The following is a 57,671-nucleotide window of genomic DNA, read 5'->3' as shown; positions in this document are numbered from 1 at the left end:
AATAATTAAGAAGATGTTGGATACAATAGATAATGCCTTAGATGATGGTTCAGTTATGTATGTTAATTTACATAGATTGATGAGGGAAAAACTTGATTTTACGCGTTATTATAGGGTCAAACCATTTCCAGACGATTATGAAACATATGAGTTTTTGAATTGTGTAGACTGTTTAATTACTGATTATTCTAGTGTGATGATAGATTTTCTATGTACGAGAAAAAAGATAATTTTATGGATGTATGATAAGGATGAGTATTTGAAAAGACAGGGGATGTATTTGGACATAGAATCCTTACCATTTGCAAAAGTGAAGACAATTGAAGAATTATTATATGAGATGGGGACAAAAAAAGAATATGATGATGCGAAAGTGTATAAACAATTTTGCAGCGAAGACGAGTTTGACACACCAAGAAAACTTTATCAAATGATAATTGATTTGCATTCAAATAAAAAAGGAAATCATTTATCAATTGAAAATGATAAAAAAAGGTATTTGTTCTATGGGGGTGACTTAAGTCCGAGTGATCATACTACAGATTTTATAGATTGGATAGATGCCATGCTTGAAGATAAGTCTAAGATTATATCTGTAGCATATAAAAACATAGATTTTATAAAAGAACCATTAAGGATTCAGGCTCTTGATAAAAAGGTTGATTTAATCTCACTTGATTATTATTGCAATGATATTTTATTTGATAGCAATAACTGTGAAGATACAAAAATGTGGCCAATTGCGTATCAAACACAATTTCACGGAATTAGATTTGAGAAAGTAATATGTTATATAAATCGATATGATGAGATGCTTAGGATTTTTACTGCTTCAAATAACGATGTTACATTTGTAATTGATGAAAGGAATATGGAGCATGAAGAAATACAAAAAATTAAATCTTTGGCATATGAATGCAAAGCATCAGTTGTAAATGATATTAATTCAGTGAAATATTCATAAAATAATATATACTAATATTTCTGGGGGAAAAATGAAGCGAGTAATCACATATGGAACTTTTGACTTATTACATTATGGTCATATTAATTTACTAAGAAGAGCAAAAGCATTGGGAGATTATCTTATTGTTGTTCTCTCATCAGATGAGTTTAATTGGAATGAAAAACACAAAAAAACATATTTTTCCTATGAACAGAGGAAAGTTTTATTAGAATCAATTCGTTACGTGGATTTAGTAATACCTGAGACTAATTGGCAACAGAAAAAATCAGATATGCATGAGTATCATATAGATACATTTGTTATGGGAAATGATTGGGAAGGTAAGTTTGATTTCTTAAAAGATGAAGGTGTAGAAGTGGTTTATTTAGAAAGGACCCCAGAAATATCTTCATCAAAAATAAAAACAGATATTTATGATGCTAATTTCTCTAACACAGGTACTGAGTTGACCCATGACAATATAAACACTAATCCGAATTAACATAATTACATTTATAATGGCAAGACGGTCAAATTGGTGTCCAAAGCTGAACCTTGTGACTATGATCTTTTGGTGACAGATTTTCTTAATGGATGTTAGATTTTTTTACCTGAATATACTTTCTTATATTCCTGATTTTGATGAGTTTCGATGCGGTATGAATGGATATCGAAATGTCGATTTTATGGATAAGGTACCAATAGATGAAGTATGTAAGGATTCTGATGCAATAGTCGATGCAATCGAAATATTTTTTAAAACAGGAAAAGGCATGGATTATAGCGTCAAGTTTTGGAGTAATGGAGATAAATCAGCTACTGATGTGATTTATGAGAAACTTATGGAGATGAACTAGGTTTGTGGTAAAACGCTAAGTATATCAGAAGTGTAGGGCAGGAATAGAGGAGATAATTTACTTGGATAAAATTCGTAAACGAATCTATGAAATAGTAGAAGTAGCGAATGAAGGTGATCAACTCAGCGATTGGTATGATGCATTCATGCTTTTTTTTATCATAATGAGTATCGCTCCTATGTTATTTAAGGAAAGCAGACCATTATTTGAAATTACAGATCGCATAGCAGCAATTGTTTTCATTGTTGATTATGCTCTGCGTTGGATGACAGCTGATTATAAGCTGGGTAAAAAGAGTATAACTTCTTTTGTTAAGTATCCATTCACGCCAATGGCGGTTATTGATTTGTTATCTATTCTTCCATTTATAACCTATGTTGATAGGAGCTTTCGTGTTCTGCGAATGTTCAGAATAATTAAACCACTGAGAATTTTCAGAGTTTTTCGTGTTGTTAGATATTCCGGAAGCATGGAGATTCTTGTGACTGTAATGAAGAATTCAAAGAAGGCACTTCTTGAAGTTGCCTCTCTTGCAATGGGGTATGTATTTGTATCAGCACTAGTGGTTTTTAGTGTAGAGCCAGATACTTTTAATTCCTTCTTTGATGCAATTTATTGGGCGACGGTGTCATTGACTACTGTGGGATATGGAGATTTATATCCTGTCACGACTGTTGGTAGGACAGTGGCTATGATTTCATCTGTATTTGGCATTGCGATTGTGGCCTTGCCCTCAGGTATTGTGACGGCGGGATATCTTAATACATTATCCAAAAGAAATACTGTGAATGGCAGGAATGACACTAAGCAATAAAATGTAAGACTGAGATTTCGATGGAAGGATTATTTGAGGTGAAGATGTAATTTGGAGGGGATGTGGAAACGATTTAACTCATTTTCTCCACAGCCCCCTTAAGTCATATGGTACATTTTCTATTTTTCCACTTCCCACCCGGAAAGCTTCCTTCTCTCCGAGTCAAATGACACACCTATTTTAAAAAGAGTTCTGTTGTCTGCCGTAAATGGAAGTGCATATTCTTTTGAATTGATCTGATCTAATGCAGCCTTGGCAGATTCATCCCTCTTGAATTCGAACAGATAAATGTAGTCAGAGGTTTGGACTCTGCAATCAATCCTGCCGGTATATGTGTGCATCTCGCACTGAACAAGCTTGCCAAGCAGAGTAAATACAAGGTAGATAACAGCCTGAAAATAATGCTCAAATGGGTCATTTTCCGTGGTATATGTAATGCCTGCAAACAGAGCGGTAAATACATCACGAATATTGTCCGTTTCTCCATTTTCGATGTAATCATCAAGGGTGAAGATATCAAGCCCATTCCCTGCAGTTGCCTTAGGGACGTAGGATGGTATAAGACTTTCCAGGAAACCGTATTTTACCTCTTCGTTTGGAAAACAGAGGGTATATCTTCTTCGCTTACTGTCAAACTCGGAAATTGTAAGGTAACCTGTCTGGTATAAAAGCGGAATCGGATCCGTCATATCTCCGGTGTAGTCCTTTAATGTTGATTCACTGGCGTAAATGGTTTTATTAGAAAATTTACGCACATCAAATTGACTGTTTCGCAGCTTCTTTATTAAAAAAGTAGGAGTTCCGGTCTCAAACCAATAAGTGCCAAAATCCTTAGTATAGAATGCGTTTAGAAGACTATAGGGATTATATACTCCTTCAGAATTTGGATAAAAATGATATCCATCATATTGCTTTTTTAATGTATGTAAACATTCTTCAACAGATATTTGATGATGCGTGGCGAGTGCTTCTATTTCAGCTGGAAAATATTCGTTTAATTCTTTGTCTGTGATTCCGCAAAGACCGGCAAAAGTCTCATTAAGTGAAATATCATTTAGGTGGTTAAGATCGCTAAAAATACTTACTTTATGAAATTTTGATACCCCTGTTATAAAAGTAAATTGAATATATTCGTCAAAACTCTTTAAAGTGCTGAAGAAGCCTTTAAATACACTCTTATTGTGATCGTGCAAATTTTCATTATCAATTACATCTAAAAGAGGTTTATCGTATTCATCAACAAGAATTACGCTATTAAGACCTGTTTCTCTTTTGGCAGAAATCAGCAGATTTTGAAATCTTCCGCTGAGCGTGGAGGAAGTCTGCTTGCAATTATAATCCGCCTCCCACCTATTAAGCTGGATATTCAAGGCTTCTTCAAGAGCACCTTCTTGCTGGTAATCAGCTCCATTAAAATCAAAATAGAAAACAGGATAGCTTTTCCATGCATCGGGATTATCTTTCTCAAGCCTCTCTATGGCAAGACCCTCAAAAAGCTCCTTTTTACCCATCCAGTATGCTTTCATGGCTGATAATAATAGACTTTTCCCAAATCTTCTTGGTCTGCATAAAAAATATGGGACATTGTTATGGACAAGCTCATAAATATATTTTGTTTTATCTACATACAAGAAATTATCCGATATAAGTTTTTCAAATCCTTGTATTCCGATAGGCAGTTTCCTGTTCATGTAAATATCCTCTGTTCTCAGCAAAAATGTTTTTGTCATCACCATTATAACATGCTTAAACTCAAACATTATCTGATAATTTCGGTGAATTTCACTTATTTCATACCCTGGTGACGAATTATAATAATCTTTAATCCATTGTATAGATAAATCTGATACAATACTATAGTACATATTGATGCATATATGCATACTATAAGTTTTGATTTGGGATTTAATCAATTATGAGAAGAGAACTCTACAATTTACTTGTTAACAAGGTGCCGGGAATAAAGCATCGTTATCATCGCTTTCATGATGGAACAACAGGAGCTATGAAGGTTTTATCATGGGGGTATTTATTGGTACTCAATATTGGGTACCATATTCTTTTCCTAAGATTTCTTGGAAAAACTCCTAAAATGCAAATATATGAAAAAAGAACTGTACCTGTGAAAATCAGTGAATCGGAACAGAACATTAGGACAAATAAGGATTTATCCGTAGACACATTTGTGGATACATTAAAGGATTATGATGTTATATCCTTTGATGTATTTGACACGCTTATTTTCAGGCCGCTGTCTCAGCCTACAGATGTGTTTTATTTTGTTGGTGAGCAGTTAGGGATGCTTGACTTTAAGAATATCCGCGTTTTGGCTGAATGGGATGCTCGTGTTAAGTGCAAGCGAAGGAATGGGCATATGGAGGTCACTTTCTCTGATATCTGGAATAATCTAGCTGCAGATACAGGATTGGACGCTAAGCGTGGAATGCAGATTGAGTGGAACGTAGAACGGACGATGTGTTATGCCAATCCATTCATGCTTGAAGTTTGGAATAAATTACGCTCCCTTGGAAAAGAAATGATTATAGTGTCGGATATGTATCTGTCACGTGATCAGATCGAAATTCTTTTGACTAAGAACGGATTTGAAGGTGCTTCAAAGATATATGTTTCTTGTGAGTATGGGATCAGCAAGTCGGATGGAAAATTATTTGACAAAGTGAAAAGAGAATTGTCTCCAATGAAGTTAATTATTCATGTGGGCGATAATCCGGTAAGTGATGTCAAGAATGCGAAGAGAGCAGGCTTTGATACATTGCACTATCCAAACATAAACAGGAATGAACTCTTGTATAGGGCGCAAGATATGTCATATATTGTTGGATCTGCCTATAGAGGTCTGGTAAATGCTCATATCTATAATGGGCTAAGGTCATACTCCATGGAGTATGAATATGGATATATATATGGAGGATTGTTCGCCATTGGTTATTGTAATTTCATTCATAACTATTACAAAAAAGAAAATTTAGATAAGCTTCTGTTTCTGTCCAGAGATGGAGATGTTCTGTTAAAAGCCTATAAACGTCTTTACCCTGATGACAATGCTGAGTATGCATACCTGTCACGAAAAGCTGTGACTAAGCTGGCATCAGGAATTGATAAGCATGATTATTTCCGCAGGTTTATCTATCATAAAATCAATCAGGATTTTACCATTGAGGAAATATTGCATTCTATGGAGCTTGATGAGCTTGCACTGAAACTTGAAGATTGGCAGAACTGCTCTCTTAACGGAAGGTTAAAAGAGGTAGGTGTTTTAAAGTCGTCAGCTCTAAAACAGCTGAAAGCAGACGACAAACTAACGGATAAAAACGCAGATCTCTTACGACGATTTATAGAGGCAAAATGGGATGAAATAACTAAAGAGTATAAAGGTCAGATTAGTGCAGCAGGTCGATACTATAGTGATATTCTGCAAGGCTGTACAAAAGCTGCGGTTGTTGATATCGGCTGGGCGGGTAGCGGAGCTATGGCTTTAAATCGTCTGGCATGTGAAGTTTGGAATATTGACTGCGATATCAGAGGGATTGTTGCCGGGACTAATACTGTTCATAATGCAGAGCCCGATGCAGCAGAGCAATTTCTGCAGTCAGGGAGAATGGTGTCATACATGTTCTCCCAGTCGCATAATCGCGATATTTTGAAAAAGCATGATCCCGATAAGGGCTATAACGTGTTCTGGGAGTTGCTGTTATCATCGGATACACCACAGTTTACAGGATTCTATGAAGGTGATGTGAGAGTGGGAACAGATGATATATACTATGGTGCACTTGATGTGACATTGAGATTTGGTAAGAGAGATGTTTCTCCTTATGGTGCAGCTGAGATTCAGAGAGGAATACTTGACTTTATAAGCAGTTACAGTGAGCATTTCAGTGAATATCCATATATGCTGGAAATAGGCGGCAGAGACGCCTATGCACCTCTTCTTGCAGTAGCAGGCAATAATGAAAAGTACCTTCATGAGATAGAAAAAAAATTCGAACTGGAGATTAATGTTATATGACACTATTGACATTAATTATTAATAAAACTATACTATAGTCATGTTTTAAAATATAAACAATACTAAACATAGCGAGGGAAAAAATTATGAAGAGAATGATAGCAGCCGCTCTTGCGGCAGTGCTGGTAGCTACTTCTGCTCCAGCAGTAAGCAATGCTCAGGGTGTAGTTGTTAAAGAAGTGATTGCATCTAACATTTCAGTTCAGGATCCATCAACACAGCAGGATTTTGAGAATGGTAAGGTAATCGAGATTACTGATTCCAGCGTTACTGAGAGTGTTAAGGATACTGAGAACGGTGTCGTTGTTACAGCTGTAAAGAGTAGCAATAAGAAAGTTAAGCTCAGTGGAACAGTTAATAACAAGAAGATTACTGAGATTAGCTCTTCTGCTTTCAAGAACTGCAAAAAGGCTGAGACAATCGATCTTACGGATGTAGAGCTTACAACTCTTAAGAAGAATCAGTTCAAGGGTGCTTCTAAGGCTAAGACAATCAAGATCAACGCTAAGAATCTTACAGCTAAGAAGATCAATGCTAAGGCCCTTAAGGGTTGCAAGGCTAAGAAGATCGTACTTACCTGCAAGTCTAAGTCAGCTTACAACAAGCTTGTTAAGCAGTTGAAGAAGTCAGCTCCTAAGGGAACAAAATTCTCGTTTAAAAAAGCAAAATAAATGAAGAGTTTCCTCATGGTAACAATAAGGCTGTAGTGCTATTTATATGGCGCGACAGCCTTATTCTATGTATATCTGCAGCAAAAGGTGAACGTATTTGTACTGGAAATCCGGATAGAACTTAACATTATGGAGGAGGAATGATTTGAATATAACTATTAATAAACAGAATGCAGCTAGAATATACTTCTTTATGGTTCTGATGGGGGCACCGCTCTATTTTACAAATGGGTTTAACAACATTTTAAGGGATAAAACCTATTTTACGTGGCTGAGTATAGTCGTAGCGGCAGGTCTGGCATTGATGCTGCTGGTTAAGTGGATAATTGCAGGGGCAAAAAACAAAACTCTCGTTAGCGATTTTAAGAGAATTGTTTCCGAACTTATAGGTTCTGTGTCAGGTCTGGATATATTTGTCATGTGTTTTGGGATAGCGTGCATATTATCATGTCTTATTTCGGAGTACAGAAAAGAGGCTTTTTCAGGCTCTATGGCCTGGGGAGTGGGTGGCGCTATGCTTTTTTCATTGTGCGTATTGTATCTTATCTATTCCAGATTTATGAAAAGTGAGTTCAGCTATTTTCTGGGAATGATGTTCGGCGGTGCGTTTGCAATGATTATTGCTATCCTTAATGATCTTTGGATAGATCCCCTCCATACTTTGGAGGATATTGATGTGAACTGGAAGGATCATTTCACATCTACTATAGGTAATATAGATCAATTCAGCGGATATCTGTCTGTTATCATCCCGATGATGGTAATTATGTTTGTTATATCGCAGAATGGCTTCAAACGTACTCTTGCTGCGATAGTACTTTTTTTCGCATATCTTAATATGTTCCTTACACATGCTGATAGCATATATATTGGAGTGGGAATCGGATACGTTTTCATAATCGGTTTTTGTCTTAGGAATTCCAAAAGATTTTTGGGCTTGTTAATAAATGGTATCATTTTTGGACTGGCTGGTTTTGCTGCAAAAGTTATTATTTTATATAGACCGGAAATTAGGTTAGATGATATTTCACCAATTCTTATTAAGCATAATGTGGATCTGATTATAGGTGGTATTTGCTTTGCTGTACTTCTTTTGCAGATGTTCCTGGAGTTGAGAATTAGTAAAGAGCAGGAAGACAAAATACTAAAGGTGCTTTTCAGAATTTATGTTGCAGCAGTTCTGATTGCATTTGTAGCAATTATTGTTGTATCCGCCATGCATTTTGATATTTACTTCTTAAACAGGAGAGGGCTCCTATGGTCTATTGCTATAAATGCCTTCCTGGACGCTGATACACCCAATCAGATATTTGGAATTGGTCCAGGATGTGTTGATACAATAGCGCAGAATTATTACTTTGAGATACAGGAGGCATACGGAGATTTTTATTTCCTTGATAACATTCATAACGATGTGCTTGAGTACCTGGTGACTACAGGTATAGTAGGTGCTGCTTCTTATCTTGGAATTTATATTTATGTCATTTATGACTATTTAAGAGGTGTGCTATCTAAAAACGACATAAGTCCTAATAAGCTGTATGCATTCATTGGCCTTGTCGGATATATAGCGCAGTCCATAATCAATGGACCTCATCCACTCATGGTGGCTATTTTCTTTGTGCTGCTTACAATTTATAGAGGCGAGTCACTTGCACAAAAATCTTATAACTAATGCATTTATTCACTCATATTTTGCATCCTTCTTTAATTCTTTAAACAATCAGTGCAAGAATTTGGTAGAATATTCTGAGGCAATCAGAGAGTTTTTGTTGGATTAAGGGGAAGCATAATGAGTTATATAGAAGTTAACAACTTAAAGAAGGACTTTGTTGTTAAGAAAAAGCGAGAAAAAGGAAGGCTTTTAAGGGAAAAGGATACAGTTAACGCCCTTAAAGGCATTTCTTTTTCTGTTGATAAAGGAGAACTTGTAGGATACATAGGTCCCAACGGGGCAGGAAAATCAACTACAGTAAAGATTCTCTCTGGAATTCTTACACCGGATGGAGGAAGTGCTACGGTGGGCGGTCTTGTTCCATGGCATGAGCGCAAAGCGCATGTAAAAAATATCGGAGTAGTGTTTGGGCAGCGAAGTCAGTTGTGGTGGGATGTTCCCATTATAGACAGTTATTCGCTTCTTAAAGATATTTACAGGATTCCGCAAAGAGACTATGAAGCCAGATTAAAGGAGCTTTCTGAGGCTCTACAGCTTGATGAACTCATGAAAACACCATTAAGACTTCTCAGTCTTGGACAGAGAATGAGAGCTGAGCTGTGCGGATCCCTTCTGCATAGACCTGAGCTTCTTTTTCTTGATGAGCCTACAATTGGTCTGGACGCAGTAAGTAAGCTTTCGCTCAGGGAATTTTTAAAGTGGGAAAATAAAGAGCATGGCACGACTATCATGCTTACAACCCACGATATGGAAGATATTGCGGCACTTTGTTCCAGAGTAATGGTAATCGGTCACGGACAGAAGCTTTTTGATGGAAAATTAAACGATCTTCTTGAACGTTTCGATACCGTGCGTAATGTAAGTGTAAAATACGATGCGGCTCTTCCGGAGCTAGTGCTTCCAGAAGGGGTAGAATGCAGTAAAACAGAGGATGGAATAAAGCTTAGCTATAAGCCTTCAAAGCTTCCTACTGCGAAGCTTCTCTCGATTTTGCAGGATGCAGGAAACATCAGCGAGCTTACATTACAGCCTGAAAACACCGATCACCTGATTGCTGCAATGTACAAGGAGCTTGACCTATGAGAGCCTATTTATCTGTCTTTAAAATGCGTCTTCGTATGGAATTGCAATATAGAGGCGCAATGATAGGAGGAATCCTTTGCCAGATGTTTTTCGGGCTTATTCTTGTGGCTCTGTACAGGGCACTTTATGCAGGTAAGCCCCAGTCAGTTCCTATTGAAAGTGTTGCCACCTATGTCTGGCTTCAGCAGGCATTTTTCCGAATGATGGTGGCGTCAGATTCAGAGCTGCTCGATAAGATCAGATCAGGCGATATATCCTATGATCTTTGCCGCCCCGTAAATATGTATGGTTTTTACTATGCAAGAGTTATGGCTCAGAAGCTCATGGGCAGTGTGATGCGCGCAGTTCCGATGCTGATAATGGCATTTCTTTTGCCAAAGGGATGGGGAATTACTTTGCCTTCTTCTTTTTCAGGATTTTTGGCATGTATTCCTGCTCTTGCTCTTGGACTTTTTTGCATGTGTGCCCTTGAAAACATAACAGTGGCATTTACCATGAGGACCCTTGATCCAAGGGGAATGCAGGGGCTTCTCAATCTTTTGATGATGACGTTATCCGGAAATCTTTTGCCTCTTAATCTCTTTCCTGCCAGCTGGCAAAAGGTCATAACATTTTTCCCTTATGCGCAGCTTCTTGATGCGCCAATCAGATTATATACAGGGGAATATATTCCTGCTGATGCGTTCAGGGTTTATGTACTTCAGGCATTTTGGGTAGTTGTTCTCATATCCCTTGGTGCAGCTATGTGGAATGCAAACAGAAAACGAATGATCGTACAGGGTGGATAAAGGGAATCATTATGGACATATTCAGACTATATACAAAATCAATAGGAATGCTTCTAAAAAGCCATCTCCAATATACAAGCTCATTTATCATGCAGACTCTTGCTCAGCTTGTGATGGAAGGCGGAGAGATGATGGTGGTTATCCTGATCGTGGACAGGTTTGAGAGCCTTAAGGGATGGACCGGCGGCAATCTGTATTTCTTTTTTGGAATGATGTCGGTATCATTTTATCTCACCGAGCTGTTCGGACGAGGAATTACCGGGGATTTCCCCATGATGGTAAGGACGGGACGGCTTGATACCTTTCTTGTAAGACCCAGAGGCGTGCTCACGCAGGTCCTGTGCGGAGGAACAGATCCCAGGCGAATAACATGTATTGCTGTTGGAGTGGCAGCGCTTATCATGGGAAGCCGTCTATCTGGGATATCCTGGAATCTGCTTAAGGTATTTGTGCTTGTGGAATCTATTGCCATGAGTATGCTTCTGATATTGGGATTATTCATGATAGAGGCGATTTTCAGTATTTTCAGTGTAAAATCCGTGGAGCTTGTAAATGCTATCACATACGGTGGACGAAGCGCATGTCAGTATCCGATAGATATTTACCCGACTCCGCTCAGGGCTCTTTTTACAGTAATAGCACCATTTGCGCTTACACTTCATGTGCCGGCATCCTGGATTATGGATAAGCCCCTTTACGGATGGCCCACATGGACAGCGTTTGTAACACCGCTTTCAGGTGCTGTGGTTTTTATATTTATGACAGTGATGTTTCACCTTGCTCTTAGACATTACAGATCAACAGGAAGTTAATAAGATATTCAGGATAATGAAAAGGCTGTCTACTGTTCATAAAAACAGTAGACAGCCTGATTTATTTTATAGTAATTAGCATTGGACTTTAAAGTCCGTCAAAACTTACCCTGCATCAATCCTCAAGATATTTGTAAACGATGGCTGCGAGAGCAGCACCTACAAGAGGACCTACGATGAATACCCAAAGAGCAGCAAGGGGAGCTGTGTTACCTGAAATAGCAGCAAATATAGCGGGACCAAAGCTTCTTGCAGGGTTAACGGATGTACCTGTCAGGCCGATGCCGAGGATATGTACGAGAGTAAGGGTTAAACCGATTACAAGGCCGCCAAATGAACCATGATTTGCTTTTTTGGATGTAACACCAAGGATCGTAAGGACAAAGATGAATGTGAGAATGATCTCAACAAGAAGACCAGCTACAGCATTACCGCCAACGCCTGAAAGACCGTTTGAGCCAAATCCGCCGGTTTTATCTACAACTCCGCCGGTTCCAAAGATAACAGCAAGAAGACCTGATCCGATAAGAGCGCCCAGGCACTGAGAAACAACGTATCCGATGAAGTCACTTTTTTCCATTCCGCCGCTTAACAGAACGCCAAGAGATACAGCGGGATTGATGTGACAACCTGAGATATTTCCTACACAATATGCCATACCAACAATGGTAAGACCAAATGCAAGGGCAGTCAGAAGGTAACCACTGCCGTTTGCTGCATCACAGCCCACAAGCATAGCTGTACCACAACCCAGGACAACAAGTACACAAGTTCCAATACATTCTGCGATATACTTCTTCATACCACAACCTCCTTAAAATAAATCATCGCATCCCCAAATAGCGATGAAAAATATACGCTTCACCATTATTTTACCCCTAAGAATTTTTCTATGGAAGCCTTTTTTAATAATTGGTAGAATTATTTATTATCAGTATTAAGGAAGATATAATAATGAAAAATATCATTCAGATAGAAGATGATTTTGATCTTGAAAAAATAGCTGAAAGTGGCCAGTGCTTCAGATGGCAAAGGCTGGATGAAGATGGCGATGAAAAGCAGGCTACGGGGACACCGGAGAGGAAAAAGTACCGCATCCCCTATCGCGACAGCTGCCTTATCATCAGCGAAGCCGGGGATAAAAACTACGAGATTGACTGCAGCGAGGAAGAATTCAGAGAAATATGGTGGGATTATTTTGATCTTGGGACGAACTATGAGAAGGTCAGAAAGAGAATCCGCAAAAAGGACGATCCATTCCTCTACGAAGCGGCTAAGAGCTGTATGGGTATCAGAATTTTGAAGCAGGATCCCTGGGAGACACTTATCAGTTTTATTATTTCCCAGAACAGAAATATACCGGCTATAAAGCGCTCAATAGAGATACTTTGCAGCATAACGGGTGATACGAAAAAGGATTCTGAAGGACGAGAGTACTACGCTTTTCCCAGGGCTGAAGCGATAATGGCCATGAGCAGTGAGGAGCTTTCAGAATGTAAGCTTGGCTACAGAGATGAGTACGTGAGACTTGCCGCTGAGAATATAAAGAGCGGAGTCCTTAACCTTGAGGAATTATCCGCCATGAATGCAGATGACGCCATAGAAGGACTTATGGCTCAGAAGGGTATAGGACTTAAGGTTGCATCCTGCGTGGCACTTTTTGGACTTCATCAGCTTGATGCTTTTCCCGTTGATGTTTGGATAAAAAAGGTCCTTGCCAACGAATATCCAAATGGCTATCCTAAGGAGAAATACGCTCCCTATAACGGCATTTATCAGCAATATATGTTTGCATATTACAGAGCAAAATATTGATTTTTTGAGCAATGGCAGGAGGAAATATTGTATGCAAAAACTAGAGTTGGATAAAGAATGGATGTTTCGAAGAGGATATTTGGATAGCATTACAATGCTTGAGAATACACCCGGAACGCTTGTTAATCTGCCTCACGATGGAATGATCGGGACTCCTGTGTCCGCTGATGCTCCTGCAGGTGTGGACATGGGCTATTTTACAGGCGGAGTTTCGTGTTACACGAAATATGTTTATTTTCCCAAGGAGTGGGAGAGCGAGTGCGTAGGTCTGTTATTTGATGGGGCTATGATGAACGCTACCGTTGAGATTAACGGCAGTAAAGCAGCCCTTTGGCATAACGGCTATGCGCCTTTTTACTGCGATCTGACGGATTATGTGACCTTTGGCGAAGAAAATAGGATTACAGTACACGTAAATACAAGCATGCAGCCCAATTCCAGATGGTATACGGGATCAGGTCTGTACAGAGGCGTAAAGCTCCTCCATGGGCCAAGAGTTCACATCGTTCCTGATGGAATTTATGCTTATACAAAAGAAGTTTCGGACGGCTATGCTTTCCTGGAAGCCCTTGTGGAGGTAGAAAATGCCGGACTTGGAAACAGGATGGCGGAGATAACCGTGGACCTTATTAGCGACGCAACAGGCGAGACTGTTACGGAGACAAAGCGTGTTATTCAGGTATGTTCCGGCGCAATTGAGACTGCCAGAATGGCGCTTAATGTAGAAAATCCCATGCTTTGGGACACAGAACATCCAAATCTGTATCGTATTAAGGCTACAGTTAAGGATATTGGTGCCTACAGAACGCATTTTGTTGGAGAAGAGAATGGAACCACAGATGAGACTGAAGTACTGTTCGGAATACGCACAGTTACTGCGGATTCTGTGCGGGGACTTCGTATCAATGGAAAGAGTGTAAAGCTTAAGGGTGGTTGCCTTCATCATGATAATGGATTACTTGGCACAGTAACACTTCCTAAGATTGAGGAGAGAAAGATAAAGAAACTTAAAGAACTGGGCTTTAATGCGATCCGTACTTCTCATAATCCGCCTTCAGCAGCCCTTATTGAGGCCTGCGACAGGATTGGTATGTATGTCTTTGATGAGGCTTTTGATGCGTGGTCTATGGGAAAAAGAGGTGGAGACTACAACCAGTTCTTCGATGCTGACTGGGAAAGGGATCTCACTGCTTTCGTAAAAAGAGACAGAACTCATCCATCAGTCATAATGTGGTCCACCGGTAACGAGATTCCGGAACGCGGAGGCCTTGGCGGTGGCTATACAAGGGCTACAAGGTTAGCTGAGACCATAAGATACCTCGATGGCACAAGGCCTGTAAGCAACGGAATCTGTTCATTTTGGAGCGGCCTTGATGACGAGCTGGCAAAGGGACAGAATCAGGCTCAGAATGCCAGCGACGGCCTTAATACGAACCTTTGGGAAAAGGCCACAGAGCCTTTTACAAACGGAATGGATGTTGTGGGCTACAACTATATGGAAGACCTTTACGAGCGGGATCATGAGATGTTTCCTGAAAGAGTTATTTTGGGCTCAGAGAATTTCCCTAAGGAAATTGGCTTTAGATGGCCTCTTGTTGAAAAACTCCCTTACGTAATTGGTGATTTTACATGGACCGCATGGGATTATCTTGGTGAAGCAGGTATCGGAAAGGCTGTTTATTTTGATAAGGACGATCCAAATGCGCCAAAGCATCCATGGGATATAATGCCTCAGGGCACTTCTCCTTATCCCTGGAGAACAGCCAATGATGCGGATTTTGATATTAATGGAACGATGCTGCCTCAAGGCGCATACAGAAGCATAGTATGGGGAAGCGACAAGACTCATCTCTATTCCATGCATCCGGATACTTTCGATAAAACAGAGCTTATAAGTATGTGGGGATTCCCAGGAGTGATTTCATGCTGGAATTACAATGGATATGAGGGAAAGTCTGTTGAACTGGTGGTATTTTCAGGAGCTGAGGAAGTAGAAATCCTGGTAAATGGCACAAGTATCGGAAGGAAAAAGGTTCTGACAGAGAGACCTTTGCCTAACAGCGTTCGCTTCGAGACGGTTTATCAACCGGGAAGCGTAGTTGCCATAAGCTACCGTGATGGAAAAGAGATAAGCAGAGATATGCTTAAGACCACGGGAGAACCTGCAGAAGTAAGGCTTATTCCTGAAAAATCTGAAGCTCTTGCAGATGGTCATGACCTTATTTATGTTGCAGTAGAGATTGTTGATAAGGATGGATGTGTTGTTCCTGATGCGCAGGTGCCTCTTAAGGCTCAGGTCAGCGGAGAAGGCACGCTTGCAGGATTTGGATCTGCCAACCCCATCACAGAGGAGGATTATACGGATTCTCTGGCTGCAACCTACAGAGGACGGGCTATGGCCATTATCCGCTCAGGATATGATGCAGGAAGCTGCAGCCTGACTGTAGATGCAGAGGGTATAGGACGAGCTGAGAGTGAGCTTAATATGGTCGTAAAACCGCAATAAAACAGTGATAAGAAAAACAGACAGAAATCCGAATTTACCGAATATCTGTCTGTTTTTAGTTACAGTGATAGTATTTACGAATTCAGTCTTGAGAGGAACTGCCTGGTTCGCTCCTCCTTAGGATTATTGATAAGTTCCTTTGCAGGGCCTTTTTCCAGGATTATTCCATCATCCATGAAAATAGCTTCGTCAGCTACGTCTCTTGCGAAGGTCATTTCGTGGGTAACGATGATCATTGTGGTGTGACGCTCGGCAAGGCGCTTGATAACTCTTAAAACTTCACCTGTAAGCTCAGGATCAAGAGCGGAAGTGGGCTCATCGAAGCACAGTATATCCGGCTTCAGTGCAAGAGCGCGGGCAATAGCTACACGCTGCTGCTGACCGCCTGAGAGCTGATGAGGATAGTTATCCATTCTGTCGGCAAGACCCATCTGATTCAGGAGTGATCGACCGTTTTCCATGATCCATTCCTTGTTTTTCGTATCCGCGGTCATAAGAGGCGCAAGAGTTACGTTCTCAAGGGCAGTGTACTGCGGAAACAGATTGAACTGCTGGAAAACAAGACCAAAATGAAGCCTGTTTTTCCTAAGTGCCTCCGGATCTGTTATAGGTGTTGAAGCGTCAAAAAGCTTCTCGCCGCGGACAGTAATTGTTCCCTCGTCCGGTGTCTCAAGGAAGTTAAGGCAGCGCAGAAGAGTGGTTTTTCCGCTTCCTGATGATCCAATGATGGATATGGTCTGTCCTTCCTCTAAGTCAAAGCTTATTCCCTTCAGGATTTCTGTATTATCGAAACTTTTTTTAATGTTTTTTACTTCTAAAATCGGCATATTTTTCACCAGTCTAACTAATTTATATTATCTGAAATAGCTCAGCTTCTTCTCTATGTAACCAAACAGCAGTGTGAGAAGTCCGCTGAAAATAAGGTAGAATGCGCCTGTGTAGAACAAAGGCCAAATGATTCCGCTGCTCTTAATGAAGGCCTGACCGTTCCAAATGATCTCGTATACGGCGATAACTCTTGCAAGAGACGTATCTTTTACAAGGGTGATGACCTCGTTTGAGATGGGCGGAACGATTCTTTTAATAACCTGAAGCAGGATAATCTTGCGGAAAATCTGACCCTTGGACATACCAAGTACCTGTCCGGCTTCGTACTGACCGACAGGTATTGACTGGATTCCACCTCTGTAAATCTCTGAAAAATAGCAGGCGTAATTTATTACGAAAGCCACCAAAGCTGCCAGAAATCTGCCTGAAGTGTCAGAACCCCATACATTTAGCCCCAGAAAAATACCGGGGCCGTAATAAATGATGAGGAGCTGAAGCATCAGCGGTGTTCCTCGTATGATCCATATAATAAATCGTATGGGATATTTGATCACGGCTGTTTTACTCATGGAGCCGAAACTGATAAGCAGTCCCAGCGGCAGAGAAAACAGCAGTGTCAAAGCAAAAAGCTTAATTGTTCCCAGAAACCCTTCCAAGAGGGATAAGGTAACAGTCCAAAACATCTAAAAATAACTCCTATCATTTACTGAATTACTGTGCGATCAGTGCATCCTGAACGCCATAAGTCTTGGCGATATCAATCATTGATCCGTCTTTATAAAATGCTGCAAGCTGATCGTTGATGTAAGAAGCAAGATCAGAACCCTTGCGGCATCCGATACCGTATTCCTCGGTTGTAAGCTCTACAGTGTGTGTAAGATCTGCGTAGCTTGTTCCCTCGCCTACCATAGCGCCTGCCATAAGAAGATCGATGATGCATGCGCCTGATGTGCCTGCGTCTACTTCCATAACGGCATCAGCCTGTGATGTGAGAGAAGTGTACTCAAAACCGTTATCGATAGCTGCCTGCTCACCTGCTGAGCCTGACTCAACTGCGAAGCTGAGACCTGATACAGAATCCTTGTCGCTGTAAGAAGCTGCATCAGCAGCGGGTACAACTACTACCTGTGCATTGTTGAGGTAAGGCTTTGTGCACTCCATGGCACTTGTAACCTCACTTGTGAGGGTCATTCCGTTCCAAACAACGTCGATTGACTTGTTCTCAAGCTCAAGAATCTTGTTGTCCCAATCGATTTCTACGAATTCAACCTTTACGCCAAGGGATTCAGCTACCTTTGAAGCCATATCAGCGTCAAATCCGATCCAGTTACCGTTGTCATCCTTGTAATCCATGGGTGCGAAATCTGTGATTCCAACGATAAGTGAGCCCTTATTCTTGATGTAGCTAAGGTCACTGTCAGCAGATGATGCGCTTTTGCCGCATCCTGTCATGCTCATTACCATTACAACCGCCATTGCCATAGCGAGTATCTTCTTTTTCATAATACAATTCCTCCTCTAAAAATTTAGTCTTGTAACACTTTACCATACTAAAATCTAATTGTAAACATAAGTTTTAACAAAAAAGCAATCTCTCCTAAAAAATAAAGAGAGATTGCCTTACTTTACAGCTTTTATCATGAATAATTTGCAATAAAAACCTTTCCGGTTAAGAGCCGGAGTGACGGTTTATAAAGATCAGAAGCTGATCTTAAGTGCTCCTGGCATGTGGGTATCGCGTCTTTCGGGAAGATCTACTACCAGAACTCCTGAGTGCTGGGAGAAGGTTACGTTTCCGCAGCCAAGATACTCTACGTTTTTAACTTCTTCTTCAGGCTTTAATGAGGTGATAACCGCTGTGTTTCTGCCTTCATTTTTCATTACAAAGGCATATAGAGTACCGTCTTTTTGTACAAAGCGGAAATCGTCGTCCTGCCAGTCAACCTGATCCTCGCGGAAGCCATCGATTATTACACCGGCATGACCTTCGCCTGATACACGGAACGGTCTGGTGCCATAGACAGCCTCGCCGTTAACTGCAAACCAGTCTGTAAGCTCTGAAAGGATGTATTCTGCCTCTTCATCGATGGTTCCATCCGGGCGCTGCAGGATGTTCAGCAGCATGGTGCCGTTTTTGGAGATGGAATCAATGAGAATATCAATGATGTGACGAGGCTTTTTGTATATGGCCTTTTTGTCGTAGAACCAACCGCCGATACAGGTCTCAGACTGCCACGGTACAGGTGAGATATCGGGAAGCTGGCTTCGCTCGATGTCAAGGGTTCCCACGGTATAGATGTTCTCATTGCGGTTTTTCTGAGTGTAGATTGCCTGGTTTTTGCCATGGAGCTTCTCAGATGTGTTGTAAAGATGTGCAACAGCGTCAAGACCGTAGCGGTAGAGGCTGTTGTCATCCGGAATATCGTTGTCTTCAAAGGGAAGAGAGCTGTCGGAGTAGAGCATATCGGGCTGATAAAGGTCAATAATCTCGTGCATAACCTTCAGCCAGTACTCATGAAAAGCGGAGTTCTGAGTGAGCCATACCCACTTATCCTCTTCGCCGTCCTTCGCCACATGTTCATAGTTGTCATGATAAAAATCGCGGTATGCAGGGTCATTTCCATCGTAGGGAATTCCCTTGTAAGGACCGTAGGAATCGGCACCTTTATTGGAACGCCACCATGCAAAGGATGCACCAAGGTGCTCAGTTAAGCCAAAGGGTAAGTTGTATTTTTTTGCTGCTTCCTTCCAAAGACCGCAGATGTCTTTGTGAGGACCTACCTCCACGCTGTTAAAGCGGTTAAGTTTAGAAGCATAGTTGAAGAAATGATCATGGTGTGAGGCCTGTGCCACGAAAAATCTGGCGCCTGCTTTGTAATATTTCTCCATAAGTGCATCGGGATCGAAATTCTCTGCTTTCCAGAGTGCGCAGATATCCTTATATCCGAATTTTGAGGGATGACCGTAGGTACGAAGATGATACTCGTACTGTTCAGTTCCCTGAATATACATATTTCTTGCATACCAGTCGCCACACATGGGAACAGACTGGGGACCCCAGTGACTCCAGATGCCGAATTTCGCATCACGGAACCAGTCAGGGCATTCGTGTTTTTTAAGTGATTCAAAGCTGGCTTCAAACATATTAAAGATCCTCTCTTAAGAAAGTTTATTTTCATTCGAGTAATATTTTAACCTATTAGTATTTTAAAAAATATGGTAAATATTGTTCTAAAAATGGGGATATTTTCATAGGTTTAATGGTGTGAAAAACATGCCAATTAACAAGCTTTTGATTTATAATTATGGAAGAAATGACACGTAAAAACGTAAGTCAGATCAGGTTTCTGAATAATAAAGGAGAGACTGTTAACGTGAATGTTTTTGACATTATCGGTCCTGTGATGATCGGACCTTCAAGCTCACATACTGCAGGAGCGGTGCGACTTGGAAGAGTCGTTAATAAGCTTATAGATGACAGACCGCTAAAAAAGTTAGAGATTACTCTGTCAGGTTCTTTTGCAAAAACCTATAAGGGGCATGGAACTGACAGAGCTTTGCTTGCGGGAATAATGGGGTATAAGAGCTATTCCCCTGAGATCAGGGATGCCCACGAGATTGCAAAAAAACGAGGAATTGACTACAGCTTTTTAAAGGAAAATATTAAGGGAGCCCATCCTAACACAGCAAGGATTCAGTATTTTCTTGAGGATGGTACAGATGGAATGATGCAGGGAGCCAGTATCGGCGGTGGCAATATCCTGGTTCAGCGGATAAATGGAATGAACGTTGATTTCAACGGTGAGAATACCACAATCCTTGTTATGCACGAGGATAAGCCCGGTGTAATCGCCAGCGTGACCAACATGATGCACTGGGAGTATGAGGATCTTAACATCTCCAATTTTCACCTCTCAAGGCAGGAAAAGGGCGGCGAAGCAATCATGACTATTGAGATAGACGGTCTGCCCCCGGAGACAATTGTTGATGAGATAAGAGGAATCGAGCACGTGAAAAATGCGATTCTGATAAAAAGAGTTTAGAAATCCGTTTTATTCAGAAAAAGCGGAAGTCATGAATAATTCCAGGAGAGTTTAGAAAATGCTTAAATATAATTCTGTAAATGAGCTTGCTATCGAGGCTGAGAAAAGAGGCATCACAATAAGCGAGCTAGCCATTGAAGATCAGGCAGAAAGTATGGAGATATCCCCATTGGAGCTCTATGAAAAAATGGAAGTCAATTTTGAAGTGATGAAACAATCTGTTAGTGAAGGCATGAAGAAGGATCAAAAATCCATGTCGGGACTGACAGGCGGAGAGGGCTATCTTATGAATTCCTATGCTCAAAACAGTGGCGGGGGCCTTTGCGGTGACTTTTTATCCAAGGCTATTGCCAAAGCTCTCGCCGTTGCCGGCTGCAATGCCTCCATGGGAAGAATTGTTGCTGCTCCGACTGCGGGAAGCTGCGGAATTTTGCCGGGCTGCCTGGTATCACTTTATGAAGACAGGAATTTTGATGAGAAGACCCTGATAATGTCCATGTTTACAGCAGGGGCCGTAGGTATGGTAATCGCGAACCGCGCAAGTATAGCCGGAGCTGAGGGCGGATGTCAGGCTGAGTGCGGAAGTGCCGCAGCAATGGCGGCAGCTGCTCTTGTTGAGGTTATGGGAGGAACTCCGTCAGCCTGTGCCGATGCCTGTGCCATGGCTCTGTCCAATCAGATGGGGCTTGTTTGCGACCCGGTAGCCGGCCTTGTGGAAATTCCCTGCATAAAGAGAAATGTATCGGGCCTTGTCATCGCTTTTTCCTGTGCAGATATGGCTCTTGCCGGAATCAAGGCGAAGATTCCCTGCGATGAATGTATTGATGCCATGAAGGAAGTGGGAGATGCTATGGCTTCAACTCTGAAAGAAACAGCCGGCGGCGGGCTTGCTACAACGCCTACGGGAATAAAGCTGAAGGAAAAAGTATTTGATGAGTGAAGTTATTTTTATCAAACAATATAACGTTATTTAGTTTATAGAAATATAATTATTTATAATCTTTTTGTATGCTATGATATAGGCGTAAGTCAGCCAAAGAGATAGTTCTACATGGAAAAATCAACAAATTAAAATGGTGTACAACGCGTAAGGAGGCGTACGAACATGAAGCATTTTTCCGTTAAAACCAAGATCCTGGCAATAGCAATAGTTCCGTCGCTTATTATCGCGGTGGCATTGCTCATCACCGGAGTTTCATTTATGAAATCCGGTATGGAGGGGGAAGTCATTAAAGGACTGCTTTCCTCAGCGTACACATACAAAGACATCGGGGTGCAGATCACCGACAGAGATGCCGGTGACAATGATGTTGAAACTAGTTTGAAGCAGAGTACCGGCTATGATTTTACTTGGTTTGACGGAGATTCACGTAAAAATTCTTCTCTTGGAAGTTCCGTAATAGGGACAAAGGCGGCAGATACCGTAATAAAGGCGGTTATTAATGGTGGTAATTCTTTTACTTCAACCAATACCCAGGTTGCAGGAGAGCCTTATTTTGTAGCATATGTTCCGGTAAAGGATGCCTCAGGTAAAGTTGCAGCCATGGCGTTCACCGGAGTCTCCAGGGCAGCTGTTCAGGCACAGATTATGAAATCAATAATTGTAATGTGTCTTATCGGTGTAGTGCTTATGGTTCTGACAATTGCAGTAGCTACCTACGCTTCTATGGGTATGTCAAATGCCATAGCAGTAATGAATGACAGCATAAGCCATCTTGCAAAAGGAGAATTCAAGAAGTCTGACAAATATCTTGATAGAAAAGATGACATAGGTGTTGCACTTAATAATACCAATGCTCTTGTAACCAAGCTTGAAGAAATAGTTACAGGAATAAGGGAATCTGCAACTCTTGTGGGAACATCATCAGAAGATCTTTCAGACATGGCCAACCAGATTTCACAGACCGCAGAAGATGTTTCAACTGCAGTTCAGGAGATTGCATCAGGTGCTACTCAGCAGGCAGATGAGATACAGAACGCTGCGGAAAATGTTGGACTTATCGGAGAGGCAGTCGGAAATGTGCAGACATCAACAGGTGATCTGGACACCCTTGCCGGAAAGATGAAAGAGGCTTCCGAAGTATCAAGTTCTTCACTTACTTCACTAAAAGATGCATCTACTGAGATGACCGAAAAGATAGATGAGATTTCAAATGCAATCCAGAGAACACAGGATGCTGTTACAACCATTTCTTCCAAGGTTGAAGGAATAACATCTATCGCTACACAGACTAACCTCTTGTCACTTAATGCTTCAATCGAAGCTGCAAGAGCAGGAGAGGCAGGAAAAGGCTTCGCGGTTGTAGCAGGAGAGATCGGCAAATTGGCAGAAGACTCCCGTACCATGGCAGACGAGATCAGAAAAGAGATGGAAGTATTGCTTGAAGAGTCAAATGCAGCAGTTCATGCCGCTGATGATGTAAGACAGGGCAACCTGGATCAGCAGAGCGCTCTTGAGGGAACCATAGATTCTATAAATGGAATGTTGGAAGATATCAATTCCACAGTTGGTGGCGTTCAGTCTATCAGCAGAGGCGCAGACCAGTGCGAATCCTCCAAGAATGCAGTAGTTGATACCATGAGTGCATTGTCTGCTATTTCTCAGGAAAATGCGGCATCTTCAGAGGAGACAGGAGCATCCATGCAGGAACTTTCAGCAACCGTTACCATGCTTGCAAGTAATGCCAATAATCTGAAGGCTGTAGCTGAAGAACTGAATCAGGATATAGCATTCTTCAAGTAATTTCAGGCAGATAATACTTTTTATCAGTAAATATAAATCGAAAAAACCTTCCCAAGCCCAATTGGTGCGGGAAGGTTTTCATTTTCTTACAGTGCGGCACTGAAAACATCAATCTCTGAGATAAGCGCCCCGGAATCGTCGCAGATTTCAAGAACAACATGGTGGTATTCCTTATCGCTTGTATAGATTCTGACTTTCCAGCCATCAAGGAGCTTTGGAATGTCAGCAGAGTAGTAGAGTCCATCCTCGTCTATCATGTGGAAAAGATACTTGTCATCATCTGACAGAGGAATATCGAAAGAATAATCCTTGCCTAATTCTTCAGGCTTCACCATAGCCGTGCCCCATACGCTTGTCTTGCGGTTTTCCGGAGTATCTCTGATTATCCATACACTTGATGGAGCGACATCATCAACGATTGTTACGTTTATTTTTTGAGTGAATTTTTCTATGGCTTCCGAAAAAGCCTTTCTGGTATCGCTGTCCATGCGCAGATCCCAGGCCCCATCCGGCTTTTTATCCCACATAAGCTCTGCAGAATAACTACTGTTATCCATAAAACCATCCATCACTTTGGAGCCGGCGGCCTTGTGTCTTACGAATTCACAGCCCTCTAACAGCTTCAGTGTCGCATCGTACTCTGCACCTATAATCTCAACCTCTGTAACTACCTGCTGCTTTAGTTCTTTATCAAAAATATCAGTCTCTGCATAGTATTTTTTATCTCTTTTTCTAATGGTGTACTGATCATAAATGTAGCCATAGTCAGTGCTTTGGGTTCCTGTCAGATAGGTTGCCCTTGTAATCTCATAGAGCTTTGGGTCAGTTCCCACTTTATAGGTCTTAAAAAAGCGCATATAAACAAATCTCCCTGTGAAAATCAAAGCAATCAGAATGATTATGACTAAAATGAAGAGCCTCAGTTTTTTCATTATTTCCCCCTAAATAAAAGACAAAAGAGTGTCCCTAGGCATAATTATAAGTGTGGACAATCAGTGGTTCAACCGCTTTTCCTTCTAATCTATATGAAAAGAGCAAGACTTGTGTTATCATGGACACAAGATTTTCCGAAGCGATAATGAAAATCAGTTTTAGAAAATCCACAACTTAATTAGACGGAAGGTGTTTGTGGAAGGCACAGCCTTTGCACAAGTGAAAAGGGAAGCGGGTGAGAATCCCGCACGATCTCGTCACCGTGTTTCGAGAGCTTATTCTCATTACCACTGGATCAAAGTGTGGTTGCACAGATCTGGGAAGGGAGAATGGGCGCAGCGCGTATCAGCGCTATATCGATCAGCCGGGAGACCTGCCTGTCGTCGTACATGGGAAACCGGGTCACGAGGAATTGACTGTACAAAACTATTAGCGGTAAATGTCAGATGGCATTTGCCTTATCGTTTTGTGTCCAAAAATTTCAACTCTTCGCCTTCGGCGAAGAGTTTTATATTTCATAGGAATTCCTTAAAATCCCAAGCCCCATGAGAACACATAGGAGGCATAGTATTATGAAAAAAAAGGTACTGGCAGTAATAATGACTGCAGCACTGGTCATGTCCGCAGCAGGATGTGGCAACAAGGATGCGGCTAATACCGCAGAAACAGAGACAGCAGCAACTGAAGAGGCGATTGAAGCTGTCGAAGAAACAGAAGAGGTTACTGAGAGTGGAGCTCAGGAAAACGCAGATGAGACAGAAGAAGCTGAGGAAGCAGAAGAGACAGCAGAAACAAGCGATAGCGCTGAACTCCAGGATGGCACTTACACAGCTACTTTTACTACAGACGGCAGTATGTTCCATATCAATGAAGCTTATGATAATAAGGGAACACTTACAGTAGAGAACGGAGAGATGACAATTCATATCACTCTTCCTTCACAGAACATCGTTAATCTTTTCCCCGGAACAGCTGAGGATGCACAGAAGGACGGCGCTGAACTCCTTCAGCCCACAACAGACACTGTTACCTATGACGATGGAACAACTGAGGAAGTATACGGCTTCGACGTTCCTGTTCCTGCAATTGATGAGCCTTTCCAGCTTGCACTTATAGGTACAAAGGGCAAGTGGTATGACCACGAGGTTATAGTTTCAGATGTAACCGAAGGCGAAGGTGATGCGGAAGGAAGCAGTGAAGATATGGCGGCAGCAAAGGAAGTAGCAGATCTTATCGATTCTATATATGTTCAGACCCGCGATGAAAACACAGATGAGCTCTGTGCTAAGGCTAAGGAAGCATGGGATGCCCTTACAGATGAGCAGAAGGAGCTTGTTGAGGGTGAAGAAGCAGATCCTGATTATTTCGGAAGAGATACAGGTGATGCATCCAAGGATGATCCGCTTAATGGCGATGATATCGGCGAGAACGAGCTTCTTGTTGTAAGCTTTGGTACATCCTTCAATGACAGCAGAGCTCAGGATATCGGTGGTATCGAAAAAGCTCTCCAGAAGGCATATCCCGACTGGTCAGTAAGAAGAGCCTTCACAGCTCAGATCATCATCAACCACGTTCAGGCAAGAGATGATGAAAAGATCGACAACGTGGAGCAGGCTCTTGACAGAGCAGTAGAGAACGGCGTTAAGAACCTTGTTGTTCAGCCTACACACCTTATGCACGGTGCTGAGTATGACGAGCTTATCGATGTTCTTGAAGGATATAAGGATAAGTTTGAGTCAGTTGCAGTAGCTGAGCCCCTTCTTGGCGAGGTTGGTTCTGATGCAACTATCATCAATGAAGATAAGAAGGCAGTAGCTGAGGCTATCACAGCTGAGGCAGTAAAAGAGGCAGGTTATGACAGCCTTGATGCAGCAAAAGAAGATGGTGTAGCCTTTGTTTTCATGGGCCACGGTACATCACATACAGCTAACGTTTCTTACAGCCAGATGCAGACACAGATGAACGAGCTCTCCTACGAGAACGTATTTATCGGAACAGTAGAGGGTCTTCCTGCTGAGACAGAGCTTTCAGCTGTTATCAACAGCGTTAAGAGCGCAGGCTACAAGAAGGTTATCCTTCGTCCCCTTATGGTTGTTGCAGGTGATCATGCAAATAACGATATGGCAGGCGATGACGATGATACCTGGAAGAGCGGATTCCTTGCAGACGGATCCTTTGACAGTGTAGATTGTCAGATCGCAGGTCTTGGAAGAATCGAGGCTGTTCAGGAGCTTTATGTAAAACACACAGGTGAAGTTATCAAGTAATTAAACATGAATAAAAAGCGGGAAAAAGAATTCTTTAGTGTAAAAATTCTGCTGATCCTGCTGATTTCACTATGTATTACAGGATGCGGCAGTATTTCCGATGGGGAGTACGCCGCATCTGTTACCCTGACGGGAGGCAGCGGCAAAGCCGGCATCGAGTCTCCCTGCAGGGTTACTGTTACAAATGGGAAAGCAGAGGCAGACATAATATGGAGTAGCCCTAATTACGACTATATGATCGTGGGCGGTGAGACCTATCATCCTATAAACACAGAGGGTAATTCCGAGTTCGTGATACCTGTAGAGCTGGATAAAGATATGGAGATTCAGGCTGATACTACAGCTATGAGTAAGCCACATCTCATCGACTATACCCTCAGGATATCCATTTTTGATGATACAAAGGAAGGGGATGCTAAGGGGACTCCGGGCAGTGATGCGGAAAGTACCTTGGATGAAGGCGATTTAACTGCAAATACGCAGGCTACCATCAATACGGAAGCTTTAAAAACAGCGCCCAATATCCCGGGTCTTACCTATATCTCCACCGATGAAAATGCCTATGCAGAATGCTTTGCAATACACCGTTATGAGGACGGATATGCGGTTATCAGTGTTGATGACGGCAGAAATTATCTGATTGTACCGGAAGGCAGGACAACAGAACTAAAAAGTGATAATAATATAACTATAATACAAAAACCTTTAAATAAGATTTATCTTGCAGCATCCAGTGCAATGTGTCATTTTGACGCTGTTGGCGCAGTGGAAACCATCGCACTTTCAGGAACAGAGAAAGAAGACTGGTATATTGCGGCTGCAAAAGAAGCCATGGAGCAGGGAACCCTTCAATATGGAGGCAAATACAGCGCTCCGGACTACGAAAAAATGGTGATAGATGATATAGATCTTGCCATAGAAAACACAATGATACTCCACGTTCCGAAGGTACAGGAGAAGCTTGAAAAGCTGGAAATCCCGGTATTTATTGACAGATCAAGCTATGAGGCAAAACCCCTTGGGCGATGCGAGTGGATAAAAGTATATGGTCTCTTAACAGACAAAGAAACCGAGTCAGACGAGAAGTTTCAAGAGCAGGAGGAGCTTATAACCTCCATAAAAGACAAGGAATTATCAGGGAAAACCGTGGCGATTTTCTCGGTTAATTCTAATCATCAAATAGTTACAAGGAAAAAGAACGATTATTTTGCCAGAATGGTCAGCATGGCAGGCGGCACTTATCTTTTCCCGCAGGAAGAAGAGGATGAGAAGGCAAATGCCCAGACCACAATAAGTATGGAAGCTTTCTATGATTATGCCAGAGAAGCGGACATTCTTATATACAATGCAACCATAGTGGACGCGCCGGAGTCGATGGATGCACTTGCGGCTTTGAGCGAGCTTTTTGCAGACTTTAAGGCTTATAAGTCAGGAGCAGTCTGGTATACAGATAAATCACTGTATCAGTTTGCAGACAAAACAGGCACAATAATCGATAATCTATATAGAATAATTTCTGAAGATAAGGAAGATACAGAGTTTTTCCATAAGCTGAAATAGGACCCACACAGAAGTAACCCCGTGATGGTCTGATGGCGGCAGTTTGGAATTTAACGGATAAACAAAGATATAGAGGAGAGCACTTTTGGCGAAAAATCTGATGATCCAGGGCACGATGTCCGGAGTAGGAAAAAGCATATTGACGGCGGGAATACTAAGAGTCCTTCGCCGGGACGGTTTTAGGGTAGCACCCTTTAAATCGCAAAATATGGCGCTAAATTCCTTTGTTACGCCGGATGGTCGGGAAATAGGAAGGGCACAGGCTCTTCAGGCCCAGGCGGCGGGAATGGAGCCTTCTGCGGATATGAACCCCATTCTTCTAAAGCCCATGGGTGATACCACTTCACAGATAATCGTTAATGGGCTTCCCATAGGAAATATGCGAGCTGCAGAGTATTTTAAGATGAAAAAAGACCTGATACCGGATATCAAGGCAGCATACAACAGACTTGCAGCTGACACCGACATAATCGTGATAGAAGGGGCAGGCAGCCCTGTTGAGATAAATTTAAGAGAAAATGACATTGTAAACATGGGTCTTGCGGAAATGCTGGATGCACCGGTGCTTCTTGCAGGTAATATTGATCCCGGCGGAGTTTTTGCGCAGCTCCTTGGAACCGTGCAGCTTATGTCAGAAAGTGAAAAGGCCAGGGTTAAGGGGCTTATCATCAATAAATTCAGGGGCGATGTATCACTTTTAGAGCCGGGACTCGATATGTTCAGGCCCTATCTGGACATCCCCTTTGCAGGAATTGTGCCCTATGTGGAGCTTGATCTTGATGAAGAAGACAGCGTCTCTGAGCGGCTTAAAATCAGGAAAAATGCAGGCTCCGGCGAAAATATAACAGGCGATATTATTGAGATAAAGGTGATAAGACTGCCATTTATCAGTAATTATACAGACTTCACAATTCTTGAGGGAATACCGGGAGTAAGGCTTTCGTATGTAAATAAGGCAGAGGACCTTGAAGGCGCCGATCTTATCATTTTACCCGGGACCAAGAACACCCTAAGTGATCTTAAATGGCTGAAAGATGCCGGATTGTATGACAAGATAACAGAACTTTCCGACATAGGAGCTCTTATAGTCGGCATCTGCGGCGGTTTTCAGATGCTTGGCAGAGTCGTAAGGGATAAATCCGGTGCGGAAGGCGGCGGAGAAGAGAAGGGACTGTCTCTCCTTCCGATTGATACGGATTTTAAGGACGAAAAGACTTTGTCTCAGGTTTCCGGTGAGATAGGAGCTCTTGAAGGAGTCTACAAGCCGCTTTCAGGATTAAACGTCGCAGGCTATGAAATCCATATGGGAGAGACCTTCGCGGAGAGAGCAATTTTCCCTGTGATAACCGAAGGAAATGTCCTTGGAACCTACATGCACGGCATTTTCGATACTGCGGATTTTACAAAGGCGCTACTTAAGATCATCTATGAAAAGCGCGGTATAAATGCAGAGATTCCGGAGGTTGAAGCTGCAGCGGTTCATCAGGATAAGGAGCTGGATAAGCTGGCAGATGTGCTTAGAGACAGTCTTGACTGGAAGTTGATTTACAATGCGATCGGAATCTGATGCAGATAGCGTCATCGAAGAATAGATGGATTTTTATGGCGGTTAAACGGCATTGCGTGAGGAAAAACATTGAATATCAAACACATACTTCCTTCCGACATTGAGAAGGAGAGCTTTAGAATCATAAAAAGTGAACTTGATGCCATGGGCAAGTCAGTGCCGGAAGAGCTGCTTCCCACTGTTTTGAGGGTGATACATACCACGGCAGATTTTGAATATGCAGACACAATGCGGTTTTCAGAGGATGTCATTGAGAAGGCAAAGGCTGCCATCAGGAGCGGAGCACACATCGTAACCGACACAAACATGGCCCTTAGCGGAATCAGTAAGAAAACCCTTGAGAAATACGGAGGAGAAGTCCACTGCTTTATGGCAGATGCGGATGTGGCAGCCGAGGCGAAGGAAAAGGGCGTCACAAGAGCCACTATCAGCATGGACAAGGCTTCCGAAATAGATGCACCCCTGATTTTTGCAATCGGTAACGCGCCTACGGCGCTTATAAGACTCCATGAGCTTATAAATGAAGGAAAAATCAGACCTCTTCTCATAATCGGAGTCCCTGTGGGCTTTGTGAATGTGGTCGAAGCCAAGGAGCTGATTTTGAATGGAGATGTTCCGTATATAGTTAATGAAGGCAGAAAGGGTGGAAGTACTGTAGCAGCGGCTATCTGCAATTCCATTTTGTATAACCTGTAGGATTATTTATGAGTGACGTTTTTATCGAGAAAGGCGGGAAAAAGTTAAGATGCGGATTTACCACGGGAAGCTGCGCCACGGCTGCGTCCAAGGCTGCTCTTTTGATGCTTCTTACAGGTGAAAATATGCATCATGTAAGTATCATGACGCCAAAGGGAATCCCTTATAATGCGGAGATTGTGGATATTCACAGGAATGATGCTCTAGAATACGTATCCTGCGCCGTGATAAAGGATGGCGGTGACGATCCTGATGTCACAAGCGGAGCCAAGATATTTGCCAGCGTGTGTCTCACCGAGGAAGAAGGTATTGAGATTGAAGGAGGAGAAGGCGTAGGCAGAGTTACCAAGCCAGGCCTTGATCAGCCAATCGGCGAAGCTGCCATAAATTCGGTTCCACGGAAAATGATCAGGGAAAATCTGGAGGAGGTTCTTAGCCTCCGCGGTATCACAGGAAAAGGTGTAAGGACCATTATCAGCGTTCCTGACGGGGAATATATTGCCAGAAAGACCTTTAATCCCAAGCTTGGAATCGTGGGAGGCATCTCAATTCTTGGAACCACCGGAATCGTAGAGCCTATGAGTGATGCTGCCTTAGTGGAGACCATAAAAACTGAGATCAATGTTCGAAAGGCTGAAGGAAGAGAAATCCTTCTTGCATCTCCCGGTAATTACGGACTTACCTTTTTACATGAGGTATACGGCATAGATGAAAACATAGCTGTAATGAGTTCCAATTTTATCGGAGACACAGTGGAGAATGCAGCTGACAGCGGCTTTTCCAAGCTCCTTTTTGTGGGACATATAGGAAAACTCGTAAAGGTAGCAGGTGGTATCAAAAACACCCACTCTATGTACGGGGATCACAGGATGGAGATTTTGTCTGACATCGTAATAGACGTGGCCGGATATGGCCTTGAAAAAAAGATTTTGTCCTGCGTAATGACGGATGAAGCGGTGAGAATAATAAATGAAGAAGGAATAGGCGATTTAGTATTCGAGGAAATGGTCAGCCGGATCAAGAAGAACATGGAGGAGTGGACTGACGGCCGGGTACAGGTGGAAGTGATCGTTTTTTCCAATGAAAATACAGAGCTTGTGGCAACAAAAAATGCCCATGAATGGCTTAGCAAAATATAGAGGAACAGGGAATATGGTACATTTTGTGGGAGCAGGTCCCGGCGCGCCGGATCTTATAACCATTAGAGGAAAAAATCTGCTGGAGCAGGCAGACGTAATAATATTCGCGGGATCACTGGTAAATCCCGAGCTTTTATCCTATGCAAAGGAAGGCTGTGAGATTCACGACAGCAAGGATCTGAACCTTGATGAAGTCATAGAGATAATGAAAAGAGCTGACAGTGAAGGTAAGGATATTGTGCGCCTCCATACGGGAGATCCCAGTATTTACGGAGCTGTCAGGGAGCAGATGGATATTCTTGATGAAAACGGCATAGCCTACGAATCAGTTCCCGGAGTAAGCTCATTTTGCGGTGCTGCTGCGGCACTAAACATGGAATATACCCTTCCGGGGATCACACAGAGCGTCATTATTACCCGTATGGAGGGCAGAACACCGGTGCCTGAGGCTGAGTCCGTGGAGGCTTTGTCCAAGCACGACGCTACTATGGTATTTTTCCTGTCATCAGGTGATACAAAGCGTCTCTCAGAGAGACTGATGAATGCCGGAATGCCCGGGGATACGCCCTGTGCCATCGTTTACAAGGCCACCTGGAAGGATGAAAAGAAATATATTTGTACATTGGAGAGCCTTTTCGAAACAGCGAAGGCTCATGATATAAAGAAAACCGCACTAATCATAGTCGGTGAATCGGTGGCTCAGTCGGGCTATGAGAAATCAAGGCTCTATGCGCCTGAGTTCACCACGGAGTATCGAAAAGGAACGGACGCGGATGCATAAACAGAAAAACAGCCGTATAGCAGCGGTTTTTGTGGTCTTAACAGTGCTGCTTATAGGCTCACTTGTGATAAATCTGTGCGTTGGAAATGTGCGCATAGATATGAAAACAGTGTTTGACATTCTCTTTTCCGGAGCGGGAGATGAGAAAAAAAGAAATATCATAATGAACATCCGTCTGCCAAGAACGATAATGACCTTTGTCCTTGGCGGAGCCCTTGCTGTGGCCGGATTCCTGCTTCAGACCTATTTTTCAAATCCCATTGCAGGACCTTATATTCTGGGTGTTTCCTCAGGAGCCAAAATGATGGTGGCTCTGCTTTTAATTGTTATCGCGGGAGGAAGAGGCAGCACAAAGGGATATATGCTGATTATCGCCGCCTTTGCGGGAGCACTTCTGGCGACGGGCTTTATTATTCTGATATCCAAAAGCGTTAAAAACATGGCGGCCCTTTTGGCAGCGGGGATAATGATAGGCTACATCTGCAGCGCTATCACGGACTTTCTTATAGCTTTTGCTGAGGATTCCGATATTGTGAACCTCCACAGCTGGTCCCAGGGAAGCTTTTCGGGAGCAACCATGGAAGGGGCCATTTACTGTGTAGTAACAGTGTCTGTTTCCATGATTTTCGTCATGAGTCTCGGAAAAAGCTTAGATGCCCTGAGGCTCGGGGAAGCCTACGCCAGGAGTGTTGGCGTAAACATAAAGCTTGCAAGAATATGCATCATAATTCTATCAAGCATACTTTCAGCCTGTGTGACGGCTTTTGCAGGACCGGTCTCCTTTATAGGAATAGCTGTGCCTTTCCTCATGAGAGAGTCCCTTAAATCCTCCAAGCCGGTGGTGATGATTCCCGCATCCTTTATTTCAGGTGCGATTTTCTGCCTTATCAGCGATCTGATAGCCAGAATGATATTTGCTCCCACGGAACTTAACATATCGGCGGTTACGTCGCTTTTTGGCGCGCCAATCGTCATTTTTATGATAATCAGGAGGCATAAGTTAAATAGCCATGAAAATTGAGAGTTTATGCGCAGGCTATCATAAAAAGATCATAGTAAAGGACGTAAATCTTGAGGTAAAAAAGGGCGAGATAATTTCCCTTATCGGACCAAACGGAGGCGGAAAATCCACGCTTTTAAAGAGTATTTCGGGAGAGCTTAAAACAATTTCCGGTACTGTTTATCTGGGAAAAGAGGATATCAGAAAAATCCCTTTAAAAGAGCTTTCCAAAAAGATGTCCATTGTAAATACAGACAGGGTAAAGCCTGAGCATATGACTGCTTTTGATGTGGTAATGGCTGGGCGACTGCCCTACAGCGACGGCTTTGGCATGTTCTCTGAAAGTGACAGAGAAGCTGCAAAAAAAGCCTGTGAACTGATGAAAATAGCGAAATTTGAAGAAAAATCCTTCAGCGACCTGAGTGATGGTCAAAAGCAAAGAACGCTGATAGCAAGGGCGATCTGTCAGGATCCGGAGTTCCTGATAATGGACGAACCCACATCCTATCTTGATATAAAGCATAGATTTGAACTTTTGGATGTGATAAAAGGACTGTCTGAACAGGGTGTGACGGTTATTATGTCTCTTCACGAGCTGGAGCTGGCACTTCAGATCTCACATAGACTCCTGCTTATTAGAGATGATGGGAGCGTTAGCTGCAGTGATCCCGGCGAAGTTCTTCAAAAGGGAATGATAAAAGACCTCTATGGCATGTCAGATGAGATGTATGAGAGGGTAAAAAAGCAGCTGGGAGTAGAGGCTGATGCCACTGACAACAGGAGTGAAAGCAGAGGAGCTGAAAAGTCCGGTAAGGGAATTGTTTCGACCGGTAGAGACGCAGATAGTCCTCGCCATTCCTCATATTTTCTGAATAAAGAATGCGAATATTATCCCTGCCATGATCTGGCTGAGGAGAAATTCAGCTGCATGTTCTGCTATTGCCCTTTATATGACATGGAGGACTGCGGCGGAACTTATACCTACACAGAAAAAGGTGCAAAGAACTGTAAGGATTGCACTTTCCCTCACGATAGAGACAATTATCCGGCGGTCATAAAGAAGCTTAAGGAAAAGATGTATGGAAAGAATTGATGCGGGAAAATACAAGTTCATATGCTTTACAGATGCCGGATGCAAGCAGATGGTGAGCATTGCAGAGAAGCTACCGGCAGATGGGGTAGAAGTATTACCTGTCAGCAGCCTGTCAGAATGGACACGAGAAGTGTTTTTCCAGGGAAATATCCTTGTTTTTATAGGTGCAATAGCCATTGCGGTTCGTGCTATCGCACCGTTTATCAAGGATAAAACCACGGATCCCGGAGTGATAGTAATAGATGAAAGAGGTCAGTTTGTCATTCCGATTTTGGCAGGGCACATCGGCGGAGCCATAGATGCTACCTATGAAATAGCAGAGCTTTTAGGGGCAGTACCGGTTGTGACCACAGCTACCGATATCCGAGGCGAGTTTGCCATAGATGTATTTGCAAGAAGGCACGAGCTTGAAATAGACGATATGAAGCTGGCAAAGGAGTTTACTGCAAAGCTTTTGTCCGGCGAAGATGCAGTATTTACGGTATCGCCAAGGACAAGTGATAAGGCCGAGAGCTATAAGGTGGCAGGAAAAGCCTGGGATAAGGATGATTCAAAAAGTCCTAACACCGGTGAAGCAGGCCATAATCCTAATCTGATACCCAGATGTCTGGTGGTAGGTATGGGTTGCAGAAAAGGTAAGAGGTATGAAGAGTTACATGATTTTTTGATGTCGATCTTATCAGAAAACAGGCTTGATCCAAGGGCTCTTAAGGCTCTTGTATCAATTGATATAAAGTGCGAAGAAGACGGGTTAAGACGCCTTTCAAATGAGTTTGGGATACCTTTTCTCACTTTTTCCGCACAGGAACTTATGGAGCAGAAAGGGGATTTTTCCTCATCAGAATTTGCCCTGAAAACCACCGGGGCGGATAACATCTGTGAGAGGTCTGTAATGGCCTATGGAGCAGGTAAAATGCTGGTTCGCAAAACAGCAAGAGATGGAATGACGATCGCAATCGGAGTGTATGCAGATGAAGAATAAGAAATTATGGGTTGTTGGAATAGGCCCCGGAAAAATAGAGGAAATGACCATAAGAGCAAAGGATGTCCTTGCTGAATGTGATGTTATAGCCGGTTATACGGTTTATTGCAACCTGGTGATGCCATATTTTCCTGAAAAGGATTACATCAGTACTCCTATGATGCAGGAGGAAAAAAGGGTTCAGATGGCTCTGGAAAAAGCAGACGAGGGATATGAGGTAGCGCTTATCTGTAGCGGAGATGCAGGCGTCTATGGTATGGCAGGCCTTGCACTTGCTGCGTCAAAGGATTATCCACAGGTTGAAGTAGAGGTTATTCCCGGGGTTACGGCAGCTCTTAGCGGAGCAGCTCTTCTTGGAGCGCCGCTAATCCATGATTTTTGCCTGATAAGCTTAAGCGACAGGCTGACCCCTATGGAACTTATCGAAAAAAGGCTTCGCGCCGCCGCTGACGCGGATATGGTAATAGTGCTCTATAACCCGGAAAGCAAAAGCAGAAGCGGATATCTGGCACATGCCTGCGATGTTTTACTTGAGAAGCTACCGGGAGATCGCGTTTGCGGCATAGCCAGAAATATAGGGCGAGACGGCGAAGTCAAAGAGATCATGACTCTTGAAAAGCTTAAAGAGTATTCTGCGGACATGTTTTCAACAGTTTTTATAGGTAATTCATCCACACAGAACATAGATGATTTTATGGTGACAGCGAGAGGATACAAAAGTGAGCAGTAAGGTACTTGTTTTTGGCGGAACCACCGAGGGCAGGGTTTTGGCAGGATATCTGAGAGATGCCAAAATTCCCCACGAGATCAGCGTTGCAACTGAATATGGCGGTGAGATCCTTAGAGATACCGGAGAGGATAGCCTTGTGGTTGGCAGGAAAAATGCACAGGAAATCGCAGAGCTTATTAAGAACGACGATTTTACTGTAGTTGTGGACTCTACACATCCTTTTGCCACAGCTGTTTCAAAGGAGATAAAGAGTGCCTGCGAAAAAACAGGTGTCACTTATCTGCGACTTAAGAGAAACACGGATGCTGGTTTTGACAGTGATAAGCCGACGGTTTTTGTTGATACTCTGGAGGATGCCATTTCTGAGCTTTTGCCGGAAAAGGGCGTGATTCTACTGCTTACGGGGTCAAAGGAACTTAAAAAAATTACGGCAGGCTTATCTGATATATCCCGTGTATATGCAAGGGTTTTACCAAATGAAGAGAGTATCTCAAAGTGCGTGGATGCCGGTCTTAAGGGCAAGCAGATAATTGCAATGCAGGGGCCCTTCTCAAGGCAGATGAATGTGGCGCTTATAAAGGAAGTCGGTGCATCGGTGATCCTTACAAAGGAGAGCGGAAAAACAGGAGGTCTTGATGAGAAGCTTGAAGCTGCAAGGGAATGCGGCATTAGGGCTGTTGTAATAAGAGACCCAGAAAAGCTTGCAGATAGCTGCGATGGACATGATATCAGAGAGGTTATGGAATATCTTGCAAAGGACTTTGGAGTTTCCTCTTCTGATTTAGATAGAATTCTCGGTTCGGATAGTGGCTTCGGCTCTGATGCAGCGAAATCATGTGCGCAAAACATGGAAAAGAGTATCGTTCTTGCAGGAATCGGTCCCGGGGATAACAGATTTCACACTAAAGAGCTTCAGAAAGCTATTGATAAGGCGGATATTATTTTTGGCGCAGAATCAGTTATTTCAAGGCTTGAAGGCATAAATGTCCCTAAGATTTCCAAATACAGAGGGGATGAGATATGTGAATATCTTCGGGAAAATCCAGAATTTAAGAGACCTGTCGCTGTTTTTTCAGGCGATATAAGTCTTTGCAGCGGCGCGAAAAAAGCGGCAGAGATTCTGGAATCAAAGGGTTTCAATGTGGTGACCATTCCCGGAATATCCTCAGTTACGCTGTTTTTAAAGGTGCTTAGAGTCGGACTTGAGGATGTGAGAATCGTCAGTGCTCACGGAAGAAATTGCAATGTAAGCGGTTATGTCAGAGAGTGCGAGAATCTGATAGTACTGCCTTCTGATATGGCTGATGCAGCAAGAATATGCCGGGAGATTGCAGAAAATACTGATAAAATCGTGATAGGCTACGAGCTTGGAACCTGTGAAGAGAAAGTATTTGAGTTTAGTAATGAGGAATCTTTTGAAAAGCTAACCGGAAAATGCCTTATTTACGCCCACAATGCAGGGGCCTTACTCCGCCCCGTAAGCGGCGGAATCTCAGATGAAGAGTTTATCAGGGGTAAGACTCCAATGACAAAGGAGGAAATCCGCGCTATTTCCCTAAGGAAGCTGGCATTAACACCGAATGCGGTATTTTACGATATAGGAGCGGGAACAGGCTCTGTTTCTGTCGAAGCGGCCCTTACAGCACCGGAAATCCGTGTTTATTCCATAGAGAAAAAGGAGGATGCTGTAGAGCTTCTTTCGCAGAATAAAGAGAAGTTTGGCGCATCAAATATGGAGATAATTGAGGGCACGGCGCCTGATGCATTGGTAGATCTGCTAGCGCCAACCCATGCTTTCATAGGCGGAAGCAGCGGCAATATGAAGAGTATCTTAGATGCTGTCCTAGAGAAAAACAGTGGGGTCAGAATCGTAATTAACTGCGTCACAGCCGAGACTTTTTCAGAGGTTATGGGTTGCATAAAAGAGCTGCCTGTGGAAGAGCCTGATATTTTGCAGGTTTGGGCCAGCAGGCATAAAAAGGTCGGTGGTTATCACATGGCAGATGCCATTAATCCTGTATATATCATTACTTTGCAGGGTAAACAGTGAGAGTTGAGCGTTTAAACTAATAAATTCAGAACGCAACATCAAAGGAAATAAATCAGTATTAGTAAGGATGGAGCCAGAATGGGTAATAACGGGTCATTTAGAAGACTTATGATATGTGCGCCTGCCAGCGGAAGCGGCAAGACGCTTATTACCTGTGCCCTTTTAAGAATTCTCCAAAGAAAGGGCTTTAAACCCGCATCCTTTAAGTGCGGTCCCGACTACATAGATCCCATGTTCCACAAGCGCATGCTGGGAATTCCGTCAAGGAATCTTGATATTTTCCTTGCGGGAGAAGAAGGGGTAAAAAGGACCCTCTGTAAAGGCGCAGAGGAGCGTGATTTTGGCATCTTAGAGGGTGTTATGGGCTTCTATGACGGCTCAAATGCAGCGACTACTGAAGGCTCGTCCTATGAGATAAGCTGTGTAACTGATACTCCGGCAATCCTTGTCGTAAACTGCAGAGGAATGAGCAATTCCATAATCCCTCTCATAAAGGGTTTTGCTGAATATGGCCATGAAAAGAGGATTCGGGGCGTAATCCTCAACAATATTTCACCAATGATAGCGGGTGATATTTCAAATGGGATCCTTGAAAATACTGGAATTCCGGTGCTTGGAACTGTCCCTGTTTTGAAGGATGTGAAGCTTGAAAGCAGGCATCTTGGCCTGGTTATGCCATCTGAGGTTGAAGGGGTTCTTGCCATAATTGACAAGGTGGCGGATGCTCTTATGGAGAATCTGGATTTTGAGAAGCTTGTGGAGATTGCTGATAGTGCCGGTAGTTTTGATGACGCGAAAGAGGGAAATACTTTTTTGACATATTTTGCTGACAAAAACCTGAATAATACTTCCGGCATCGAGGTTAAGAATCCTATAAGAATCGGAATTTCCCGGGATGAAGCCTTTTGCTTTTACTATGAGGATAACCTTGATCTGCTTTGTGAGATGGGAGCTGAGCTTGTGCCATTTTCTCCAATTCATGATGAAAAGCTGCCGGAGGTTTCGCATCTGATAATTGGCGGCGGATATCCTGAGCTTTATGCTAAGGAGCTTTCTGAGAATAAGACAATGATAGAAAGCCTCAAGACTGCGGCGGATTCAGGGATGCCGATACTTGCTGAGTGCGGCGGTTTTTTGTATCTTCAGGAGAGTATGCAGAATCCTGAAGGCGCAGAATATCCCATGGCGGGAGTCCTTTCAGGAAAATCCCACATGAGAGATAAGCTGTCGCATTTTGGCTACGTTAAAGTCACCAAAATCAAGGATAATCCGTACATTCAGGACGGGGAGGAAATCCGCGCCCATGAGTTTCACTACTACGACACCACAGAAAATGGTGATATTTGCAAGATGACCAAGCCCTCGGGAAAAAGAAGCTGGGAGGGCTACAGAGTGCAGAATAAGGTCTTTGCCGGATTTGCGCATCTGTATTATCCATCATGCATGGCATTTATCAGGAGGTTTTTAGATGCTTGATAAAAAGGCGTTGTTCGCCATAAATATAGAAGAACCTGACAGGGAAATCTATCAGAAGGCCCATGAAATCTGGGATGGGATCTCCAAACCAATAGACGGTCTCGGAGATTTTGAAGAGCTAATATGCAAAATAGCTGCGATTCAGCGCACCGAGAAGCCTGGAGCAGAGAAAAGAACGGCGGTTATTTTCTGCGCAGATAACGGCATAGTGGAGGAAGGAATTTCCCAAAGTGATAAGAGCATCACTAAAGCGGTAGCTGTTGCTCTTGGAAAAGGAATCAGCTCTGCCTGCACCCTGGCAAATTCCTCAAAGGTCTCGGTTTTACCTGTGGATATCGGCATTGACTGTGATGAAAAAATCGAAGGTGTCAGGGATATGAAGGTGTCCAAGGGAACAGCCAATTTCCTCAAAGCGCCTGCTATGACAGATGAAGAGGTGCTTATAGCAATTGAACGAGGCATAGAGCTTGTAGGTGAGCTAAAAGGCGATGGATACGACATCATCTCTGCAGGTGAGATGGGAATCGGTAATACCACCACTTCAGCTGCGGTTTTAGCTGCAATTCTGGGCATAGACAGCGACGATATTGCAGGAAGAGGTGCAGGCCTTGATAATGAAGGTCTTCTTCGAAAAATGAAGGTTATAAGGGAAGGCATCAAAAAGTATGGCTTCCGTCAGCATATTCAGGAATCAGGAGAAACCGGCGATAAAACAGACTCATCCATAGATCAGAAAAACAGGGCGTTTGAAGCTCTTAGATGTTTTGGAGGTCTCGATATAGCGGCTCTTACAGGCCTTTTCGTAGGCGGCGCAAAATATCACATTCCTGTGGTGATTGATGGAATAATAAGCTCTACGGCGGCTGTACTGGCAGATACTTTTGTTCCGGGATGCAGAGATTATATGATAGCATCCCACAGAGGCAGAGAGCACGGCAATGAGCTTGCTCTGAAAAGACTTGGTCTTAAACCGTATATTGATGGGAATATGGCCCTCGGGGAGGGAACAGGCGCCATTATGCTTTTTCCTTTGCTGGATGTGGTGCTGGACTATTACCTTAATGGGGCAAAGTTTGGCGATTACGAGATTGACGAGTACGAGAGGTTTTCATAAATGACAATTCTGGTAGTGGGTACGCCCGGTAGCGGCAAGTCGGAAAAGGCCGAAGAGTTGGCTGTTACCCTTTCGGAGGGCGTAAAAAAATACTATATTGCCACAATGATACCATTTGGAGAGGAAGGCGCACAGCGGGTTAAGCGACATATTGCAAGACGGGACGGCAAGGGATTTTCTACTATTGAAAAGCCTCTGCGGGTTCAGGAGCTGATATCATCCGTGCCGGATTTAGCAGATTCCACCTGCCTTTTAGAGTGTATGTCCAATCTTATCGGCAATGAGATGCATGATGAAAATAATGCGGGGTTGAGCGATGATGCTCTTGCGGATTACATCATGGATTCAGTGAAAAAGCTTTGCAGCGTATCGAAAAACATGGTCATCGTCACGAATCATTTTCCCCTTGAAGATGAGAATTACGATGAAGATACCAAAAGGTACGTTAAACTGATCGATATGGTAAACAGCAGACTTAAGGCATTATCTGACACTGTTTATGAGATAAAAGACGGAGAATGGGTAATTGAAAATAATTAAGAGCATAATAATTTCATTTTCATTATATTCGAAGATTCCGATGCCCATATTTGAATGGGATGAGGAAAACATGAAGCATGCCATTTCATTTCTGCCCTTTGTGGGGGCTGTGATCGGCGGACTTTCCTACCTTTTGCTATATGTAGGAGTCAGGCTGTCGCTACCTGTGATGGTGATGACACTCCTTTTGACGGCGCTCCCGCTTATCGTAACCGGCGGCTTTCATGTGGATGGATTCATGGATGTTCAGGACGCCCTGCATTCATATCAGCCTAAGGAGAAAAAGCTTGAAATCATGAAGGATCCTCATATCGGCGCTTTTGCGGTAATAAGTGTCGGAACATTACTCCTTATCTGGCTTGCGGCTCTCTATCTGCTCCTTGGATCAGCCATGGTTAAAGAGGACTTTTCACTGGTCTATATCTATATGGCATCCTATTTTCTGATAAGAGCTCTTTGCGGCATCACCAGCATAGTTTTCAGGAATGCCAAAAAGGACGGAATGCTTAACATGGAAACAGGGAAAAGCAGCAGCGGTGATGTGATTTTTCTTAGTATTCAGGCAGTTTTGGCTATAGCATTTATGGTATATCAGAATCTTTTGGCAGGCGTCGTCTGCGCAGCGGCAGGATGCCTTTTTTGCCTGTGGTATAAAAAGCTCTGTGACAAGCAGTTTGGCGGTGTAAGCGGTGATACTGCGGGATTTTTTGTGGTTATGGGCGAAGCCTTTTTGCTGATAGTATTAGCGATTTTGTGAGAGGATATTTATTAAATTGATGATTTATCATATAGCAGCGTTTTTGATCGGATTTTGCCTGGATCAGATAATCGGTGATCCCTGGAATATTCCGCATCCCATAAGGCTTATAGGTAACCTGATAAGCTTTTTGGACAAGTCGCTTTTGGGAAAAACAGAGGAAAAAAAGAGGAATAACAGAAGCGAGTTCGTAAGAGGAGTTTTTCTCTGCATAATCGTGACTGTGCTGACTGTGGTGGTTACGCTGGGGTTGATGCGTGGCGCCTATGCAATTCATCCTTATGTAGGCATTGCTCTTGAAGCAGTGCTGACCTGCTACATTCTGGCCGCAAAAAGCCTAAGGGTAGAGAGCATGAAGGTGTATTATGCGCTTCGGGATAAAACCATAGAGGATGCCAGATATGCGGTTTCCATGATTGTGGGCAGAGATACGGCTAACCTTGATGAAAAGGGCATTGAGAGAGCAGTTGTAGAGACGATTGCGGAAAACACCTCAGATGGCGTTATTGCGCCTCTCATCTACACCTTTATAGGCGGACCGGTTCTTGGCTTTTTATACAAGTCCATAAATACCATGGATTCTATGGTTGGCTATCACAACGACAGATATGAATATTTTGGCAGAGCAGCGGCAAAGCTTGATGATGTGGTGAATTATATACCTGCAAGGATCAGCGCTCTGTTGATGATTTTAGGAGCTTTTCTGGGCGGAAAAAGCTTCTCCGGAAAGGATGCATTCAGAATTTTCAAAAGGGACAGATATAACCACAAGAGTCCCAATTCTGCACAGACAGAGAGCGCTAGCGCAGGAGCTTTATCACTGCAGCTTGCAGGAGATGCCTACTATTTTGGCAAATTGGTGAAAAAGCCGTTCATTGGGGATCCTGTCAGAGAGATTGAGCTTGATGACATAAAGCGGGCCTGTACACTGATGTATATTACAGAGTATCTGTGCCTTTGCATGCTGCTGGCGATTGGATTTTTAGCGTGGTTTTTAATCAAATAATAAGATGAGTTTAGAATGAAGCCGGCATATCTTGGTGGCCGGAGCTTGAATAACTGGAGGAACTTAGTGCTTCACGGCGGAGAAATATACGACAAGAAAATAGAATATGACTTTTCGGTAAATCTGAACCCGTATCCATGCCCGGAGCAGGTGATGAACGCCCTTCGCGATGCGATAAATGACGTAGATAAATATCCTGATATTACTCAGAAGCTCTTTAGAGAGAAGGTCGCAGAAGCGGAGAATAAGCATTTATCGGATTTTGCAGCCGCAGCAGGTGAGGAGACCGGGGATAGTAGTACTAAAAATCCGGATTTACGTCTTACATCAGAAAACATTATCGGCGGAAACGGTGCATCAGAACTGATTTTTGCCATAGTAAAGATGCTAAATCCCGGGAAAGCACTGCTTCCTGTGCCAAGCTTTTACGGATACAGGCATGCATTAATGGCATGTGGTGATGTCAATACATCAATGTATCAATGTATCGAAAATGAGGACTTTGAACTCAGAGAGGATTTTGCCGACAGAATCGATGAATCCACGGACCTTGTGATCATCACGAATCCAAATAATCCCACAGGAAGGTGCATAACACCTAAGGTACTTGATAAAATTGTGAAAACATGCGCTGTTACAGATACAGCACTTATCGTTGACGAGTGTTTTCTAAATCTGACAATGCAGAATCCAAGTGCAGTTTGCTATCTGGATTTGTGTCCGAAGCTTTTCATAATCAATGCATATACCAAGCTTTTCTCGATACCCGGAGTACGGGTGGGTTATGCCATTTCGTCTAAGGAGAATATCAGGAACCTGTCAAAATATCTTCCTGAGTGGAACATGTCTGTTTTCGCCCAGAGCGTAGGAGTAGCATGCGCAGAGCATCTTATGTCCGGCGATTTTGTGGAGAAGTCCAATAAGTACATAAAAGAAGAGAGAGCACAATTGATGGATGCTTTCAGGCGCAGAGGCTGTAAAGTTTATCCTTCAGATACAAACTTTTTTCTGGTGTATAGCGAAGAAGATTTGTATGAGAAACTCTTAAACAGTGGTATACTGATTCGTGATTGCGCGAATTTCGAGGGCCTTGGGAAGGGCTACTATCGAATCGCGGTAAAAGATAAAGAAGCCAATAAAAGGCTGATAATACAAATGGAGGAGACATTATGAAAAACAACAAGAAAGGTATTATTATCGGAGGAGTAGTGCTTGTAGCACTTATCGCTATTTTTGCAGCAGTTTTCATGTTTAACAGACCTGCTACAAACAAGGGTGGCAAGAACATTGTTATTGAAGTAAAGAACAGTGCAGGAGAAGTTACAGATTACGATCTTTCTACAGATGCTGAGTACCTTAAAGGTGCTATGGATGAGCTTGCAGAGAACGGTTCAGGCTTTAGTTATTCAGGAACAGACGGCGATTACGGCCTTATGGTTGAGTATGTTAATGAAGAGAGAGCTGATTACGCTCAGGATGGTGCATATTGGGCACTTTATGTAAACGGTGAGTATGGTCAGTACGGTGCAGATTCTCAGCCTGTAGCTGACGGCGAGACTTATACATGGGCTTTTGAGGCAGCTCAGTAATCAATTATAGAAACTTAAGGACAATTCAGAAATGACCGGAACCGGAAAAGGATTTTCAATTCTTGATATAGCACAGATAGGCATAATGGTAGCTGTTATAGAAGTGTCGAAGTTTGCACTTAGCAGCATGCCAAACGTAGAGCTCACAAGCTTTTGGCTCATAATGTTTACTCTGTATTTTGGATGGAAAATCGTCGCTGTGGTTCCGGTTTTTATATTGGTGGAAGGCGCCTTTTACGGCCCCCATCTATGGTGGATCATGTATCTCTACGCATGGCCGCTTCTTGTAGCCATAGCATGGTTTTTCAGAAAAAACACATCAGCCCTGTTATGGGCCATAATCTCAGGTGTTTTTGGCCTGTGCTTTGGAGCCCTTTGTTCCATTCCATATTTTGTCATCGGAGTAAGCTCCGGAGGCCTTGGTGCCGGCATACGCTCAGCCTTTACCTGGTGGGTTGCAGGCATTCCCTGGGACTTTGTTCATTGCATAGGTAATTTCACCATAATGCTTGTGCTGTATTATCCCATTGGAAGAGCCATGAGGATGGTTAAGACGAATTGATTATCGCCCCAAATGGCGTAAAATAGCTTTACGCATATAACGAGGTGTTATAGCCAAAACGAAATCACAGGCCCATAAGAGCCTGTGATTTTGTTTTGAGCACTATTCATACCATGCTATAATGGGAAAGGCTTTAAATAGCGCAGAAAGAGGTTTTTGAGATATGAAACATAACTGGATAAATGTTCTTGCCCTGGTATTGTCATACGTGGTTCTGTTTTTTCTGCCAAGGAATCTGACGGTTACATCCTATGTAATTCTGGGAATTTCCATATTTTTATTCATGATTGGCTACTTCAGGCTGCAGATGATATATGGGTGGTTTTCGGATCATATAGGCTACAGAATGACAAATGTTCTGAGCGATATCATAGGCATGGGGCTCATGGCCTTTGGCACAGTTTATCTTTATATCAGTCATTCGAATGGAAAAGGCATGGTTGTTGTGTTTTTGCTGATGATGGAAGGTCTTGCATTTATGGCAACGTCTGCGGGAGAGGTGATCGATCTTAAGGTGGACAGGAATATGGCGCTGGTCATGCGTATGTTTGCTCTGTGTCTGATAGCCTTTGTTGTATTTTATATTGTCACGGATATTGAGAAGGGATTGCCCTCTGCGGTTCTAATACTGATTGAAATTGTGATGGTACTTATCATGAGTAATATCAATGCTCACAAGGAACGAATAGCCAAGATGAAAATCTCCGTGAAGGAGTTTTGTGAAAAATACGGACAGGTGAAAACAGTCTTTGGTGAGCCCAGAGTCGGAGAAGCCGATGGTCACAAGGAATGTATCATTTATGGGCCTAATGAAAACGGCGTATTTGTTTATGGCTATTATATGCTTGGACAGTTTATTCTGGCCCTGGGATCTGAAGGAAACAGGGAAGTCTCCCATGAGGATGCCGAAGTACTCGATAGATATAAAGAAATGTTTGAGAACTATACAGCAACCGGTAAAATGAAATTTTCATGATTAAATAAAATCCCACAAAGGAAGTCCTACGAAACCGAAACGGTGACATCCTTTGTGGGATTTTTTGTGTAGCACGACGAACCGGATTTATTTCCCCCTGAATTCCACAGGCGTTACGCCAAAGCTTTTTTTGAAAAGTCTGGTGAAGTAAGAGTAGTTGTCATAGCCTACCTTCAGGGAAATGTCCCTGACAGAATAATCTGTAGTCTGCAGGAGCTTTCTGGCAAGATCCAAACGCTTTTCTATTATGTAATTCTTAAAACTCATGCCGGTTTCTTTTCTGAAAATCTTGGTGATATAATCCGGCGCAAAATAGAACAGCTCCGATAGATGCTCGCGGCTCATATCCTCCGTAAAATGTGCATCTACATACTGAAGCAGCGTAGTAACCGAGGTTTCGTCTATGTAGATAACGGAAGATTCCTCATCAAAGGGCATGGTTCTCATGTTTAGCATACTGTCCAGAACATCCGGAATCTCGCCTACCTTTTTTTCAGAACTCAGGAAAAGCCTGAGACTAACTCCAAATTCATCCGACAATGAGTAATATAATTCACCAAAAAGAGGTCGCAATCTTGCACCTACGGCTTCATCACCATCTACAGGTATAAGAGCAAACAGAATGAAATCCTCTGACTGATAGGGGATAAGTACGCCCTGGGAGGTGAAAGCACTTCCGAAGATGGACTCGGTAATATGCCTTATGCGGGCTGCCATCATTCCTCTGTCATCATCCAGCTTACCGTTACCGAATTGGATAAGGCATGTTATGTATGAGGGAATTCCCTTTTCAAAGACCTGATGCCTATTCATATCGGACATGAGAGCCTTATAGGTGATGCGCCTGTCTATCAGATAGTCATACCATAATTTGGACATGGAAGTGGCCATATCACGGCCATCAGAAGTTGCCTCCAATAGAGCCTGCTTTATAATTTTGCTGAGCTCATCATAATCTATGGGTTTTAGGAAATAGTGGAAGGATCGCAGCTCCAGTGCTCTTTTTGCATAGGAAAAATCAGCGTAATTAGTCAGGAAAATAGCGGGTATGCTGTTTCCCTGCTCGCGCAAAATTCCCAGGAGATCAAGACCGCTTCCCTGTGGCATGTCGATGTCACTAAGAAGCAGATCCACTGTATTATTTGCCAGTATCTCCTGTGCCTTCTTAATATCATAAGCGATGAAAACATTGGTAATACCAAGGCTTTCCCAGTCCATATTTTTTTCCAGTGCTGCGATGACAAAACGATCGTCATCAACCAGTAAAATGTTCATTTGTACCTCATTTATCATTCACCGGGATTCGCAGAGTTATCTTTGCGCCGCGGGGTTTGTTGTTCTCCGTAAGGAGCTTGAAATTGTTGTCATAAAGCAGTCCCAGACGCTTGATGCAGTTGGTAATGCCGATGTGGTTGCCATCTTCCTCCATATCTTCGCCGTTCCTTATCTTGGTGAGGACATCTCTTGAGAAGCCCTGGCCGTTGTCGCAGATGATGATTTCCATGGCGTTGTGATTCATCATTCTGCATTTTATCCATATCTTCAGGCTTTCACCCTCCGGAGGAACAGCGTGTTTTACGGAGTTCTCAATAAAAGTGATAAGCAGCAGGGGAGGAATCTCCATGCTGTTACACTCACTTGGAATGTCCGCTTCGTACAGCGTAGAGCGGCTAAGTCTCATGTTTTGAATTGACAGATAATCCTCTACATGTTGCACCTCATTTATGAGAGGCACTGTGTTCATGTCCACCTGGAAAAGATAGCGGAAGTACTTTGATGTAAACATCAGCATCTTTTTTGCTGCGTCGATATCACCAAGGCTCACCATGCTGTCCACAGTTGTGAGGCAGTTTAGGTAAAAGTGAGGTTTTATCTGCTGTTGCAGGAAGTGAATCATGAATTTGTTTTTATCAAGCTCAGCTTCATAAATGTCGATTCTGAGCCTTGTTATCTCATGGATCAGGTTCTTGAACTGCTCATTTATCTGGTTAAGCTCCTGAATCTTGCTGTCGGTAAGGTCCAGACCTTCACCATCGGAAACAGAGTCCATCTCCGAGAGACTCTTTGAAAACATCTTAATTGGCAGGATGACCTTTTTATAGCTCACAAGAATATATCCCGCCATTATGAAGCTCAGCATCAGTGCAGCAAGGAATACAATAACCTGCAGCACGAACAGTTTTCCGTAGTTTCCCAGAACTCTTGAATCGATGGCAAGAGAGAAGGGGAGAAGTGACTTGCTTGCAGGGAATAACTGCCTGTTGTAAACGCTGCTGATAATGCCTGCGGGTCCCTCCTTGGTTTTGTAGAATACTTCACCGTCCGGGCTGATGGCGCTGATTGATCCATTCTCGCCCAGATTCAATGAGTAGAGGGGCGAGAGAATATCTTCCATGGAGACTAGGCAGGCAAAGGTTCTGTGTCTGTATGTGATCATATAATACAGGAATTCTTTGCCGCCAAAAGAAAAAGGCTTCCAGGAAAAACTGCCTGTGGGATCCTCTTTGCTTTTCACATCTGATCTTATTTTTTCTTTGATTTCTTTATAGGTGTCGTAATCAACCTTGATTTCCGACGCATTGAAAAAGATATCCTTTTCATCCCAATAGAAAAAATACTGGTATTCATCACCCGTGGAATACTGCATGTCGCTTACACGAAGGCGCAGTTCGTTGCTGGCGTTTCTGTAATCGCCCATGTGGTTTTCCCTGACGAAGCCATCCAAAATAGGATCGTGTACCACCGTCCACTGAATGAAGTGGGTTATGGCAGACAATCTGTGCCCTAATTCAGTTTGATAGATGTTTACGGTGTTCTCCACTGCCAGATTGTTCTGTTTTCTGATCTCTGAAAAAGAAAACCAGCTCACCACTATGAATAAAATGATGACCGGAATGGCGAGATACACAGTTTTACTTAAAACCTGGACAACGGGGTATGACCGTGCGCGTTTCTTATTTTTCATGAATTCATTATATAAAGAAAAGATTGTGCAATCTATAGTTTTAAAAAACCTTGTCAAAAAAGTGCTATGCAGTGAACCAAAATGTGCTATTTTTACAAACTCAAAAAACCTATCATCTGATTCATGAACTAAAGGAGCGCACAATGAAAAACAAGTTAAGAAACGTAAAGAAACACTACCAACTTTATCTGTTACTCCTGCCATCGGCACTTCTTCTATTTTGTTTTGCATATCTGCCGATGATAGGAATTGTGATTGCTTTTCAGGATTATTCGCCTGCACTGGGAATACTGGGGAGCAAATTTGTAGGCTTTAAAAACTTCATGCAGTACTTCAAATCCTATCAGTTTGGAGTGACCATCAAAAACACATTGGTACTAAGCCTTTACAGTATCGTTGTTGGATTCCCTCTTCCGATTCTGTTAGCGCTTATGTGTAATCAGATGAAAACAAAAATGTTCAAGAAGGTTTTTCAGGTAATTACCTATCTGCCTCATTTTATTTCAACGATGGTTATGTGTGGCCTGATACTTATATTCCTGTCACCTTCAAGCGGACTTTTTGCTAACCTGTTTAATCTTTTCGGAGCAAAATTTCCAAATCTGATGGCAAGTGCTACAGGTTTTAAGCATGTGTATGTGTGGAGTGATATCTGGCAGCATCTTGGATGGGACAGCATTATCTACCTTGCAGCCCTTGCGGGAATCGATCCCACATACTATGAGGCAGCCACAGTTGACGGAGCAAGTACACTTCAGAAAATCAGATTTATAGATATACCCATGATCCTTCCTACAGCCATGGTTCTGCTGATACTCAGGGCAGGAAGCATCCTTGGAATAGGCTTTGAGAAGGTTTTCCTTCTTCAGAATGTACAGAACATCATGAGCAGCGAGATCATCTCGACTTATGTTTACAAGATGGGTATGCAGAGTATGCAATACAGCCTGTCTACCGCCATTGGTCTTTTTAATACGGTAGTTAACGTGATAGTACTTTTGCTTGTAAATCTGATGTCGAGAAAGCTCACAGAGAGCAGTCTGTTCTAAATAATCCTGCGAAAGCATGAAAAAGAGCAGAACATCATTTGAGGAGATTATTTTCATGGTTAAGAAAAAAAGATTAACTCAGGATGCCGTGGTAAATATTGTGTTCCACGTGATCGCCGTTCTGATGATCATTATGGTTATATATCCGCTCTGGTTTGTAATAATTGCATCTTTTAGTAATCCTGCAGATGTAGCCAGCGGAAAAGTGTGGCTTTGGCCTAAGACATTTGATGTAAGGGGATACCAAAAGCTTTTCGAGCAGAGCCAGATCTGGAAAAGCTATTTGAACACCATTATTTATACAATAGTCGGCACCTCGGTTGCTCTTGTTGTTAATATTACAGCCGGCTATGCAATGTCCCGAAAAGACCTTCCGGGAAGAAAGTGGATAAACATCTTTTATATCATACCAATGTTTGTAAATGGAGGACTGATACCAACCTACCTAATAGTCAAACAATTTGGACTCCTTGACACTTTCCTGGTTATGGTTCTGCCATTTTCGGTATCCACTTACAACATAATAGTAGCAAGAACTTTCTTTCAAAATTCTCTCCCTGAGTCCTTGTGGGAGGCAGCACAGATAGACGGCTGCAGCACCATGAGGTACTTCCTGCAATTCGCAGTACCGCTCTCAAAAGCGGTTATTGCGGTAGTGGGACTTTGGACAGCGGTGGGACACTGGAATTCCTGGTTCAACGCACTTATTTATCTGCAAAATGAGGAGCTTATTCCTCTGCAGCTTTTGCTCAGAAGAATTCTTATAGCTAATGAATCACTTCTGGGAGCAGCAACCGGAACCATGGCACAGGAGCTCAGACAGCTCTCGGACATGATGAAGTACGGTTCAATAGTGGTTTCTACACTGCCGATAATGATGCTCTATCCATTCTTACAAAAATATTTCAATCAGGGTGTCATGATAGGAGCAGTGAAGGGATAAATGGTATACAATATATTTTATGAGAGAAGGAGTATGAAAATGCACAAAAAGTATGGTTTATTTGCCGGCGCTATGGCGCTCTCACTGACACTTACCGCTTGTGGTGGCGGTGCATCAACTCAGACAACAGAAGTAAATGACGGAGAAACACCTGTGGCTGCATCTGCAGGAGAAGCAGATGATAAGGCTGCAGAGGGTGGTTACAGAGTAGCAACAGTCAGATGGGCAGACTGGGGCGAAGATTATCACACAGGTTTTCCGGATGAGGCTGCAAAAGAAGCAGGAATCAGCCTTTCCTGGGATACAATCCTTAATTCAGACTGGGCTGACAAGAAGGCAGTTCTTCTTGCAGGCGGCGATCTTCCGGATGCATTCCTTGGATCAATCTGTTTTTCAGAGTCAGATATTTTGACAAATACAGGCTCATTCATCGCACTTGATGACTACATTGATGAGTACATGCCTAACTTCAAGGCTGTTATGGAGTCAGATCCTACAATGAAGGCTCTTGCAACATCTGCTGATGGTCACATCTATGGTCTTCCTTCCAAGAAGCCCTGCAGACCTACAGTAAGTAACCAGATGTTCATCAACAAGACATGGCTTGATAACCTTGGTCTTGAAGTTCCTACAACATATAAGGAATTCGAGGATTGTCTTGCTGCATTCAGAGACAATGATGCAAACGGCAACGGCGATCCGTCAGATGAGATTCCTTTCGGACAGGGCTATGCTGATTCAGTTATGTTCTTCTGCCTGCCCTTTGGAACAACAATTGGTGCTGACGGAACATACATGATGACAGTTAAGGATGGCTCACCGGTTTACATTCCTACATCTGAGGAGTACAAGGCAGGTATTGAGTGGATGCACGACTGCTATGTAAACGGTCTTATCGATCCCGAGCTTTTCACAGAGGATTCCTCAATGCGTGATGCCAAGCTCATGAATGAGACACCTATCGTTGGTGCTGCACCCGGATGGACAGCAGATTCAACCTTCGGTGCAAACGCAGGAGAGTATGTGGCTCTTCCCGCTCTTGCAGGTCCCGATGGCAATCAGTATGTATCTTCAGATCCTGAGCACATGAACTACTCAAGATATGAGTTCGTAGTGACAAGCAAGTGTGAGAATCCCGGTCCCCTTCTTGCATGGATCGACAAGTTCTACACAGAGGATGCTTCAATCCAGAACTTCTACGGATCATTTGGTATCGGTGTTGAGAAGGAAGAAGACGGAACTTATACAGTTCTTGAGCCTCAGGATGGCAACTCAGCTGATACATTTGCATGGATCCAATCAGTTCGTGACTTTGGTCCCAAGTATGTAGCTGAAGGATTTAACGATAAGGTTTCATACGCAGCTGAGAACGGTGATGCTTCCAAGCTTGCACTTGATAAGGAACTTGGAAAGTACGCTAAGGAAGCTTATCCTAACGTAAGTTACACAACTGATCAGCTGAACACACTGGCTACTCTTTCCACAGATATCGATGCTTATGTAACAGCTACACAGGCTACATGGGTAACAGAAGGCGGAGTAGATGAGCAGTGGAATGATTATATTGGAACCCTTGAAGCTATGGGTTATAATGATTTCATTCAGATACAGCAGGATGCCTATAGCACATATCAGGCCAACAAATAAGACAGAAAAGGATATCTAAAATGCAGACATTCAAATTAGGTGCAATTTGTCCGCAGGAGAATATTATTCAGGGAGCAGGTTATCGAATCAGTTTACTGACGGATAGCCTGCTCCGTCTTGAATATGAAAAAGACGGACACTTCACAGACAATGCAACTCAGACCGTTTTAAACAGAGATTTTCCCAAGGTGGATTTTGAGATCCTTGAGGATACTGACGAAAGGCTTGTTTTCAAAACCGCAAGACTTAAGGTCACCTATGACAAGAAATTCTTTACCTCTATGGGCCTTTCAATTGAGCTCCTCGAGGAGAAGGTGACATGGCATTACGGCGAGGTCGGACGAAATCTTAAGGGAACAGTCAGAACCCTCGATGAGACCAACGGTATCATTCTTTACGGCAATGGACTTATTTCCAGAGACGGATACGCGTGGTTTATGGATGGTGACAGCTGCGAGCTTGAAGGAGAAGAGATTAAGGATAGGGAGTACCCTGAGGAGGATGTATATTTCTTTGGCTATGGTAATGACTATTACCGTACCCTCAAGGATTTCTATTATCTTTGCGGCAAGACTCCCATGATCCCCAGATACGCCCTTGGTAACTGGTGGAGCAAATATGAAAAGTACACAGAAGAGAGCTACCTGGCACTGATGGATAAATTCGTTGAGGAGAAGGTTCCGATTTCTGTTGCAGTTATCGATATGGACTGGCACCTTACCGAAATCGATGAGAAGTATGGTACAGGCTGGACCGGATATACCTGGAATAAGGAGTATTTCCCGGATTACAGAAGATTTTTAAAAACACTTAAAGAGCGTGGAAAAGCTATCACACTGAATCTCCATCCCGCTGACGGAATCAGAGGTTTTGAGGAGTGCTATGAGAGAGTAGCAAAGAGAATGGGTGTTGATATGGAGAATGAGGAGGCTGTCAGCTTTGATCTGATGGATCCCAAATTCGTTGATACCTATTTTGAAGAAGTAATGCATCCCTATGAGGATGACGGCGTAGATTTCTGGTGGATTGACTGGCAACAGGGCACTAAAGCCCGTCAGGGTAATGTGGATCCCCTTTGGATTTTGAACCACTATCATTATCTTGATCAGCTTCGTCGCGGCAAGAGAGCCATGATTTTCTCAAGATATGCAGGAGTAGGAAGCCACAGATATCCTATAGGTTTTTCCGGTGATGCCTATGCCACATGGACAAGCCTTAATGTGCAGCCTTTCTTTACTTCTACCGCATCCAATGTAGGTTACGGTTGGTGGAGTCACGATATCGGTGGCCACATGCACGGAGAAGAGGATACGGAGAGAACCTGCAGATGGGTTCAGTTTGGTGTTTTCTCACCTATTATGAGACTGCACAGCTCAAGTAATCCATTCTTCTTTAAAGAGCCCTGGAATCTTCCGCAGCCCATGAGATCAGTGGTTGATGATTACATGAGACTTCGCCATAGGATGGTGCCTTACCTCTATACTGAGGGTTATAAAGCATGGAATAAGGATGTGCCTGTAATCAGACCTTTGTACTATGATTCACCTGATGTTCAGGGTGCTTATGAGTCCAGAAACGGTTACTATTTCGGTTCTGAGATGATTGCCTTCCCTATTACAGAAAAGCTTGATTCTGAGCTTCAGATGGCTCATGTTCATGCCTTCATTCCTAAGGGCAGATGGATCGATATTATGGGTGGCAATATCTATGAGGGTGAAGAAATTCGTAACCTCTATCGTCCCATCGAGAACATTCCTGTGCTCATAAAAGAAGGTGGAATCGTGCCCATGGACAGCGAAGCTTCAGAGGATATTAATAAGTGTCCCGAAGCCCTTGATATTTACCTTGGCGTTGGCGCTGACGGCGAATATGAGCTGTTTGAGGATGATGGAATAAGCAATGCTTATGCAGATGGTGTTGGAGCTTTAACTAAGATTACTCAGAAATACGATGCAGCTTCAAAGAAACTTACAGTAGAGATTTATCCTGCAACAGGAAATACCGAGCTTGTACCTGCTAAGAGACAAATCAGCCTTGTTCTCTGCGGAGTGGAAGAGGGTGCTTGTGTTAGCGGCACAGGTGAGGTTTGTTATGATTCTGTACGCAGACAGGCTCACATTGCAGGTATCACCTACAATTCAGGCGAGAAGACTACTATTGTTATCGAGAATGTTTGTCTTTCCGGAATGCATAGAGTTGATGAGCTTTACAGACTTCTTAAGAGATGCGAAATCAGCTATGATCTGAAGGAAGTTCTTTACAAGAAGCTTCAGGATGAGAATCTCGACAAGACAGCCTACATCAGATCCCTTGATGTAAAGGAAAACCTGAAGGACGCATTGCTTGAAATAATTGCGTAAGTTTATCGCATCAGGAAAAATATGACAAAACTCCCCTTGAGAGACTTTGATGGATATTTCCGGAGTCTTCTTAAGGGGATATGGCTTTCCTTTTTACCAAATCCTGTATTTTCCTGAAAGTGCCAGCAGTGCGAACATGTAAAGACAGTTGTCGTAGTATCTTCTGACACCTTTGCGAAGGGGCTGGTTCCAAAACCATTCAACCCACTTTTTAGCTTCTGCAAAATCGCTCTCAGCATCGTCGCTGTAGGGAATTGCCAGGGCACTTTGGGCGATTGTTGATAAAAGTCCAAGAGGGTGGAGGACAGGCCTTTCAAGTGGCGTTCCATCAACCTTGTAGGCACATCTTACTGCCTCGAGATCGGTTCCAAAAAACCTCATCATTCTAAGAGGAATGTCATAATGTCCCTTGTCTTTTCCAAACCATTCAGCGTCGAGGCCGATATTTGCTGCAGTTCTGTAGGCATCGCTGAAGAAGTCGCCAAACTGTCCCCAGGGTAGAACCTTGTCCATAGGGCTTCCGTCAAAGTTGGCATATTCGGGATTAAGACCTGTTTTTTCGTGGCAGGTTGTTACAAGGAATTCTCTGCTTACTTCAGCTGCCTTTGCAAAGAATTCTCTATCCTCCTCGTTTGTCCATTCTGCAAAAAGCTCATAGAAATGGGGAAGGTGGTAGGAAGGATCTGTATGCGGGCATCCGGGAACGAACAGAATCTGATGATTTTCTCTGTTCCACATGGGCGCGCCGGTTCTTCCGTTTTCGCCTTTATGGAGGCAGGCTTTCAGGATATCTTTCGCCTGCTGACTGTAATTGAAGATGCCTTCGCCGTCACCCCATCTGTGGGATGCGAAAAACAGAGCCATGGCGTAGAATTCTTCTCCATCGGGAGCGGGGCCGTAGGCATTCTTTTTTCCGTCAGTCTGACAGGACCATGCAAAATAGCCTTCGTTTTCACCTTCATCAAGATACATATAGGTCTTGGACCATTTCCATATCCTATCGAATTCTTCCTTCATATCCAGCTGAACACAAATCATCATGCCATAGGACATGCCTTCAGTTCTGGCATCATCATTTCCCGTGTCGGTGAGATATCCCATATCATCACCTGCTGTGTGGTAAATTCGTTCTTCCTCATCATAGAAAAAGGTCTGAACGGCCTCTTTTATTTTTACATCGATTTCTTCTTCGGTTTTTCCGATTTCTTTAAAAATATTTCTGTAAACACCAGTCTTGTATGCGCTCATTTTTCACCTCTGTAAAAGCTTGTATTTCGACTCGTTTCGCCATGATAGAATGCAGAAACGTCAATCATAATAATATTTTGTACAATTATTCTGCACGATTTAATATAATCTTTCTTGCTATTTATTGCGCAGATTACTCTTATTCTTGCCCTATAGATGTTCCATTATCTCTAAACAAGGGGACTTTCCTATGATAGAATGAAAAAGAAAATGATTTTGGAGTGATATGTAATGACAAGAAGAGAGATAGCAATGGCCAATTTCCTGAATGGATATAACTGTTCCCAGTCTATTGTACTGGCTTTTAAGGATTTACTTCCTATTGATGAATCCACACTTTCCAAGATGGCGTCATCCTTTGGAGGCGGTATGGGAAGACTTCGTGAAGTGTGTGGCAGCGTCAGCGGAATGTTCATGGTTACCGGCCTTTTATACGGATATGACGGTCCGGAAACCGGTGAAGTGAAGGCTGATCATTATGCAAGAATTCAGGAACTGGCGAGAAGATTTGAGGAAAAACACGGCAGCATCGTCTGCCGAGACATGCTTGGACTTAGCGTAAAGCATGATGTTCCAACTCCTGAAGCAAGAACTCAGGAATACTATAAAAAGCGTCCCTGCGCCGAGATAATCGGAGATGCGGCAGAGATACTTGATGAATATATCAAGGAAAATCCGGTTTAAAGCAAAAAATAAGGGGCTGTGAAATAATAAGCCCATGAAAAAAAGAGAAGTAATAGCTGGAAACAGCCGATTACTTCTCTTTTTTCATGGTAAAATATTACCATGAACAATCAAACCAATTCTTATAATACTATAAATCAGGGCGTTTTACCATTTTTTATTTCAGATTGTTTGGATATCTGTGATCCGGTTTTTACTTTTGACGAACTCGTGGGAGGTATGAATCTTGAGAAGTATCTGAAAAATGTGCCAGAGCATAAGCTTGGCAGAATCAGATATAATCCAGTCAAAATGTTGAAGACCGTACTATTCGGTTTTATGAGTGAAGGATATATTTCACTAAGAG

The 57,671-nt window shown here is 42.9% G+C and carries 50 protein-coding genes, 1 pseudogene and 1 riboswitch (1 of these 52 running past the window's edge); of the genes and pseudogenes, 41 read left to right on the top strand and 10 right to left on the bottom strand.

The genetic code is table 11. From position 1 onward, the window contains the following. The 4 genes from G610_RS0104885 to G610_RS0104870 form a co-directional block, all read left to right on the top strand. Nucleotides 1-964, top strand: the 3' portion of a protein-coding gene (locus G610_RS0104885) for a CDP-glycerol glycerophosphotransferase family protein (protein ID WP_026523896.1). The gene continues 677 nt to the left of window position 1, outside the view; the window shows 964 of its 1,641 coding nt (coding positions 678-1,641); its start codon lies off the left edge, out of view; its stop codon occupies nucleotides 962-964. Nucleotides 965-995: 31 nt separating this feature from the next. Further along, nucleotides 996-1,448 carry a glycerol-3-phosphate cytidylyltransferase gene (gene tagD, locus G610_RS0104880; protein ID WP_026523895.1) on the top strand — a complete coding sequence of 151 codons (453 nt, stop codon included), beginning with the start codon at nucleotides 996-998 and terminating at the stop codon, nucleotides 1,446-1,448. Nucleotides 1,449-1,605: 157 nt separating this feature from the next. After that, nucleotides 1,606-1,803, top strand: a complete 198-nt coding sequence (locus G610_RS0104875) for a hypothetical protein (RefSeq protein ID WP_155830957.1) — start codon at nucleotides 1,606-1,608, stop codon at nucleotides 1,801-1,803. Nucleotides 1,804-1,864: 61 nt separating this feature from the next. Continuing rightward, nucleotides 1,865-2,617 (top strand): ion transporter, encoded by a 753-nt coding sequence (locus G610_RS0104870; protein WP_242829616.1) that lies wholly within the window; start codon nucleotides 1,865-1,867, stop codon nucleotides 2,615-2,617. 119 nt (nucleotides 2,618-2,736) lie between these two features. On the opposite strand, the gene G610_RS0104865 is transcribed toward G610_RS0104870, so the two are convergent. After that, nucleotides 2,737-4,482, bottom strand: coding sequence for an ATP-binding protein (locus tag G610_RS0104865; RefSeq protein WP_196809810.1), 1,746 nt, complete (start codon nucleotides 4,480-4,482; stop codon nucleotides 2,737-2,739). 50 nt (nucleotides 4,483-4,532) lie between these two features. Between G610_RS0104865 and G610_RS21985 the strand changes: the two genes are divergently transcribed. The 6 genes from G610_RS21985 (at nucleotide 4,533) to G610_RS0104835 (ending at nucleotide 11,676) form a co-directional block, all read left to right on the top strand. Next, the gene (locus G610_RS21985; RefSeq protein ID WP_081667229.1) at nucleotides 4,533-6,647 is read left to right on the top strand and encodes an HAD family hydrolase; all 2,115 of its coding nucleotides are present in this window, start codon (nucleotides 4,533-4,535) and stop codon (nucleotides 6,645-6,647) included. A gap of 86 nt (nucleotides 6,648-6,733) precedes the next feature. Then, nucleotides 6,734-7,318 carry a leucine-rich repeat protein gene (locus G610_RS0104855; protein ID WP_026523891.1) on the top strand — a complete coding sequence of 195 codons (585 nt, stop codon included), beginning with the start codon at nucleotides 6,734-6,736 and terminating at the stop codon, nucleotides 7,316-7,318. A 145-nt stretch (nucleotides 7,319-7,463) separates the two neighbouring features. Continuing rightward, the gene (locus G610_RS0104850) at nucleotides 7,464-8,993 is read left to right on the top strand and encodes an O-antigen ligase family protein (protein WP_026523890.1); all 1,530 of its coding nucleotides are present in this window, start codon (nucleotides 7,464-7,466) and stop codon (nucleotides 8,991-8,993) included. A 117-nt stretch (nucleotides 8,994-9,110) separates the two neighbouring features. Beyond that, on the top strand, nucleotides 9,111-10,076 hold the full coding sequence (locus G610_RS0104845; protein WP_026523889.1) for an ABC transporter ATP-binding protein: 966 nt from the start codon (nucleotides 9,111-9,113) through the stop codon (nucleotides 10,074-10,076). Further along, a complete protein-coding gene (locus G610_RS0104840) occupies nucleotides 10,073-10,864 on the top strand; it encodes an ABC transporter permease (RefSeq protein ID WP_026523888.1) in 792 nt (263 codons plus the stop codon). Before G610_RS0104845 ends, G610_RS0104840 begins: the two co-directional genes overlap by 4 nt. An 11-nt stretch (nucleotides 10,865-10,875) precedes the next feature. Next, nucleotides 10,876-11,676: an ABC transporter permease gene (locus G610_RS0104835; RefSeq protein ID WP_026523887.1), complete on the top strand. Its 801-nt coding sequence runs from the start codon at nucleotides 10,876-10,878 to the stop codon at nucleotides 11,674-11,676. Nucleotides 11,677-11,791: 115 nt separating this feature from the next. Here G610_RS0104835 and G610_RS0104830 read toward each other — a convergent pair whose 3' ends face one another. Then, a complete protein-coding gene (locus G610_RS0104830) occupies nucleotides 11,792-12,478 on the bottom strand; it encodes an MIP/aquaporin family protein (protein ID WP_026523886.1) in 687 nt (228 codons plus the stop codon). A gap of 152 nt (nucleotides 12,479-12,630) precedes the next feature. On the opposite strand from G610_RS0104830, the gene G610_RS0104825 reads away from it, so the two are divergent. Both G610_RS0104825 and G610_RS0104820 read left to right on the top strand, forming a co-directional pair. Beyond that, nucleotides 12,631-13,491 (top strand): DNA-3-methyladenine glycosylase family protein, encoded by an 861-nt coding sequence (locus tag G610_RS0104825; RefSeq protein WP_035796990.1) that lies wholly within the window; start codon nucleotides 12,631-12,633, stop codon nucleotides 13,489-13,491. A 31-nt stretch (nucleotides 13,492-13,522) separates the two neighbouring features. Further along, entirely contained in the window at nucleotides 13,523-15,997 is a 2,475-nt protein-coding gene (locus G610_RS0104820) for a glycoside hydrolase family 2 TIM barrel-domain containing protein (RefSeq protein ID WP_026523884.1), read from the top strand. 74 nt (nucleotides 15,998-16,071) lie between these two features. Here the strand turns inward: G610_RS0104820 and G610_RS0104815 are convergent, their stop codons facing one another. From G610_RS0104815 to G610_RS0104800, 4 genes are all read right to left on the bottom strand, one after another. Further along, nucleotides 16,072-16,824, bottom strand: coding sequence for an amino acid ABC transporter ATP-binding protein (locus G610_RS0104815; RefSeq protein ID WP_026523883.1), 753 nt, complete (start codon nucleotides 16,822-16,824; stop codon nucleotides 16,072-16,074). A 27-nt stretch (nucleotides 16,825-16,851) separates the two neighbouring features. Continuing rightward, complete coding sequence (locus G610_RS0104810) at nucleotides 16,852-17,508, bottom strand: amino acid ABC transporter permease (protein ID WP_026523882.1); 657 nt, start codon at nucleotides 17,506-17,508, stop codon at nucleotides 16,852-16,854. 28 nt (nucleotides 17,509-17,536) lie between these two features. Beyond that, nucleotides 17,537-18,328: a transporter substrate-binding domain-containing protein gene (locus tag G610_RS0104805; RefSeq protein ID WP_026523881.1), complete on the bottom strand. Its 792-nt coding sequence runs from the start codon at nucleotides 18,326-18,328 to the stop codon at nucleotides 17,537-17,539. Between the two features lie 195 nt (nucleotides 18,329-18,523). Further along, a complete protein-coding gene (locus G610_RS0104800; RefSeq protein ID WP_035796989.1) occupies nucleotides 18,524-19,969 on the bottom strand; it encodes an alpha-L-fucosidase in 1,446 nt (481 codons plus the stop codon). Nucleotides 19,970-20,199: 230 nt separating this feature from the next. Here G610_RS0104800 and sdaAB point away from each other — a divergent pair, with 230 nt between their 5' ends. The 3 genes from sdaAB to G610_RS19735 all read left to right on the top strand — a co-directional run bounded on the left by sdaAB (nucleotide 20,200) and on the right by G610_RS19735 (nucleotide 23,611). Further along, complete coding sequence (gene sdaAB, locus G610_RS0104795; protein ID WP_026523879.1) at nucleotides 20,200-20,868, top strand: L-serine ammonia-lyase, iron-sulfur-dependent subunit beta; 669 nt, start codon at nucleotides 20,200-20,202, stop codon at nucleotides 20,866-20,868. Between the two features lie 58 nt (nucleotides 20,869-20,926). Then, entirely contained in the window at nucleotides 20,927-21,808 is an 882-nt protein-coding gene (gene sdaAA / locus G610_RS0104790; RefSeq protein WP_026523878.1) for an L-serine ammonia-lyase, iron-sulfur-dependent, subunit alpha, read from the top strand. Between the two features lie 165 nt (nucleotides 21,809-21,973). Continuing rightward, nucleotides 21,974-23,611: a methyl-accepting chemotaxis protein gene (locus tag G610_RS19735; RefSeq protein ID WP_051197647.1), complete on the top strand. Its 1,638-nt coding sequence runs from the start codon at nucleotides 21,974-21,976 to the stop codon at nucleotides 23,609-23,611. An 86-nt stretch (nucleotides 23,612-23,697) separates the two neighbouring features. Here G610_RS19735 and G610_RS0104780 read toward each other — a convergent pair whose 3' ends face one another. Then, entirely contained in the window at nucleotides 23,698-24,543 is an 846-nt protein-coding gene (locus G610_RS0104780; RefSeq protein ID WP_026523877.1) for a hypothetical protein, read from the bottom strand. Nucleotides 24,544-24,714: 171 nt separating this feature from the next. After that, a riboswitch (cobalamin riboswitch) is annotated at nucleotides 24,715-24,939 on the top strand. 177 nt (nucleotides 24,940-25,116) lie between these two features. Between G610_RS0104780 and G610_RS23430 the strand changes: the two genes are divergently transcribed. The 20 genes from G610_RS23430 to G610_RS0104680 all read left to right on the top strand — a co-directional run bounded on the left by G610_RS23430 (nucleotide 25,117) and on the right by G610_RS0104680 (nucleotide 46,429). Continuing rightward, a complete protein-coding gene (locus tag G610_RS23430) occupies nucleotides 25,117-26,811 on the top strand; it encodes a sirohydrochlorin cobaltochelatase (RefSeq protein ID WP_242829615.1) in 1,695 nt (564 codons plus the stop codon). A 6-nt stretch (nucleotides 26,812-26,817) separates the two neighbouring features. Next, on the top strand, nucleotides 26,818-28,371 hold the full coding sequence (locus tag G610_RS0104770; protein WP_051197645.1) for an ABC transporter substrate-binding protein: 1,554 nt from the start codon (nucleotides 26,818-26,820) through the stop codon (nucleotides 28,369-28,371). Nucleotides 28,372-28,456: 85 nt separating this feature from the next. Continuing rightward, nucleotides 28,457-29,938, top strand: coding sequence for a cobyric acid synthase (locus G610_RS0104765; RefSeq protein WP_026523875.1), 1,482 nt, complete (start codon nucleotides 28,457-28,459; stop codon nucleotides 29,936-29,938). A 69-nt stretch (nucleotides 29,939-30,007) separates the two neighbouring features. Beyond that, nucleotides 30,008-30,634: a precorrin-8X methylmutase gene (locus tag G610_RS0104760; RefSeq protein WP_026523874.1), complete on the top strand. Its 627-nt coding sequence runs from the start codon at nucleotides 30,008-30,010 to the stop codon at nucleotides 30,632-30,634. Between the two features lie 8 nt (nucleotides 30,635-30,642). Further along, nucleotides 30,643-31,773, top strand: coding sequence for a cobalt-precorrin-5B (C(1))-methyltransferase CbiD (gene cbiD, locus G610_RS0104755; RefSeq protein WP_155830955.1), 1,131 nt, complete (start codon nucleotides 30,643-30,645; stop codon nucleotides 31,771-31,773). 13 nt (nucleotides 31,774-31,786) lie between these two features. Continuing rightward, nucleotides 31,787-32,554, top strand: coding sequence for a precorrin-4 C(11)-methyltransferase (gene cobM / locus G610_RS0104750; protein WP_026523872.1), 768 nt, complete (start codon nucleotides 31,787-31,789; stop codon nucleotides 32,552-32,554). Next, nucleotides 32,547-33,575, top strand: a complete 1,029-nt coding sequence (locus G610_RS0104745) for a FecCD family ABC transporter permease (protein WP_026523871.1) — start codon at nucleotides 32,547-32,549, stop codon at nucleotides 33,573-33,575. The genes cobM and G610_RS0104745 overlap by 8 nt, the downstream gene beginning before the upstream one ends. After that, nucleotides 33,565-34,647, top strand: a complete 1,083-nt coding sequence (locus G610_RS19725; RefSeq protein ID WP_051197643.1) for an ATP-binding cassette domain-containing protein — start codon at nucleotides 33,565-33,567, stop codon at nucleotides 34,645-34,647. The genes G610_RS0104745 and G610_RS19725 overlap by 11 nt, the downstream gene beginning before the upstream one ends. Beyond that, nucleotides 34,634-35,629, top strand: coding sequence for a cobalt-precorrin 5A hydrolase (locus G610_RS19720; protein WP_051197641.1), 996 nt, complete (start codon nucleotides 34,634-34,636; stop codon nucleotides 35,627-35,629). Before G610_RS19725 ends, G610_RS19720 begins: the two co-directional genes overlap by 14 nt. Then, a complete protein-coding gene (gene cobJ, locus G610_RS0104730; RefSeq protein WP_035796988.1) occupies nucleotides 35,619-36,359 on the top strand; it encodes a precorrin-3B C(17)-methyltransferase in 741 nt (246 codons plus the stop codon). The genes G610_RS19720 and cobJ overlap by 11 nt, the downstream gene beginning before the upstream one ends. Next, nucleotides 36,349-38,409 carry a precorrin-6A reductase gene (gene cobK, locus G610_RS0104725; protein ID WP_026523869.1) on the top strand — a complete coding sequence of 687 codons (2,061 nt, stop codon included), beginning with the start codon at nucleotides 36,349-36,351 and terminating at the stop codon, nucleotides 38,407-38,409. Before cobJ ends, cobK begins: the two co-directional genes overlap by 11 nt. A 78-nt stretch (nucleotides 38,410-38,487) precedes the next feature. Next, a complete protein-coding gene (locus tag G610_RS0104720; protein WP_026523868.1) occupies nucleotides 38,488-39,885 on the top strand; it encodes a cobyrinate a,c-diamide synthase in 1,398 nt (465 codons plus the stop codon). Then, nucleotides 39,878-40,999 (top strand): nicotinate-nucleotide--dimethylbenzimidazole phosphoribosyltransferase, encoded by a 1,122-nt coding sequence (locus G610_RS0104715; RefSeq protein ID WP_026523867.1) that lies wholly within the window; start codon nucleotides 39,878-39,880, stop codon nucleotides 40,997-40,999. The genes G610_RS0104720 and G610_RS0104715 overlap by 8 nt, the downstream gene beginning before the upstream one ends. After that, nucleotides 41,000-41,539 carry a bifunctional adenosylcobinamide kinase/adenosylcobinamide-phosphate guanylyltransferase gene (locus tag G610_RS0104710; RefSeq protein WP_026523866.1) on the top strand — a complete coding sequence of 180 codons (540 nt, stop codon included), beginning with the start codon at nucleotides 41,000-41,002 and terminating at the stop codon, nucleotides 41,537-41,539. Next, on the top strand, nucleotides 41,526-42,296 hold the full coding sequence (locus G610_RS0104705) for an adenosylcobinamide-GDP ribazoletransferase (RefSeq protein ID WP_026523865.1): 771 nt from the start codon (nucleotides 41,526-41,528) through the stop codon (nucleotides 42,294-42,296). The genes G610_RS0104710 and G610_RS0104705 overlap by 14 nt, the downstream gene beginning before the upstream one ends. Before the next feature lie 19 nt (nucleotides 42,297-42,315). Next, nucleotides 42,316-43,302, top strand: a complete 987-nt coding sequence (gene cbiB / locus G610_RS0104700) for an adenosylcobinamide-phosphate synthase CbiB (RefSeq protein ID WP_026523864.1) — start codon at nucleotides 42,316-42,318, stop codon at nucleotides 43,300-43,302. A 66-nt stretch (nucleotides 43,303-43,368) separates the two neighbouring features. Beyond that, nucleotides 43,369-44,475, top strand: coding sequence for a pyridoxal phosphate-dependent aminotransferase (locus G610_RS19715; RefSeq protein ID WP_051197640.1), 1,107 nt, complete (start codon nucleotides 43,369-43,371; stop codon nucleotides 44,473-44,475). Beyond that, complete coding sequence (locus G610_RS0104690; protein WP_026523863.1) at nucleotides 44,472-44,891, top strand: DUF4430 domain-containing protein; 420 nt, start codon at nucleotides 44,472-44,474, stop codon at nucleotides 44,889-44,891. The genes G610_RS19715 and G610_RS0104690 overlap by 4 nt, the downstream gene beginning before the upstream one ends. A gap of 31 nt (nucleotides 44,892-44,922) precedes the next feature. After that, a complete protein-coding gene (locus G610_RS0104685) occupies nucleotides 44,923-45,453 on the top strand; it encodes a hypothetical protein (protein WP_051197638.1) in 531 nt (176 codons plus the stop codon). A 163-nt stretch (nucleotides 45,454-45,616) separates the two neighbouring features. Beyond that, entirely contained in the window at nucleotides 45,617-46,429 is an 813-nt protein-coding gene (locus tag G610_RS0104680) for a hypothetical protein (RefSeq protein ID WP_026523861.1), read from the top strand. Between the two features lie 87 nt (nucleotides 46,430-46,516). On the opposite strand, the gene G610_RS0104675 is transcribed toward G610_RS0104680, so the two are convergent. Together G610_RS0104675 and G610_RS0104670 are read right to left on the bottom strand one after the other, a co-directional pair. After that, nucleotides 46,517-47,704: a response regulator gene (locus G610_RS0104675; RefSeq protein ID WP_026523860.1), complete on the bottom strand. Its 1,188-nt coding sequence runs from the start codon at nucleotides 47,702-47,704 to the stop codon at nucleotides 46,517-46,519. 7 nt (nucleotides 47,705-47,711) lie between these two features. Continuing rightward, on the bottom strand, nucleotides 47,712-49,394 hold the full coding sequence (locus G610_RS0104670) for a sensor histidine kinase (protein WP_196809809.1): 1,683 nt from the start codon (nucleotides 49,392-49,394) through the stop codon (nucleotides 47,712-47,714). A gap of 143 nt (nucleotides 49,395-49,537) precedes the next feature. Between G610_RS0104670 and G610_RS0104665 the strand changes: the two genes are divergently transcribed. The 4 genes from G610_RS0104665 to G610_RS0104650 are packed head-to-tail and all read left to right on the top strand — an operon-like array spanning nucleotide 49,538 to nucleotide 55,393. Further along, on the top strand, nucleotides 49,538-50,443 hold the full coding sequence (locus G610_RS0104665) for an ABC transporter permease (RefSeq protein WP_026523858.1): 906 nt from the start codon (nucleotides 49,538-49,540) through the stop codon (nucleotides 50,441-50,443). Nucleotides 50,444-50,498: 55 nt separating this feature from the next. Continuing rightward, nucleotides 50,499-51,386, top strand: a complete 888-nt coding sequence (locus G610_RS0104660; protein ID WP_035796986.1) for a carbohydrate ABC transporter permease — start codon at nucleotides 50,499-50,501, stop codon at nucleotides 51,384-51,386. A 39-nt stretch (nucleotides 51,387-51,425) separates the two neighbouring features. Beyond that, a complete protein-coding gene (locus tag G610_RS0104655; RefSeq protein WP_196809808.1) occupies nucleotides 51,426-53,033 on the top strand; it encodes an extracellular solute-binding protein in 1,608 nt (535 codons plus the stop codon). A 20-nt stretch (nucleotides 53,034-53,053) separates the two neighbouring features. Continuing rightward, on the top strand, nucleotides 53,054-55,393 hold the full coding sequence (locus G610_RS0104650; RefSeq protein ID WP_026523855.1) for a glycoside hydrolase family 31 protein: 2,340 nt from the start codon (nucleotides 53,054-53,056) through the stop codon (nucleotides 55,391-55,393). Nucleotides 55,394-55,486: 93 nt separating this feature from the next. On the opposite strand, the gene G610_RS0104645 is transcribed toward G610_RS0104650, so the two are convergent. Beyond that, on the bottom strand, nucleotides 55,487-56,641 hold the full coding sequence (locus G610_RS0104645) for a glycosyl hydrolase family 8 (RefSeq protein ID WP_026523854.1): 1,155 nt from the start codon (nucleotides 56,639-56,641) through the stop codon (nucleotides 55,487-55,489). 231 nt (nucleotides 56,642-56,872) lie between these two features. On the opposite strand from G610_RS0104645, the gene G610_RS0104640 reads away from it, so the two are divergent. Next, entirely contained in the window at nucleotides 56,873-57,325 is a 453-nt protein-coding gene (locus tag G610_RS0104640; RefSeq protein WP_026523853.1) for a C-GCAxxG-C-C family protein, read from the top strand. Between the two features lie 102 nt (nucleotides 57,326-57,427). Further along, nucleotides 57,428-57,671: pseudogene (locus G610_RS23990) on the top strand (IS1182 family transposase); the annotation flags it as partial.

It is taken from the genome of Butyrivibrio sp. MB2005, assembly GCF_000424285.1.
GTDB lineage: Bacteria > Bacillota > Clostridia > Lachnospirales > Lachnospiraceae > Butyrivibrio.
The sequence above is the reverse complement of the archived record's forward strand: the minus strand, read 5'-3'. Positions and strand labels throughout refer to the sequence as shown.

Excerpts from the sequence above, each read along its gene's own strand:
- tagD (WP_026523895.1), top strand. The coding sequence starts at position 996 with ATGAAGCGAGTAATCACATATGGAACTTTTGACTTATTACATTATGGT.
- G610_RS0104855 (WP_026523891.1), top strand. The coding sequence starts at position 6,734 with ATGAAGAGAATGATAGCAGCCGCTCTTGCGGCAGTGCTGGTAGCTACT.
- G610_RS0104670 (WP_196809809.1), bottom strand. The coding sequence starts at position 49,394 with ATGAAAAATAAGAAACGCGCACGGTCATACCCCGTTGTCCAGGTTTTA.
- G610_RS0104830 (WP_026523886.1), bottom strand. The coding sequence starts at position 12,478 with ATGAAGAAGTATATCGCAGAATGTATTGGAACTTGTGTACTTGTTGTC.
- G610_RS0104650 (WP_026523855.1), top strand. The coding sequence starts at position 53,054 with ATGCAGACATTCAAATTAGGTGCAATTTGTCCGCAGGAGAATATTATT.
- G610_RS0104660 (WP_035796986.1), top strand. The coding sequence starts at position 50,499 with ATGGTTAAGAAAAAAAGATTAACTCAGGATGCCGTGGTAAATATTGTG.
- G610_RS0104665 (WP_026523858.1), top strand. The coding sequence starts at position 49,538 with ATGAAAAACAAGTTAAGAAACGTAAAGAAACACTACCAACTTTATCTG.
- G610_RS0104820 (WP_026523884.1), top strand. The coding sequence starts at position 13,523 with ATGCAAAAACTAGAGTTGGATAAAGAATGGATGTTTCGAAGAGGATAT.
- cobM (WP_026523872.1), top strand. The coding sequence starts at position 31,787 with ATGGTACATTTTGTGGGAGCAGGTCCCGGCGCGCCGGATCTTATAACC.
- G610_RS19725 (WP_051197643.1), top strand. The coding sequence starts at position 33,565 with ATGAAAATTGAGAGTTTATGCGCAGGCTATCATAAAAAGATCATAGTA.
- G610_RS0104745 (WP_026523871.1), top strand. The coding sequence starts at position 32,547 with ATGCATAAACAGAAAAACAGCCGTATAGCAGCGGTTTTTGTGGTCTTA.
- G610_RS19735 (WP_051197647.1), top strand. The coding sequence starts at position 21,974 with ATGAAGCATTTTTCCGTTAAAACCAAGATCCTGGCAATAGCAATAGTT.
- G610_RS23430 (WP_242829615.1), top strand. The coding sequence starts at position 25,117 with ATGAAAAAAAAGGTACTGGCAGTAATAATGACTGCAGCACTGGTCATG.
- G610_RS0104840 (WP_026523888.1), top strand. The coding sequence starts at position 10,073 with ATGAGAGCCTATTTATCTGTCTTTAAAATGCGTCTTCGTATGGAATTG.
- cobJ (WP_035796988.1), top strand. The coding sequence starts at position 35,619 with ATGAAGAATAAGAAATTATGGGTTGTTGGAATAGGCCCCGGAAAAATA.
- G610_RS19720 (WP_051197641.1), top strand. The coding sequence starts at position 34,634 with ATGGAAAGAATTGATGCGGGAAAATACAAGTTCATATGCTTTACAGAT.
- G610_RS0104780 (WP_026523877.1), bottom strand. The coding sequence starts at position 24,543 with ATGAAAAAACTGAGGCTCTTCATTTTAGTCATAATCATTCTGATTGCT.
- sdaAA (WP_026523878.1), top strand. The coding sequence starts at position 20,927 with ATGCTTAAATATAATTCTGTAAATGAGCTTGCTATCGAGGCTGAGAAA.
- G610_RS21985 (WP_081667229.1), top strand. The coding sequence starts at position 4,533 with ATGAGAAGAGAACTCTACAATTTACTTGTTAACAAGGTGCCGGGAATA.
- G610_RS0104685 (WP_051197638.1), top strand. The coding sequence starts at position 44,923 with ATGACCGGAACCGGAAAAGGATTTTCAATTCTTGATATAGCACAGATA.
- cbiD (WP_155830955.1), top strand. The coding sequence starts at position 30,643 with ATGAGTGACGTTTTTATCGAGAAAGGCGGGAAAAAGTTAAGATGCGGA.
- G610_RS0104810 (WP_026523882.1), bottom strand. The coding sequence starts at position 17,508 with ATGTTTTGGACTGTTACCTTATCCCTCTTGGAAGGGTTTCTGGGAACA.
- G610_RS0104655 (WP_196809808.1), top strand. The coding sequence starts at position 51,426 with ATGCACAAAAAGTATGGTTTATTTGCCGGCGCTATGGCGCTCTCACTG.
- cbiB (WP_026523864.1), top strand. The coding sequence starts at position 42,316 with ATGATTTATCATATAGCAGCGTTTTTGATCGGATTTTGCCTGGATCAG.
- G610_RS0104715 (WP_026523867.1), top strand. The coding sequence starts at position 39,878 with ATGCTTGATAAAAAGGCGTTGTTCGCCATAAATATAGAAGAACCTGAC.
- G610_RS0104805 (WP_026523881.1), bottom strand. The coding sequence starts at position 18,328 with ATGAAAAAGAAGATACTCGCTATGGCAATGGCGGTTGTAATGGTAATG.
- G610_RS0104845 (WP_026523889.1), top strand. The coding sequence starts at position 9,111 with ATGAGTTATATAGAAGTTAACAACTTAAAGAAGGACTTTGTTGTTAAG.
- G610_RS0104815 (WP_026523883.1), bottom strand. The coding sequence starts at position 16,824 with ATGCCGATTTTAGAAGTAAAAAACATTAAAAAAAGTTTCGATAATACA.
- G610_RS0104835 (WP_026523887.1), top strand. The coding sequence starts at position 10,876 with ATGGACATATTCAGACTATATACAAAATCAATAGGAATGCTTCTAAAA.
- G610_RS0104825 (WP_035796990.1), top strand. The coding sequence starts at position 12,631 with ATGAAAAATATCATTCAGATAGAAGATGATTTTGATCTTGAAAAAATA.
- G610_RS0104865 (WP_196809810.1), bottom strand. The coding sequence starts at position 4,482 with ATGTACTATAGTATTGTATCAGATTTATCTATACAATGGATTAAAGAT.
- G610_RS0104875 (WP_155830957.1), top strand. The coding sequence starts at position 1,606 with ATGAATGGATATCGAAATGTCGATTTTATGGATAAGGTACCAATAGAT.
- G610_RS0104675 (WP_026523860.1), bottom strand. The coding sequence starts at position 47,704 with ATGAACATTTTACTGGTTGATGACGATCGTTTTGTCATCGCAGCACTG.
- G610_RS0104800 (WP_035796989.1), bottom strand. The coding sequence starts at position 19,969 with ATGTTTGAAGCCAGCTTTGAATCACTTAAAAAACACGAATGCCCTGAC.
- G610_RS0104680 (WP_026523861.1), top strand. The coding sequence starts at position 45,617 with ATGAAACATAACTGGATAAATGTTCTTGCCCTGGTATTGTCATACGTG.
- G610_RS0104645 (WP_026523854.1), bottom strand. The coding sequence starts at position 56,641 with ATGAGCGCATACAAGACTGGTGTTTACAGAAATATTTTTAAAGAAATC.
- G610_RS0104770 (WP_051197645.1), top strand. The coding sequence starts at position 26,818 with ATGAATAAAAAGCGGGAAAAAGAATTCTTTAGTGTAAAAATTCTGCTG.
- G610_RS0104690 (WP_026523863.1), top strand. The coding sequence starts at position 44,472 with ATGAAAAACAACAAGAAAGGTATTATTATCGGAGGAGTAGTGCTTGTA.
- G610_RS0104710 (WP_026523866.1), top strand. The coding sequence starts at position 41,000 with ATGACAATTCTGGTAGTGGGTACGCCCGGTAGCGGCAAGTCGGAAAAG.
- G610_RS0104640 (WP_026523853.1), top strand. The coding sequence starts at position 56,873 with ATGACAAGAAGAGAGATAGCAATGGCCAATTTCCTGAATGGATATAAC.
- G610_RS0104720 (WP_026523868.1), top strand. The coding sequence starts at position 38,488 with ATGGGTAATAACGGGTCATTTAGAAGACTTATGATATGTGCGCCTGCC.